Origin of the sequence: Shewanella frigidimarina (assembly GCF_003797125.1) — a bacterium.
GTDB lineage: Bacteria > Pseudomonadota > Gammaproteobacteria > Enterobacterales > Shewanellaceae > Shewanella > Shewanella frigidimarina.
This window is the reverse complement of the sequence record NZ_RKKE01000001.1, coordinates 346029-403699: the sequence shown is the minus strand read 5'-3', so window position 1 is coordinate 403699 and position 57671 is coordinate 346029. Positions and strand designations below refer to the sequence as shown.

Here is a 57671-nt window from a genome sequence, read left to right as displayed (position 1 = left end):
ATATTGATTTCGTCATACTGATGAGATCAATCAGCATTGCACACAATGGTAGTTGCATAGATTCTTCTTTTAAGTGTATATGTTTCATTAGCTTGTGCGGGAGACTAACACACGCCACAGCTTTTCTAATGGGCCTTGGTTGAATTTGCGTAAATAGACATCCGCTAACAACAGTTGAAATACACTGTAGATAATCGCAATTGAGACGTAACCTATCCTGTCTAGTGAGTACAGCCAGTCTGGTGCGATATAACGTAACAGTAAAATACCGACTATTGACTGGAGAATGTACAAACTAAACGCCATCCGCCCGACGTTTTGCAGTAGTTTTAGTCTATGTGGCGTATTTTTGCAAAATTTGACGATAATGTGGATGTAAATCAAAGCCGTCGCAATAGCGCTGAACCACAATAAAAGATCTGACATCGACTCCAACATCTGATTGCCGCTTAGACTTAAAATCGAATCTAATGATGCTAATGTGATGGCCCAAAATACACATTGCCACAGGGTTTTATTATCCAATCCATCAACAAAGATATTGCGTTTATATAACGCCATCCCTAAAAGCATTAGGCCGGTGATATACCACATTAACGTTAATGGAATAACCGCTAGCATGTATGCAAACATGGTTAGGTGCAGGGTCAGTTGTTGTTGGTAGCTACCAGTCCAAGCAGCAAGTTGCTCGATGAAGAATGCTGAATCTCGTGAATAAACTTGATCGTCAGGCATGAGCGAAATAAGTGCTATGGGGATTAATGATAAAAAGATAAACCATTTAGCTTTACGGATTAACTCATCAGCACTGAGGCTAATGTAGCGAAAAGCCAATAATCCACTGACACCATAAGACAATAATATATCGCCAGGAAATATGAAAATAGCGTGCATTACGCCAAAGGCAATTAACCAATACAGACGGCATTTTATGCGATTATTCCGCTGGATAGTGGTGGCAGTGTCCATTCTCATTTGCTGGCGTTGGTATTGGATTAACATTCCCACCCCAAAAATCATCGCAAATAGGCTAAAGAAACGACCTTCTAAGAAGAAATTGCTAAAAATGAGCAGGATAATGTCGCTGGTGGGTTGAACCTCATGAGGAGCGTAACCGAAAAAACTATTGCCCATAAAATAGATATTAAGGAAGAAAATACCTAATACGCCAAGCCCTCTGATAGCGTCAAGATTAGCCAAACGTGCTTGTTTGATTGGAGCATTATGCTCATCCATGTTCGTTGCAGTGTTAATCGCTTAATTCCTTTTACTTTTAGCTGTTTATAAACCCTCTTTATTCATTAAAGAGGCGCTGTTAGAGATTACCAGCCAAATACGGTAATGCAACTAGATAATGTGTTTAGGGAAGGGGAACGATTATAAAAAAACCAAGCGATCAGCGTAATGCCGCACGCTTGGTTTGTTAAGTATTTTGTGAAGTAAGTCTGCAGGCTTATTTGGTTGTTTGTACTTCAAGGAACGGGATAGTACCAGTAGGTAGCATAGTTGTTGGTAAGCGCCCATCCCAACGTTCCGCTTTAGTTAATTCAACTAAATTTTGATTTTGCGCTAGTGCTTCAGCACGAATTTTAATGGCTGATGCTTCTGCGTTACCTTTAATACGGATACTTTCAGCTTCGGCAATTGCGCGGGCCAATTGTGAATCTGCTTCAGCTTGTGCTTGAGTCACGGCAATTTGGGCACTAACACGCTCTTTTTCAAGATTCTGTAATTGTGTTTGTACTTCTACTTCTGCGCGCATTCTGTCTTCTACTGATTTCTCGTATGCGTTGCTAAAGTCGATATTTTCAATCTGTACCGAATTAATGGTCACTGGGCCTTTAATCGATTTAGTAATGGCGTCAGTCACATCAATACCAAACTTGATACGCTCTTGAACGGCAGAAATAGCCGTATACTTACCAAAAATATTTTCAATCTGTGTTGGTACTTGGCGGTCGAGTAAACGCGACACCATTAAGTCGATACTTTTGAAATTAGCATACACTTCTTCAACACGATCTGGCGGTATGCTAAATGTGACTGATGCGCGTAATGTGGCAGGTTGTTGATCGCGGCTATACGCCTGTAAACCTTGGTAGTTTGCGGTGTGAGTTTGGGTTGAGATCTTAACCACGGTATCCATTAGTGGAATTTTAAATCCAAGACCTGGTTCTGCAGTATCGATAATTTTACCGTTACGCAGCAATACCCCACGTTCGCCCTGATCAATGGTATACCAGCTACCATATAAACTGATCAGCATTAGCAGTAAAACTGCGACAGGAATGATTTTACCGAGATGATTTGTGTTAGCTTGCGCCAGACCATTTTTTAACATTATGCTTCCCTAGCAAAGTGAATAAAGGTGATTAATTTACCTGGTTATTTTTGAGGTTTCTCTGAAATCCAAAGCTTAATATGCCCTTGGACCACCACAACACCGTTAGTGTCATAGGCTTTTACGTCGACTAACATATCACCCACTTGCCATTGTTCTGGTTTTACCTCTGCAACACATAAAATGTCGCTGCCAGCTTTTGCGGTGTAATCAACGCTCATGCCTTTAGGGATCCAGCGTAAATGAGCTGGGATTGATGCTTCTGCCATCGTGCCCATGGCCATTTCCAGGCCATTACAAATAGCAATCACATGCACGGTTCCAATATGATTTTGGACTTTCTTGCGCTTTTTGATTAAACATTCGCAGCGGTTAACGCGTAAATCACTTATGTAAGGGTGTACTGTGCCAAAATAGGGCGCCATTCGAGACACCATTTTAGAGAAAATCTGTTTACCAAATGGATAAGCAGTGACTTTCTTATATAACGACATGACTTTATTGGGTTTAGTTGGGGTCATAAATGAACTCTAATTATTATCTGGTCGGACGAGATTAACATTGTTGTAACCTGCGGAAAAGCCCCGTTGAATATTTTCCATCGCTCATTGCAAAGGGCACAGGTATAATTTACGTGATTAGACACATTAAGGATGAATTTTGAAAACTGACTCACTGTTATTGAATTATTTCAAAGGTATGGCCATGGGCGCAGCAGATGTTGTGCCGGGAGTGTCGGGTGGCACTATTGCGTTTATTACCGGTATTTTAGATCCGTTATTGGATGGCATTCGCAAAATTAACTGGTCGTTAGTGGGCATTATTAAGCAAAAAGGCATTAAAGCCGCCTTTTTACACATTAATGGTCCTTTTCTCGTGTGCGTGTTTGGTGGGATCCTCACCAGTATTTTTACCTTAGCTAAATTGATTTCTTGGCTATTGGTTACGCATCCCATTCCTGTGTGGTCGTTCTTTTTTGGATTAATTTTATTTTCCGTGGTTCATATGCTTAAGCAAGTGAACAAATTCAATGCAATTCGGATTGCCATGTTTATTGTTGGTGTCGCCTTTGCGTGGGCCATTACAGTGTTACATCCTATCGAAATGCAGGTGAGTTATCTTAACTTCTTCTTTTGTGGTGCTATTGCTATTTGCGCCATGATATTACCCGGTATTTCAGGTAGCTTCATTTTACTGCTTTTAGGGATGTACCCTGCGGTATTAGCGGCAGCTAAAGGCTTTGATATTGTTTATTTAGCCTGTTTTGCGATTGGTGCAGTAGTCGGATTGTTAAGTTTTAGTCATGTGTTATCGGCTTTGTTACGTAAATTTCATGATATGACGTTATTATTTTTAACGGGATTGATGCTCGGTACGCTGGGTAAAATTTGGCCTTGGAAACAAGTGATCAGTTGGCGCGAGAATTCTAAGGGTGAATTAGTGCCTTTGGTTGAGCAAAATTTATCTCCGTTTCAGTTTGAACAAATCACTGGTGAGTCGTCACAAATGATCATAGCCATAGTATGTCTGCTGGTGGGAATTGGTTTGGTGTGGGGATTAGAACGCGTCGGAAATAAAGCGAATAGTTAATCCTGTTTAAGCTTAATCTGGGCAAATTGACTGAAGGTTGAGTTGAAGCTAAATGATAAAGCAGAACTTAGGTTCTGCTTTTTTGTGTGCGTTATTTGGCTAATATGAAGACTCATTTTGCAAAAGTGATAAATACCTCTATAAATAATGAACTTAATGAGTGTTTTACTCGTATATTTAATTAATCGCATGCGTTGTTAGCATGACACCTTTTTTATCCCACTTTGGGAATATTACGGTTGCCACAGGAGTGCATAATATGCCAAATATCGATACATTTGTGCCAGAAAAAATCCAAATTGGGATCAGCAGTTGCTTGTTGGGTAACCAAGTTCGCTTTGATGGCGGACACAAAAACTCTTATTACTGTAGACAAGAAATAGAACCATTTTTTGAATACACCACTGTTTGCCCTGAAATGGCGATCGGCATGGGCACACCACGTAAAAGTATTCGTCAAATACGGGATGGCGATGTAGTGCATATTCGCAGTGCTGATGGAACGCTCGATGTGACAGACAAGCTTAATGAATACTCCCAAGCTAAAGTGGAAGAACTTGATTACCTTGGCGGTTATATTTTGTGTGCCAAATCGCCGACCTGTGGCATGGAAAGAGTCACCGAGTACAAAATTGGTACCAATAATGGTAGCAAAACTGGCGTAGGTGTTTTTGCAAAGAAATTAATGGAACGCTATCCACTTCTGCCTGTAGAAGAAGAAGGACGTTTACATGACTTGCCATTAAGAGAAAACTTTTTTACCCGTGTATTTGCTTATAACGATTGGAAGCAAATGACTCAATCGGGTCTCACTAAACACAAACTAATGCAGTTTCATTCGCGTTATAAGTATTTATTAATGGCTCATAGCCCAAAGTGGTACCGCGATTTAGGACCTATATTGGCCGATATTCAAGATGTTGAGCAAACTGCACAACAATATTTTGAAGGCTTTATGACGGCACTCAAAATTATTGCCACCCGTAAAAATCACACCAGTACTTTGCAGCATATTCAAGGCTATTTTAAGAAGCAATTGACCGCTGAACAGAAAGAAGAGTTGAGTGAGTCAATTTTAAAATATCGCCAAGGGCTGTTGCCTTTGCTAGTGCCAATTACCTTGATTAACCATTATGTACGTGAGTTTCATACCCCGTATATTCAAGACCAGGTGTATTTAAATCCACATCCAGAAGCGCTTAAGCTTCGTTATGCTTATTAGGTCGATAGTGAATGACTTCTATGAATAGTTTGATGTGGTTTAGGCAAGATTTACGGGTGGCAGATAATCCGGCTTTAGTGGCAGCATGTGAGTTTGCTAGCAGTAATCGTGGTCATGTTCGAGCTGTGTATTTTGTCACGCCAGGACAATGGGCGCAGCATGATGTTGCGCCGATACAAATTGATTTTATCCAGCGACATGTCAATTTGTTAGCACAGGCATTGGCGGTGTTAGGTATTCATCTAGATGTGTTGCACGCACAAGACTTTGATGAAGTGCAAATCTTGTTAGCCGCTTATATCGCACAGCATGATATTGCCGCTGTGTATGCTGGCAATGAGCCAGAAATAAATGAACGTCGTCGAGACCGCGCATTAATTGATAGCGGTGTACCCCTAACGTTAATCGACCAAGATTGCGTATTAGCAGCTGGGCAAGTGAAAAACTTGGCTGGTGATATGTACAAGGTATTCAGCCCTTTTGCTAAAAAGTGGAAAAGCATTGCTGGCCAGCGTGCGATTGTTCCCGTTGCGGTGCCTGCGCCAATCGCTGCAGTACTGGCAACGCCTAATGAAGTGGTATTTAATTGCGATAAAATGTCTAGTGAGCAATGGCCTGCTGGAGAAGGGGCTGCAAAGCGAATACTGGATCAGTTTTTAGCAAACCAAGTTGCAGATTATCAAGCCGAAAGGGATTTTCCTGCCCTTGAAGGAACCAGTCGATTATCGCCTTTTTTAGCTATTGGGGTTATTAGTTCACGTCAATGTGTCGCAGCCATATTAGCGCGTTATCCCCAAGCTTTAGTCGATGACACTTGCCCTGCAAAAACGTGGTTAAATGAATTAATTTGGCGAGAATTTTATCGCCATTTACTGGTGGCATTTCCACGCTTATCCATGAACCATAACTTTAATGAGTTAGGCGACGGCATTGTGTGGCGCAATAATCTTGCTGAGTTTACTGCCTGGTGTGATGGCCAAACAGGCTATCCAATTATTGATGCTGCTATGCGCCAATTAAATCAAACCGGTTGGATGCATAATCGATTACGCATGGTGGTAGCTAGCTTTTTAACTAAACACCTATTGGTTGATTGGCGTTGGGGCGAGCGATATTTTAGGCAAAAACTAATTGATGGTGACTTAGCCGCTAATAATGGTGGTTGGCAATGGTCAGCCGGAACAGGCTGCGATGCGCAACCTTATTTCCGCGTGTTTAATCCAATGACCCAAAGTAGCAAGTTTGATCCAGATGCAAGTTTCATAAAGCGTTATGTTTCCGAGTTATCAGCATGGTCATTGGCCGATATTCATCAACCCAAAACCATCAATGTTAATGACTTATTTGCACAACGCCAGGATGATCGATACCCACAACCTATTGTCGAACACAAGATGGCACGCTTGCGGGCGATAGAGGTACTAAGCGCATTAAAGCGTGGTTAAGTTTCGATTAACATTCAATGCAGTTAGCAAGACAAAAGGCTGCTTGAGAGCCGTTTGTTACTCTGAACTCAGGTTACTGAGTCCATCTTGATTCGATAAATCAGCAACAACACTATTAGGCCGCTATTATCTCTTATGATAATAGCGGCTTTTTTTGCGTTAGATCACACTATGAGCTTGGCTGGCTAGTGGATTGATGAGTATTGATTGAAGCACATCAATTAACAGCATAGAATGGTTACATTAAAGATTTATATATTATGCATGTTTAAATCTTGTTGATGTTAATCCACTAAGTGAGTGCACTGCTTATGCTGAATATTGATGATCCTGCTGAAATTGATAAAACTCCTGCAATATGGCGTTTGGGTTTTAGACCGTTTTTTTTGGGTGGGGCGAGTGTCGCAGCGTTATACATTCCGTTGTGGTTAATGGGCTGGTTTACTCCGCAATATAGCTTATTTAACAGTGAGTTTTGGGCCAATGTTGTGCCGCTATGGTGGCATCCTCACGAAATGTTATTTGGTTTCGCTATGGCTATTGTGTGCGGTTTTTTACTCACAGCAGTACAAGCGTGGACCAATCAACCCACCATTACGGGACGCGCATTAATGGTCACCTTTGGTTGTTGGCTCATTGCCCGCTTAATGTTGCTATTACCAATGAACATCCCTTTGATACTACCTGCAATATTTGACAGCTTATTTTTAGGATTAAGTGCGTTGGCATTGTGGCGTTGTATTTATCCGGTTAAACAATGGCGCAATATAGGTTTTCCTATCATGCTGGTGGTCGCATTGTTGGTTAATTTAGCCAGTTATTACGCCTTGTCCGAACGTAACTTTTCATTATCGACCCAATTATGGCAAGGAATGATTTGGTGGCTAGCCATGGTTATTACCATTGTTGGCGGTCGAGTCATCCCATTTTTTACCGCAATGAAAATTCAACAACCCAAGCCTGATCCCATTAATGTGTTAGAAAATGCATTATTATTAACGATGGGTTTACTGTTTATTCAAGCAATAAGTCACTGGTTCCCCAAAGGAGTTGAACAAGCACTTTTAGCAGTAGCAGGCATATTGCATTTAGTCCGTTTTGCTCGTTGGCAAGCACATAAAACCCTAAAAGAGCCGATGCTGTGGTCATTGCATATTTCGTATCTATCGTTGCCAATCACATTGTTATTAATGGCAATCAACATTGATAACGAATATGCCTATCGTACCTTATTGCATTTATTTGCTATTGGCGGCATCGCATCATTATGTTTATCAATGATTTCACGCGTTTCACTTGGGCATACTAGTCGCAATATCTATCAAGGCCCTAATATGACGTGGGCATTTTTATGTTTGCCTCTCGCTGCTGTTTTACGTGCAGGAATGCCTTTGTTGATGCCTGAGTACACCCAAATTTGGTTATGGGCAGCTGGAGCATGTTGGTTTGTCGGTTTTGGTTTATTTGTGTGGTTTTACGCGCCGATTTTACTACGACCACGTCTTGATGGCCGTCCAGGATAATACCAACTAAATTAGTAACTAAAGTTAACTAACTAAACAGTTAACTACACTAAACAGTGCAAAATTAGTGCTACAGACTTATCGAACAATGTAGCGCTGTAAATTAAGAGATTGGAGAAAGGTTAGTAATATGATGGATCTACTTATCGATGTGATAATGAAAGCGACTCGGCCAATGCGAAGCAAGGTAGGGTTAAGCATTATTATTAGCGCAATGGCATTGCTGAGCCTAACGTCTTGGTCGCTTCAAAGTGCTGAAATGGATCCTAATCAACTAAAGTTTCCACAACAATATGATTCTTGGCAAGCAACAGAAGAGCAAGTTGAACGAGACGATATACTGGCGCAATATCCTGCCAATATCATTTTATGGGCGGGTTCATCATTTGCGAAAGAATATCATAGCCCTCGCGGACATCAGTTTGCTGTGGCTGACGTGACACATACCTTGCGTACTGGTGTTGCAATAGCTGAAGGTGATAAAGGTTTATCTGCCAGTTGTTGGACCTGTAAAACACCCGATGCACCAAGATTGATTAAAGAAATGGGTATTCAAGGTTTTTCAGGTGCCAATTTTGTCGATTTAGGCCGTGAAATCAAATCCGTTGTTTACTGCAGTGATTGTCATGTTGATGGCAGTGCTAAACTCGCATTACCACGCCCTCATGCGCAAAATGCGATGGAGAAAATCAAACTGCCTTTTGATAAGCAAGACCGCAGCATGCAAGGCGCTCAGGTTTGTGGTCAATGTCATGTGAGTTATTATTTCCAGCCTGAAAATAATAACAAAGTTAATATTCCATGGATTTTTGGTAGCACTGCTGATGAAATTGAAAAGTATTACGACACTCGTCGCTTTTACGAATGGATCCACCCAATCTCTAAAACCCCAATATTAAAAGCGCGTCATCCAGAGTTTGAGCATTGGAGTCGTTCGGCTCACGCTAAGCAAGGTGTGACGTGTATAACCTGTCATATGCCAGCTGCGACAGATGAAAAAGGCGCTACTTTTACTGACCACAAGGTTGCTGGCGCATTAGACAATTTTGATCGCGCTTGTACAAGTTGCCATAGCAGTAAAGCGGCCATCACCAAAAAGCTTGATAAAACCAAAGCTAATATTGATGCTAAATCACGTAATGTAGAGTCATTGCTGATTAAAGCGCATTACGAAGCCAAAGCGGCTTGGGATGCAGGAGCCACATGGCCGCAAATGAATGATGCGATTATGGCTATTCGTCATTCACAATGGCGCTGGGATTTTGCCACAGCATCGCATGGAATGTACGCTCATAATCCTAAAGAAGGGATTGAGTTACTGGATAAATCGACTGAACAGGTTACTTATGCCCGTGAAGCATTAGCCCGCATATTGAGTCAAATGTCAGTGACCAAGGTTGAGTACCCAGATTACAGTACCAAAGAAAAAGCCCACGCCGCTATTGGCTTTATTGAAGCCGACGCCATTAAAGCCAAACAAGCTTTTATTAAACAAGAAGTTGATAAGCACTGGCAGCCGGTAGCCAAAAAGGGTTACTAAAGAACAGTTTCAATTTATAAACACAACTAACGCCTAAGCCATGCTTAGGCGTTTTGCTTTGTGGTTCTTTTAAAGGGTGATCTACTTCCTGTGCTATCTCGTATAAATACTTAATGAGTTTTTATTTACTTCACGGCCATGAAATACTTTTATCTTATTGTCATATAAGGCATTGTTATATCTAGGTTGCGTGTATTCTTTCTTGGTAGCGTAATAGGAGTCTGTTAATGCAAGGTGCACAGTCGACAGTTGATACTCAATCCGAATCATTAAATGCTGACCGCTCTGCGTCCGTTGATGGTCATCCAATTATTGTTGATGATTTTATTAATATTTATCAACAGCTTAATAAAGATAATCTATTTTTACTGCGCCAAGTTTACCGGGATGATATTTGCTTTAGAGATCCCATGCATCATGTTGAGGGAATCGAAGCATTAACCGATTACTTTGCCAACATGTATCAAAATGTCACTCACATTGAATTTGATATTAAAGAAGTGGTGATCAGTGCTGATAAGCAACAAGCAGCATTGTATTGGACCATGAGCTATTCACACCCTAAATTAAGTAAAGGCCAGCTGATTAATGTTGAAGGCATGTCGCAACTTAAATTTTCCGATAAGATTTTTTCTCACAGAGACTATTTTGATCTAGGCCAAATGCTGTACGAACAAGTGCCGTTTTTAGGTGGCTTGATTGGCTTACTTAAAAATAGGGTGACTAAGTAATGGCAACCGTTTCCGCAAGTACAACAGCGGTATTAATTACAGGTTCTAGTTCTGGCATTGGTTTAGCTTTAGCGCAGCATTACCTCGCTAAAGGCGTTGCCGTTATAGCTTGTGGTCGAAATGCCCAAGCCTTGCAAGCCATAACAGGCGCCACTCCGCTAGCGTTTGATATTACCGACAGCACTCAGGTGCAAGCCGCCGCAACCAAGCTTAAGCAGCTATTACACGATAATCAGTGGCAGTTACAGCAGGTGATTCTTAATGCTGGTAGCTGTGAATACATTGACGATGCATTGCATTTTGACTCAGCGCTATTTGCCAGAGTCATCAATACCAATGTGGTTGCGATGGGGTATTGTCTGGAACATTTTTTACCTTTACTGAGCCGTGGTGCACAACTGGGGTTAATGAGTTCAAGTGCCACTTATTTACCGTTCCCGCGTGCCGAAGCCTATGGTTCATCAAAAGCCGCTATTGGTTATTTAGGCCGTAGTTTACGTGTTGACCTTGCACAACATGGTATTGGAGTTAGCGTGATTTGTCCGGGGTTTGTTAAAACCCCTTTAACAGCTAAAAATGACTTTGCTATGCCAATGCAAATCACAGCTCAGCAAGCGGCTCAGGCTATTTATAATGGTATGCAGCGTCAACGCCGTGAAATCCATTTCCCAACTAAATTTACTTGGTTACTCAAATTAGTCTCTTTATTGCCAGAAAAGTTATTAGTATTTTTGCTGGCACCTAAATAGTAAACCCAAGTCAATTCACAACAAGAACAAGTATTAGCGTCAAGGATTAACTAAATGAAAAATATTGCTGTAATTGGTACTGGAATTTCGGGGTTAACGTGTGCCCACCTATTAAGCCGTGAACACACGGTTACCGTGTTTGAAGCTAATGATTATATTGGTGGTCACACAGCGACCATTGATGTGGAAGTGGCTGGGCAGCAATATGCAATTGACTCTGGTTTTATTGTGTTCAATGACCGGACTTATCCGCTATTTGAAACATTAATGGCACAACTTAATATTAAGTCTTTACCGACTGAAATGAGTTTTAGTGTTAATAATGCACTCACAGGGCTTGAATATAACGGCCATAATTTGTGGAGCTTATTTGCCCAACGTCGCAATTTGTTACGCCCAAGTTTTTACCGGTTTTTAGGTGAAATTGTTCGTTTCAACAATGGTTGTAAAGTTATTTATGAGGCCGACAAATACCCAACGTCTTCACTAGGTGAGTATCTTGATCAACAAGGTTTCTCAGCCTTTTTCTGTGAGCATTACATTTTGCCTATGGGCGCGGCGATTTGGTCTGCTAGTATTGATGATATGCGCGGCTTTTCATTGCGATTCTTTATTCGTTTTTTCCAGCATCATGGTTTATTAAATATTAATGATCGCCCGCAATGGTATGTACTTGAAGGTGGATCGCGCAGTTATATTCCAGCCTTAACCGCACCGTTTAAAGATCGTATCCAGCTTAATTCACCCGTGAGTGGTATTAAACGTAGCGATGATGGTGTGTATGTTCAGGTTGCCAACGGCGAATGGCAGCACTTTGACGATGTAGTGTTGAGTTGCCATAGCGATCAAGCATTAGCCATGTTAACTGATGCCACTCAAGATGAGATAGACGTGTTAGGCGCAATGGAATATCAAAATAATGAAGTGGTGTTGCACACAGATATTAATCTATTGCCTAAGCGAAAAGCGGCTTGGGCAAGTTGGAACTATCGTTTAGATGGCGTCAATCAGCAAGATATTGCTCAGCGTCCGGCTAGCGTGACGTACAATATGAATATTTTGCAGTGTTTACCGAGCAGTGCACCTACATTTTGTGTCACGTTAAATCAAACTGCATCGATTGATGAAAGTAAAATTTTGCGAAAGTTTAATTATGCTCACCCAGTATTTAACGATGCCAGCATGAAGTCGCAAGCGAAAAAATCACTCATTAATGGTAAACATAATACCTATTTTGCTGGTGCTTACTGGCATAATGGATTTCATGAAGACGGCGTTCGTAGCGCAGTTGAAGTATGCGATCTGTTTGGGATAAGTCTATGAGTCAAACCACATCGATAATGGAACATGATCAATTAAACAGTGGCATTTATTGCGGCAAGATAAACCATCGCCGTCATACGCCTAAGTTGCACAGTTTTGGTTATAACATTGCGATGATGGCAATTGATTTAGATGAACTGCCGGCATTAACGGCGGTCAGTAAATTGTTTTCCACAGACAAGTTTACCCCGCTTAAATTTAATCCTAGCGATTACCTCAATTCCCTAAAGCAACAATTTGGCGATCAACTTGTGCTGAGCTCGGCGAGCAAGGGGGATGATGCCGGCGCTTTAAAGCAACGCGTGTTGGCAACGATAAAGCATTTAGGTGCCACGCAAACATGCGATAAAGTGATATTTTCTGGGCAGATACGCCATTTTGGTTTTTATTTCAGTCCGGTCAATTTTTACTTTTGTTATCATCAAAATGACATGGTTTATATGCTTGCCGAGGTCAGTAATACTCCTTGGAATGAGCGCCATTGTTATCTGGTTGATATTGCGAATACCGCTCAAACAGACAAAGTCTTTCATGTATCTCCGTTTATGAATTTAGACATGCATTACTTGTGGCGTATTACGCCTCCGGCTAAACACTTGAAAGTGACCATTGAAAATCGAAATGCCAATAACGATAAATTATTTGATGCCGGTTTAGTGTTAAAGCGCCAATCTATAAATTCGAGTTCTATACGCCGATTTATGCTGAATTATCCCTTGATGACCAGCAAAATTATGCTGGGTATTTATTGGCAAGCAATGAAGCTATTTTTTAAACGAATCCCTTTTGTAAGCAAGCAAACCATTAAAGCTAACTAATTTTACAAAATGTAAACCAAATAGATGCTTATCACGTATTAGTCTGTAATTACGCCAATAAAGCGAACGAATTAGACAGTGTATGAACTGGAGAGATGACATGGAAAATACGGCGACAGAAAGCAGCATGACTCAAGCGAGTTTATCTGACAGCCTAGCAAGGAAAATTCTTCTTCGTGCATTAGCACATCTTGCTGAAGGTCATTTAACGATTGTTGATGGTAATCAAACATCAGAATTTGGCGATCCCAAAAGCGAAGTACACGCAACTATGCAAGTTCAGCATGCCAACTTTTATCGTCAAGTGGTGTTTGGTGGTTCAATTGGGGCTGGCGAAGCTTATATTCAAGGCCATTGGTGTAGCCCAGACTTAACTAAAGTGGTGCAGGTTTTTGCCCAAAATTTAGCATTACTAGACAATATTGAACGTTATTTTTCATGGTTGAGCAACGGCATTAATCGTTTTAAGCATGTCTTTAACCGTAATTCTGAAACGGGTTCAAAACGCAACATTCTGGCTCATTACGACTTAGGTAATGACATGTACAAGGAGTTTCTTGACCCAGAAATGATGTATTCAAGTGCACTTTATCCGGCAGATAACAGCAGCTTGAATGAAGCGCAATTACATAAATTGCATACCATTTGCGAGCGTTTAGAGTTAACTCCAGGTCAAACCTTGCTTGAGGTTGGCACTGGTTGGGGCGCGTTGGCCATTTATGCAGCAAAACATTATGGCGTACATGTGACTACCACTACCATTTCTGATGCCCAGTTCGATTATGCGCAAGATCGCGTTAAGCAAGAAGGGCTTGAAGAGCAGATTACTTTACTAAAACAAGATTATCGATTACTGACTGGTGAATATGATCGCGTGGTTTCAATTGAGATGATCGAAGCCGTGGGGCATGAATATTTAGCAGGCTTTTTTGAAAAACTACAGCATCTGCTTAAGCCCAGCGGTCGCATGCTTATTCAAGCTATTACCATTGCTGATCAACGTTACAACAGCTACCGCAAGAGCGTCGACTTTATTCAACGTTACATTTTCCCTGGTGGTTGTTTACCGTCGGTGAGTGAAATGACCAAACATATTGCCAAGAAAACCGACATGGTAACCTGGTCTATTGATGACATGGGTAAGGACTATGCGCGTACCTTAAAGCACTGGCATGAAAATTTTGATGCAGCCTACGATAAAATAAAAGCCTTAAACTACGGTGATGATTTTATCCGGATGTGGAAATTTTATTTGAGCTACTGCGAAGGTGGCTTTTTAGAGCGCACTACTAGCACGGTTCACCTTGTTGCTGTTCGACCTCAATACCGCCCAAAATAATATCGTTTCTCAGCTCTGTAGTGATTATATTCCCCGGTAATGAGTTACCGGGAAGTCTCCTCCTGTTTGTGCGAGGTGTTATGTTTACTCATTGTCTCCCGTCAAAACTAGTTATATTAATCAACGCAGTGTGCTTCCAATTGGTTTGGTGGGCCGGAGTGCTAGCGCACAACCAACTTATCTTGTTGTCTATTTTATTGCTCATTTGCCATTTTTTGTTATCAAAATCAGTTCGTCATGATGCGCTGGTAATGTGTGTCTGTGGTGCGATTGGCATAACGGTTGACAGTCTATTGGTGTGGTTTGGCGTATTTAAGTTCGACAATATGCCTTACTGGTTGGGATTGTTGTGGCTCTACTTTGCGCTTTGTTTGGATTACAGCTTAGCCTTATTTAGAAAGTTTCCTCTTTTGTTACAAGCCTTATTAGGCGGGTTTTTTGGTTGTTTAAGTTATCTCGCTGGAGCTAAGTTTGATGCCGTTATGCTGCCTTTAGGCGAGGTTTGGAGTGGGCTTATATTGGTATTGATCTGGAGTTGCTTATTTCCCGTATTACTCATTATTAGCTCTCGCATCACAATGGTGGACCTTGCTTTGGAGGATGGTAGATGAAAACCTTAGATAACGGCGACAAGTCGCAACCACACATCAAGCAGTTTCAATCATCACATTGGTTTGTCGAACTACTGTTCGGTGTGATGGGTGCGTTAGTATTAACGTTGATTGTTGCAGTGAGCATTAACGATGCATCTGCAAATGATAAGAACGATAAGAGCGATAAGAGCGGTATAAACGGTACAAGCGATAAGAGCGGTATAAGCGATAAGAATGATAAGAGCGATAAGAATGATAAGAGCGGTATAAGCGATGCGGCATTGATTCAGGTAGGCACAGCAGACATGAGCCTGTTGTGGCTTGATATCTATAGTGCGAAGTTATTTTCTATTGACGGTAAGTACCAAGCTAACCGTTTTCCTATGACTCTCGACATTCAATACCACCGCGATATTGACGCTATTGATTTAGTTGATGCCACTATTGAGCAATGGCAGCATTTAGGTTTTACCGAAGCCAATATTGCACTGTACAGGCAGCAGTTAGTTAATGCCTGGCCAGATGTTAAAGAGGGCGACAGGCTGACTTTTAGGGTTAACAACCCTGAAGATGCGGCATTTTTGCTTAACGATACGCCTTATTATCAAGTCAGTAATGCCCAATTTCCTGAGGCGTTCCTCGACATTTGGTTGTCTGAAAAAACCAGCCGTCCTGAGTTACGTAACCAACTGATTGGAGTTAACTAATGCACGCGATTCTATTATTCATCCGCCAGCAGCGACATTTTTGTGCCCGAATGCTTACTCAAGGGTTAACTCAACCCTTAACTAAGCAATTAGCGCGAAAGCTGGCTCAAACCGGCTTATATGTAGGACTCGCATTAGGCGTTATGTCATGTTCATCAGCATCGATTGAAGATTATCAACAAACGACACCAACGTTAGATTTAGCCACATTTTTTGACGGTAAATTAACGGCAGCTGGAGTCGTGCAAGATTTTTCAGGTAAGGTGACCCGCAAATTTACCGTCACCATGGAAGCGCACTGGGTTGATTCGCCTGAAGGTAAGCAGGGTGTGATAAACGAATGGTTTATTTACGATGATGGCGAAAAGCAAACTCGTGTGTGGAACATTACTGACAAAGGAAATGGGCTCTATGAGGGCACAGCAAATGACATATTAGGCATTGCTCAAGGTGAGTCTCGCGGTAGTGCATTGCGATGGCGTTATGACATGATATTGCCAGTTGATGGTAGTGAATATGAAGTCCATTTCGACGACTGGATGTTTCTGGTCGATGAGAAAACCATTATCAATAAAAGTGATATTATTAAATTTGGTATCACGGTTGCGCAAGTCACCTTGGTTATTGCTAAGCAGTCTGACTAAGTCATTGAATAGGCAAATCGACTAAGCATGAAAACAGACACAAAAATGGACTCATTAGAGTCCATTTTTCGTTTACTCAACAGGCAATGTTAGCCTTTAAGTTTAGATGCGTCTGACTGTTTTTTATCGTAATACTCAAACGGAAACTGGTTACGAATTTGCTGGATTAAATTATCGCCAATATTGGCCGACACGTGTAAACGTACGTCACCAGATTTTTCAGCTCTGACTGTGCAAGTCAGTTTATTAGACTTGGCTATGGCACGACAATCACGTTCAAACTTCTCCGGTATTTTGCCCTTATGCTTGTTGAGCTTGCCATCTTTAAAATGCATCTCAAAAAGTGTTAACCCACGGCTACCACTAAAAATCAGTTTATAGGCCAGAAAAAATAATCCTGCAATTATCAGTATTTTTATGATGGTATCAGCCATAGTTCGCTCCTTTGTGCCGTATATTTAACGGTTGCTATAACAATAAGATACTCCCGTATGCCATGGATGCAATGCTATTTTATTGAAATCTATGCGCAAGATCTAAGTTATACCGCGTCTATAAGGCATCATTTGTTTATTGATCATTTTTTGTCATATCATTTTTTTGTCATATAAGTGCTTTAGATTAACGGTTCATTGATTGACTCAAATTAATTGAATGCGTGTTTCTTTTTTTTTGAAACAAAATTTCTTTTAAATCAAATAAAAGCACAACCGACATGTGTTTGACGCTTTTTTAGGCGGGTTTACTGTGTAAATACTGCTTCCTAAATTAGTTTGATGTGCTACATTAATGTACTGCATGAGCGCATGTAAACGGATGTATAACCTATTTAAGGACTAAAAATGCCATTATCTAATGCTGATCGTTGGGCCGAAATTTGTGAGATTCAATCATCACTGATGCGTAATTTAGCCAGCCAGTTTCCACAACGAAACGAGCAATTACAAAATCTTGCAGATGGTTGGCAAGGCGTTAAAAAACAAGCCCAAGGGCAGCAGCTAACAGGTTTAACGACTAAGTGATTTCCGTTTTTGCTTTTATTGTATCGCTACTATTTGTCGTTAAATATTAGTCATAAAAAAACCGCCATTGGCGGTTTTTTTGTTTTTAAGACTTACTTGTAGTGATGGGTACTGATTAACTCAACTCGGCTTAGAACGCGTAACTAACGCTCGCTAATAAAGTACCGGTGTTTTTATATAGATCAGAACTTACTTCATTATCACCATCAATGTCGGTGTCTAAATACGCAACCGATATGGCAAAACCTGATACTTCTGTTGATACACCAATAGAGTAGTCTGAATAGCTGTCAAAGCCTTCTCCGTCATCAATGGCGTCGCCAAAATTGTAACCATAGTGCAAATCTAGGCTCCAGTTTTCAGCAAACTCCCAGCCATAATTGATTTCAGTGTAATGTAGGTCAAGATCGCTGCCACCATAATCATTAGTAAACCAGTAAGCGGCTCTAAAACCACTAAAGTCGATACCTGCGCTGACTTCTAGATAGTCAAAATCACTTTCTCCAGGGTAGTTATAACGGTACAAGGTTAAGTCATAGCTAGTGTCATCGTTAATTTCACCGTAATAACCAGCATACAAATCAATCTCTACATCTGGGCCATTGTATTCAGGCTCATCAAAATCAATGGTACTTGCCCAAGCACCAACGAAAAATCCGCTATCATGGCTCCAGTCAATATTACCTTGTAGGGCGGGATCTGCTGCGCTTTGTGACACACCTCGGAAGCGATAGTCGTTGGTTACAGTGATTGCACCAGAGACTTCTGCCGTAGCGAGTGGAGCCAGTAGGGTAGCTGATAATGTTAATCCCGTTAACAGTGCAATTCGCGTTCTTTTTAATGTGTTCGACACGATATTATCTCCATTTACATAAAATACAGTGGTTGGTAATTAGGTACTCAACGACTGCGAATGCCACTTATCAGACCTAAAATCGTAACGATTTTGTCTGTACCGCATGGCGGTTAAACACTATGTTTGCTCAAGCTGTTGTTCAAACATAACGTAGATTTTTTTACAATGATTGACGACTTCCCATGTACCGGTAAACCCTGCCGGAATAACAAATTTATCACCGGCATTGACGGTTAAGCTTTTGCCTTGGCTGTCGGTGATAATGCTACAGCCTTCGAGAATATCGCAATACTCATATTCGCTATAATTGATATTCCAACTGCCCGGTTCACTTTGCCAAACACCAACATTAAACTGCTTGCATGGGCTTTCGAAATGGTTTTGCACTGACTGCAGTGGATCGCCTGTAAGCAGTTTTTCATCTGTTAAGTGATACGACTCAACCGCGGTTGATTGGCTACTAAAAAGCGTAATATCATTAATATGCTTCATTGTGGGTATCACTTATTTCATGGTCGGCATAATAAATGCCGAAGGTTCATTAGTGTCGCTTTTAGCTTGTGGCCAGCGAGCGGTAATGGCTTTGCGCTTGGTATAAAAGCGAACGCCATCGGGTCCATGCATGTGCAGCGGGCCAAATAGCGAACGTTTCCAACCGCCAAAGCTATGAAATGCCATTGGCACCGGAATCGGCACATTAACGCCAACCATGCCCACTTCAACATGGTGACAAAAGTGACGAGCTACTTGGCCACTTTGAGTAAAAATAGCGGTGCCATTACCAAATTCGTGTTGGTTAATCAGCGTCAATGCATCGGCATAGTTGTCGACGCGGACGATGGCTAACACAGGACCAAAAATTTCTTGTTGGTAAATGCTCATCTGCGGAGTCACATGGTCAAATAAGCACGCACCTAAAAAGTAACCCTGCTGGTGGTCTTGAATATTGATGTCTCGGCCATCAACGACTAATGTTGCACCTTCTTTGACACCTGCTTCGACATAATCGCGTACTTTAGCTAAATGCTGGGCCGAAATTAACGGTCCCATGTCCATTTCAGGGGTAATACCGCTGCCAATTTTTAAGGCACTAATTTGCGGTAATAATGCCTCGACTAATTTGTCACCCACATCGCCGACCGCTAATACCACCGAAATAGCCATACAGCGTTCACCTGCACTACCATATGCTGCACCCATTAATGCATTGACGGCTTGATCTAAGTCAGCATCTGGCATTAATAGCATGTGATTTTTAGCTCCGCCCAATGCTTGCACGCGTTTACCGTGAGCAGAGGCGGTGCTGTAAATGTATTCGGCAATCGGGGTTGAGCCAACAAAACTAATTGCGTGAACATCGGGATGAGTTAATAAAGCATCAACAGCTTCTTTATCGCCATTAATCACGTTAAACACGCCATTTGGTAGGCCTGCTTGCGTCAGTAATTCGGCAATGAACATCACTGCGCTTGGATCTTTTTCAGACGGCTTCATGATAAAAGTATTACCGCAGGCTATTGCGATAGGGAACATCCACATTGGCACCATAACAGGAAAATTAAACGGTGAAATACCTGAGACGACACCCAACGATTGGTTAACAGACCATGAATCAACGCCACCACCCACTTGTTGAGTATGCTCTCCTTTGAGTAAATGCGGGATGCCGCAAGCAAACTCAACAACTTCAAGTCCTCGGGTAATTTCACCTTTAGCATCATCTAACACTTTGCCATGTTCAAGAGTGATGAGTTGGGCCAATTTATCAATATTTTGCTCTACTAACGCTTTAAACTTGAATAATACCCGAGCACGGTTAAGTGGCGTCACTTGCGACCAAGTCTGATAAGCGTTTTTGGCAACCGCTACCGTTAAGCTCACTTCATCGTGACTAGCCAAAGATACTTGGCCACGCGTCTCCCCCGTAGCAGGATCATAAATGGTTTGATTACGTTGGCTGGCTGGGGTGTGTTGCCCATCGACAAAATGAGTGATGTTAAGCATGAACTGGATCCTTTTAAGCAAAATATGTATTTAGAAAACATTAACCAACAGCATTAATTGCATCGGTAATGTGATTAACCATGTCGTCGATTTGTGACTTTTCCACAATCAATGGCGGAGATAATGCAATAATGTCAGCCGTTGCCCGCACTAACGCGCCATGCCTAAAGCAATGATCAAAAATGTCATAACCTCGTTTACCCACGCCTTTATCACTTGGTGCCAGTTGAATACCTGCAACTAAACCGGTATTACGAATATCAATGACGTTTGGTAAGCCTTTAAGGCTGTGAACCGCTTGCTCGAAATAAGATTCAAGCCCTTTTGCGCGTTCAAATAATTGTTCATCTTCATATATAGACAGGGTAGCAAGTGCTGAGGCCGCCGCGACCGGATGACCGGAATAGGTATAACCATGGAAAAATTCTATTAATTCATCAGGACCATGCATACAGGTGTCGTGAATGGTATTGCTAACAAATACCGCGCCCATTGGAATTGCACCATTATTAATGGCTTTGGCTGTGGTGATCATGTCTGGGGTAACTTGCCAGCGCTCGCTGGCAAAGGCGGCACCGACTCGGCCAAAGCCTGTGATCACTTCATCGAATATTAATAAAATTCCGTGCTTTTGGGTGATTTCGCGTAACCGCGTTAAGTATCCATCTGGCGGTAAAATAACCCCAGCAGAACCAGACATTGGTTCAACAATGACCGCAGCAATGTTCTCGGCGCCATGTAAGGTAATAAGTTGCTCAAGCACTTCGGCTTTATCCAAACCGTGTGGCGGTAAGCCGTGGCTAAAAGCATTATTAGCAATATCGAGCGTGTGAGGTAAGTGATCAACACCTTGGAGTAATTGTTGGCTGAATGTTTTGCGATTATTGCTGATCCCACCAACTGAAATCCCGCCGAAACCGACACCATGGTAACCAAGCTCGCGGCCGATAAACCGAGTACGAGTGGCTTGGCCATTGGCGCGATGATAGCAAAGCGCCATTTTTAGGGCGGTGTCTACCGATTCTGAACCAGAATTAGTAAAAAATACCTTATCCAATCCGTCAGGGCTCAGCTGACTGAGTTTATGCGCTAATTCAAATGCGAGCGGATGGCCCATTTGAAAAGACGGTGCATAATCCATTTGACTAATTTGTTGGCTTACCGCTTGGGAAATTTCTTGGCGGCCGTGGCCAGCATTGCAACACCATAAACCGGCAGTAGCATCGAGTACTTTATTGCCTTCAATATCGGTGTAATACATTCCTTGTGCCGAAACCAAAAGCCTAGGATTAGTCTTAAATTGCTTATTGGCAGTAAACGGCATCCAAAAATGTGCCATGTTCGGCAATGTTTGCGATGAATCGCCAGTTCCATTTTGCTTATATTCGCTCATAAATTGACTCTACATTGATAGCTACAATTACTAGGGATCCATCTCAAATTGATTAAATAATGAGTGACGAATATTCGCTATGCTATGTCAAAAATAATGAACGTTAAAGTGTTTTGTGCATTTATTTAAACTAAATGTACCTATTTTGTAAAATATATTGAAAATATCTTGCTGTTGAGCATAATCAGGTGACAATATTCATCAAGGTTATTGTGTCGATAATCCATTTTATGTGGCACACATTTTAGGTTTAGCACCTGCTTTTTAGCGTAGCTTGGTGCTTATCAATCCATTTATTATTTCGAGGTCACAATGAGTACTCCAACAAGTCGTAGCGATTGGGAAGCATTAGCAGCAAGTCTAAAAATTACTGGGCAAGCTTTCATTAATGGTCAATATCAAGGTGCCGCTTCTGGTGATACATTTGACTGTATCAGCCCTATTGATGGCCAAGTATTGGCTAAAGTGGCTAGCTGTGATTTAGCCGATGCTAACCTTGCTGTCGCGAACGCGCGTGAAGTGTTTGAAGCGGGTACTTGGTCAATGTTACCACCAGTAAAGCGCAAGCAAGTAATGATTAAGTTTGCTGATTTACTCGAAGAAAATGCCGATGAATTGGCATTACTTGAAACCCTAGATATGGGTAAACCAATTCAACACTCCAAAGGCGTTGATGTGGTCGGCGCTGCCCGTGCTATACGTTGGTATGGTGAAGCGATAGATAAAATTTATGATGAAATTGCTCCTACTGCTCATAATGAAATAGGCATGATCACCCGTGAACCCGTAGGTGTGGTTGCAGCCATTGTGCCATGGAATTTCCCAATGATTATGGCATGTTGGAAGCTTGGGCCTTCACTCGCCACGGGTAATAGTGTGATTTTAAAGCCATCTGAAAAATCACCACTTACGGCTATTCGCATGGCGCAATTAGCGATTGAAGCGGGTATTCCTGCAGGGGTACTCAACGTATTACCTGGTTTTGGTCATACAGTTGGTAAAGCGTTGGCACTGCACATGGATGTCGATACTTTAGTATTCACTGGTTCAACTAAAATTGCTAAGCAGTTAATGATTTACGCAGGCGAGTCGAACATGAAGCGCGTGTGGTTAGAAGCGGGCGGTAAGAGCCCTAATATTGTGTTTAATGACGCACCAGATTTAAAAGCAGCTGCAGAAGCCGCCGCAGTAGCCATTGCTTTTAACCAAGGCGAAGTGTGCACTGCGGGTTCTCGTTTATTGGTTGAGTCAGGTGTAAAAGATGAGTTAATCAAGCTTATTGTTGAAGAAATGCAAGGATGGCAACCAGGGCATCCGCTTGATCCTAAAACAACCTGCGGTGCAATGGTTGATCAGCAGCAACTGACTAACGTGCTTAATTACATTAAAGCCGGTAGTGAGCAAGGTGCTACCTTGGTTGATGGTGGTAAACAAGTGATGGCAGAAACTGGCGGCATGTATGTACAACCTACCATTTTTAGCAATGTTAGAAATGACATGACCATTGCCAGCGAAGAAATTTTTGGCCCTGTGTTATCGGTTATCGAGTTTGATGGTATGGAACAAGCCGTCAAGATAGCCAACGACACTATGTATGGTTTAGCGGCAGGTGTGTGGACATCAAACTTAAGTAAAGCTCACAAAACAGCCAAAGCATTACGTAGCGGTATGGTGTGGATTAACCATTATGATGGCGGCGATATGACTGCTCCGTTTGGTGGTTATAAACAGTCTGGTAATGGCCGAGATAAATCATTACATGCGTTTGATAAGTACACAGAAATCAAAGCAACTTGGATAGCCCTATAACAGGCATTTTAATGTAGATTAATAGCAAGCCCTTTAGCAATAAAGGGCTTTTTTATTGGTCATATTAGCGCTGGATAACTCATAGCAATGACTCCTATTTTGATTAACAAGTGCATCTATATTTTTGACGCCTTAATTCGAGCGGAGGTTAAGCAAAATTAACGCTAAAAAGCTAACTATTCGTTGTAGACTCAAAGGCATTATTTACCTCAACATGTCATACACGGATGAATGAAGATGACCCATAAGACCTTCTCTCGTTTAGCTATTATTGCTGCTGGTTGCTTTTTTGGTTTTATTTTGTGGATTATTTACCTCGCCAATACTGGCAGTCAAAGTGTGTTTTTCGACGTAATAAAACATGTTCCCTATGGTGACAAGATTTGTCACATGTTGTTATTCGGGTTATTAACTTTTGTGGCCAATTTAGCGCTGCAGAGTCGTCATTTTACGCTCGGTCGACTTCCGCTTTATTACGGCACTGTGTTAGTGTCGATATTCGTCTTGAGTGAAGAAATCAGTCAGGGTTTTATCCCATCAAGAACATTAGACATCATCGATTTAGTTGCCGATGCTGTTGGTATTATTTTATTCAGTTATTTAAGTGGTTTAACTCAGCACTATGTAGACAATCATCATGAGAGTCCTAGTGTGAGTTAGCATCAATATTTTCAATCAATATTTGCCATCAATTGTAAGAGAGGTTTAATGTGAATTTTCCTTTAGTGACCACCGATTGGTTAGCGCAACACTTAGAAGACCCAGATCTTGTATTACTAGATGCCAGCATAGAAATTGTGCTGGGAAAAGAACCACTTGTTTATGATGAGCTTTACGTTATTCCTGGTGCATTATCGTGTCAAATAGATAAACTTTTCTTCAATCATCAATCTCCACAAACTCACGCTATGCCCACGGAAGAACAATTTACTGTTGCAGCTAAATCATTAGGCGTAAGCCATAACAGCACCGTAGTTATTTACGATGACCAAGGCATTTATTCTGCACCGCGTGCGTGGTGGACCTTTAAAGCAATGGGGTTTGATAAAGTATTTGTACTCGATGGCGGTTTACCACAGTGGCGCAGTGAAGGGCGAGACACAGTACGTCAATTTGCGACAGCAACAGACTCAGGTGATATCAAAGGGCGCCTGCAGCAATACAAGGTGTGCGATACTGAGTTTGTGTTAACCCATCTTGGCCATGCCAAAGTTGATATTATTGATGCGCGAGCAGCTGGTCGGTTTAATGGCACTACCCCTGAACCTCGTGTTGGCATGCGCGGCGGTCATATTCCTGGTTCACTCAACTTGCCTTTTGCACAAGTATTAAACGGTTTTAAAATGAAATCTATCCGTGAATTGCATACAATTTTTGCTAGCTTAGATACCAGTAATAATGCTCAACGGGTGTTTAGCTGCGGTTCAGGAATTACCGCCTGTATTTTGATTCTGGCTTCGTATGTAGCAGGACACCATCAAGCGGCTTTATATGATGGCTCTTGGGCAGTTTGGGGCGGAGATGCTGCGCTTCCAATAGAGTAGGGCCAATTGAATAATTGGTGGGTATTTTTTGTTTTATGGCCTACGGCCACTAACGCTTAAGATCGCAAGGTTCCACCCTGCACGGGCCAAAAGGGGGTCAACAGCAACCCCCTCTTGGATCACCCCTGCCGTTCCGGCAACATTTTCGCTATTTAACCAAACAATAGCAGCGAAAAAATTGCGACGGAAATTGATCCAGTTTCTGGCCGCATATTTAACCGTCTTCGGCCTTATTCGAAAATGCTAACGCTTCAGATGGGGCGTCCCTTCCCCTCTAAAGCTAGCTGGCCGTCCATGGCCAGCTCACGTCATTTTCTTCAACGGCCTCAAGTTCATAGTTGAATTTAGGCATTTGAAAGCAAGATACATAACTCATTTATACCCCATTCCTTGCTAGGGATGCCAATTCGCCGATTTCAACTTACTGAATAATTTTCAGTCTATTCGGGTAATAAAGGTTTGCTCGTCATCCACAAAAGCTACAAAGCCGCCGTGATAGATAAATACCCGACCACGCCCCTCAACTAAGCAGGCAAGCTGTGGGTTCAAATCTTCTTCGTTACCCTGTCTTTGATATGTGCCGATATCGGTGATTACGCCGCTGAGAGTAGGCAAATATCTATAAGTTCGCTTTGCTTGATCAACCAGGTTCAATTCGCTGGCGGTAGAGAAGCAAGAGGGTATCGTACCGGCTTCTTCGATAAACATAGTTTTCAGTTCTTCAAAAGCTGTGATCACTAGCCAGTCGATGCCGTTAACATGATGGATAAACATTGAGTTTCTCGGTAATTCTGATGCGGAGATTTTAACATTATCAGGGGCAGAACGTAGTAGAGATTTAGTAATTATGTGCAATTTACGGTCATTCACTAGGCCACCTTGAAACACGTCTTTGCCCCAAAGCTTGTTTAGGTTATGGCCTGCGGCCACTAACGTCGTGGCGCTTCACCCACACCAGACCAAAAGGAAACCAACGGCTGTTCCCTCTTGGATCACCCCGCCGCCCCGCAACATTTTCAAACAGCGAAAAGGTCGCAATGGGGTAGATCCAGCTTTTGACTTTATTGGGTAACTGCCTCAGCCTTATTCGAAAATGCTACCGCTTCCGATAGGCCATCCATGGCCACCGAAAGCTAGCCTGACGTCCTGTCGGGCTCACGCTATTTTCTTCAACGGCCTCAAGTTCAGAGTTGAATTTGTCCCTTTTAAAGTCAGTATATCTGACACGTTTATTGCCCCAAAACGTGTCAGCAAGGTATATCTGGGTAAACTCATAACCGGGCAATATAAAAGCTATAATATCGAAAACATTTCTTAAATATGCAATTATAACAAAAGATTAGCCAAGGTGTGGTATAAAAAATGACTACCGTAAAAAAGCAAATTTCTATAGAATAAAACATACAGATTAAAGTTAGATATGGCATCGCCCAGATCTAACAAGCGATTTATGCGTCGCAAACAGCGCAACGCATAAATACTAAAACGTTAACTGTAAAAGGAGCTTGTCATGCAGTATAAAAACACTCAGCTTGGAATCGCGATGCTTTCTGTTATGGGAGTTGTAACATTAGTGCTTATCTTTGCTTCGGTAACTCAACCTACCGAACCGATTGGATTTGCTTATTTAATTGTAGGTTTGGTTTCAATTCTTTTTTCAGCATTAACAATCAAAGTTGAAGATGGAGAGATAAAATGGTTTTTTGGCCCAAAATTTTGGAATAAATCAATAAAGATATCTGAAATTGAGTCTGCGCAAGAGATAAGAACAAAATGGTACTATGGGCTTGGAATTCGGTTAATCTCAACCGGATGGTTATATAATGTTTCTGGTCTAACGGCTGTTGAATTAAAACTTAAAGATGGCACAACGGTTTGTCTGGGTACAAACGATCCAAAAAATTTAATAAAGGCTATTAAGCAAAGTAGTTAACTTGTGCTCGTTCCTTGCTATTTCCCGCCTTTTACAGTGCTCGTTACTAACTCGTTTCTGTCCAAAAACGAGTTATTCTTAGCTTTCAAATGCCCAAATTCAACTCTGAACTTTAGGTCGTTGAAGAAAATGACGTGAGCCCAGACATGGATGTCTGGCTAGCTTTGGAGGGGAAGGGACGCCCCATCTGAAGCGTTAGCATTTTCGAATAAGGCCGAAGAACACTAAGATGAAGTTAAAAGCTGGATCAATTTCCGTCGCGACCTTTTCGTTCTTCAGAAAATGTTGCCGGAACGGCAGGGGTGATCCAAGAGGGGATTGCTGTTGATTCCCTTTTGGCCTGTGCAGGGTGGAACCTTGCGATCTTACTTCAAACGAAGTTTGAAAAGTCTGGTGTGGGCGAAGCGCCACGACGTTAGTGGCCGTAGGCCATAAAAAGAACAAAGGTTGACCCTTTTGCCAACCCATAGCAAATCCATCAACCTATAGCAAATCCTTCATCCTATGATAAAACATTCCAGCTGCAAGCAATGGCGATCGCAACATTGGTCCGCCTGGGAAGGTCATGTGTTTTATGTCATTAAACACATCAATACGTTGTGATTGCTGACTAATGGCTTCAGCAATTAATCTTGCTGCCATATGCGTAGCATTTACCCCATGTCCGGCATAGGCTTGAGCAAAGTAGATGTTGGCTGCATCAGGTAAACGGCCTATTTGCGGCATGCGGTTGGCGCCGATACCCATCATGCCGCCCCATTCATAATCAATTTTGATACCTTTTAATTGTGGGAACACTTTTTCAAGATTAGGTCTTAACTCGGCTTCAATGTCTTTTGGGTCTTTACCAGAATAAGTACATAAACCACCAAACAATAAACGGCGGTCTGCTGATAAATGGAAATAGTCTAACGCCACGCGCATATCGGCAAATGCCATGTTTTGCGGGATGATACTGGCACATTGTTGCTCAGTTAATGGCTCTGTAGCTAATAAATAAGTACCAGTGGGTAGCACTTTCCCGCCAAGGAAAGGGCTTAATTTATTGCCGATATAACCATTACCTGCCATGACTAGATAGTCACAAGTTACTTCGCCTTCAGCGGTAATGACTTTGGGTTTAGTGCCTTTAATGATTTTTTCTGCGGCGCTGTATTCAAATAATTGTGCGCCAAGTTCGCGGGCGACACGCGCTTCGCCTAGGGCTAAATTAAGTGGGTGCAAGTGTCCGCTGCCCATATCGACCAAGGCGCCTTGATAAAAGTCTGAACCGATAACTTCACCAATTTGTGAACGATCAAGCAGCTTGATTGATTTTTGATAACCTTGGTCTTGCAGATCTTGAAATTCTGCCGCTAAATCATCCATGTGCCTTGGCTTTACGGCTAAATCACAATAACCCATGTGTAAGTCGCAATCGATTTTGTGCTCGGCAATGCGCTCGGTGACAATATCAACCGCTTCAAAACCCATTTGTTGAATCGATTTTACACCTTCATCACCAATTTCATTTCGAAATTGGCTCGCGTCATGGCCGATCCCACGGATAAGTTCACCACCATTTCGGCCAGATGCGCCCCAGCCAATACGTTTAGCTTCGAGCAATGCAACACTGTAACCGCGTTGTCTGAGTTCAATAGCGGTATTAATCCCGCTAAATCCACCGCCGACAATACACACATCGACAGTAATGTTTTCGGTTAGCTTGGGATGCTGATAAAGCTCTTTGGCGGTCGCAACATAAAAGGAGTCTGGGTAGTGTTGGCTATGAATTGGGGATTTATGCGACATAAAAGCTCCAAGCTATTGATTATAATTGTAATAATAACTTTAAAATGAATAGTTAGATGCAATGTAAGCCATCTATGGTGTGCATTTTATTTAACACTTATTTGGTGTAAAATACAATTGCTTTGATTTAAGTAAGTTATCATGCTTAATGGATACAGATTTTTGGTAAAGTGTTAATAATCTGCAACACTTTAACAGCAGGATATTGGTCAACATTTACTAGGAGAACGAATTTGGATATTGGTACAAGCCTAAAAGCTGTTCGTAAATTGAAAGGATTATCTCAACGTGAGTTAGCCAAGCGTGCAGGGGTTACCAACAGTACAATTTCAATGATTGAGAAAAATAGTGTTAGCCCATCAGTGAGTTCACTTAAAAAGGTACTCGCAGGGATCCCGATGTCCTTAGTCGATTTTTTCTCTATTGATGATGGCTCTATCGGTGACCAAAAAGTGGTTTATCGAGGTAATGAGTTACTGGACATCGGTACTGGCGAATTAGTCTACAAGCTTATTGGTCGTGATTACCCAAACCGTGCGATGTCGGTAATGAGTGAAACATATCCTGTCAATGCTGATACTGGCGCTGAAATGCTGCAACATAAGGGTGAGGAAGGTGGCATCATTATAGAAGGCAAGCTTGAGCTTACTGTTGGCGAAGAGGTTTTTATCCTCGAAAAAGGCGACAGTTACTATTTTAATAGTGAACAACCTCATCGATTTCGTAACCCATTTGATGAACCTTGCAAGCTCACTAGCGCGACTACGCCAGCTGATTTTTAATCATTTCTCATCTCATTTATGTCTGCTTATATCCAATGATTTTATTCAGGGAATAAGGCAAGGTAATCAATCAACCTTGCTATTCCCGCCCCCTAAAAAGATTACCATTTGCTCTATTTTAGTTGTTGTCGTGTAACTTCCTAGCATGAGATTATTGGTTTGTGTAAAGAATATTAAGCAATAAATTCCCTTTTTTTGTGCATTGCCTCCCCATTTTGGCGCATTTTTTAGTGAAATCTAATTAAAGTAACTCGGAATATATTTTTATGTATTACGGTTAATTTAAAGTTACTAGTTTGTTTTTAAAGTGTTTTAATTTATTTTCATTAAAAGTTGTTTTTATCATCAGTTATCCTCTTGCCTAGCTAAAAAAATCCGTGTAGTGTGTGAAAAAATGAACACGTAAAACAATAAGTTCATCACATTCTTTGCTAAAGGTGAGATATGTCTCTGTCAGGTCTTCCCCTCATCGGGGTAGTAGCGTGCAATCAGCAAATTGGTCTTCATCCATTTAACATAGTGGGTGAAAAATATTTATTGAGTGTGGTTAATGGCGCTAAAGGATTCCCCTTAGTTATCCCATCACTTGGCGTCGATGCGCCAATTGAAGCTATTCTTGCTCGTCTCGACGGTATCCTTTTTACGGGTTCACCATCGAATGTTGAACCTCATCATTACCAAGGTCCTGCTAGTGAGCATGGAACCCATCATGATCCTAAGCGTGACGCAATAACTTTACCGCTGATAAAAGCCGCAATTGATGCCGGGATCCCTGTATTAGGTATTTGCCGTGGTTTTCAAGAAATGAACGTAGTGTACGGTGGCAGTTTGTACCAGAAACTACACGAAGTAGGCACGTATATTGAACATCGTGAAGATAAGAAAGCCCCATTAGATGTGCAATATGGTATTTCGCATCCAGTTAACCTGGTTGCTGGCGGGCTCCTTCACGATGCATGGGGCTGTGACACAGCAGAGGTTAACTCTGTTCATACTCAAGGCGTGGAGCGTCTAGGTGAGGGGTTACAGCCAGAAGCATTCGCTCCAGACGGATTAGTAGAAGCATTTTCTGTTAAAAATGCTAAAAATTTTGCATTAGGAGTCCAATGGCATCCAGAATGGAAAGTAACCGAAAATGCATTCTACACTGCAATTTTCGAAGCATTCGGACAAGCCTGTAGACAACATGCGGCAACACAAGTGAGATAAAAATGGATAAGTTAATCGCTTTTTTAAAAGACAAAAAAATTACCGAAGTAGAATGTGTTATCAGTGATATGACTGGTATCGCACGTGGTAAAATTGCTCCAGTAGATAAGTTTGTATCAGAAAAAGGCATGCGTTTACCTGAGAGCGTGCTATTGCAAACAGTCACTGGAGATTTCATTGATGATGAGGTTTATTATCAACTTCTCGATGATGCCGATATCGATTTTGTCTGTGTTCCAGACGAAAATGCCGTGTTTATGTTGCCATGGACTGTTGAAGCTACCGCGCAGGTTATTCACGATTGTTATGATCGTATGGGTAACCCAATTGAATTGTCACCGCGTAATGTGTTGAAGAAAGTACTTAAGCTTTATGAAGATAAAGGTTGGGAACCCGTTATTGCGCCAGAAATGGAATTTTATCTGACTAAACGTTCTGACGATCATGATTTACCACTTAAACCACCTATTGGTCGCTCTGGTCGTCCTGAAGCTGGCCGTCAGTCTTTCTCTATCGATGCTGCTAACGAATACGATCCTCTGTTTGAAGACATGTATGACTGGTGTGAAATCCAAGGGTTAGATATTGATACCTTGATCCATGAAGATGGTCCTGCACAAATGGAGATTAATTTCAGCCATGGTAATGCATTGTCATTAGCCGATCAGGTGTTCATTTTTAAACGCACATTGAAAGAAGCCGCATTAAAGCATGATGTGTGTGCCACCTTTATGGCTAAGCCCGTTACTGATGAGCCTGGCAGCGCGATGCACATTCACCAGAGCGTACTGGATATTAAAACCGGTAAAAACATTTTCACCAAAGACGATGGCACTCAAAGTAAATTATTCCTCAGCTATATTGCTGGCTTACAACAGTACATTCCTGAATTGCTACCGTTAATGGCGCCAAGCGCTAACTCTTTCCGTCGCTTCTTACCGGGGACTTCTGCACCTGTAAACTTGGAATGGGGCGTGGAAAACCGTACTTGTGGCTTGCGTATTCCTGAATCATCACCACAAAATCGCCGTATCGAAAACCGTATTCCGGGGGCCGACGCTAACTGTTACCTCGCAATCGCGGCCAGTTTGTTATGTGGTTATATCGGTATGGTTGACGACTTAAAACCTTCTACACCTGTGACAGGTAAGTCGAACGAAAGCCGTACTAATAACGAAAACTGCTTACCGTTGACCTTAGAAGAAGCCTTAGTGGCGATGCAAAGCAGCGATGCTTGTATTGAGTATTTAGGTCAATCTTTTACCACTGGTTTTGTGGCGGTAAAACAAGCTGAACTTGAAAACTTTAGACGCGTTGTGAGTTCGTGGGAACGTGAGTTCTTATTACTAACGGTGTAATGATGGTTGGGCGCGTTGGCCTACATTATTAATGTATGTGGATAACAACAGATAGCAAATACCAACGGATTTGCTATCTGTTTGAAAGGATACCTGTATGACAAACCCATTATCGACAGATGCGATGAGCCAGCAGCACAAGCTTGAGCGTCTACAAGCTGCAGACAAACAGCATTTTATTCACCCATTTACCGATTCAAAGGGGTTAGCCGTAAAGGGCACGCGGGTGATAGAACGGGCTGAGGGAGTGTATCTGTGGGATGTAATGGGTCATAAACTGCTAGATGGCATGGCAGGCTTATGGTGTGTCAACGTGGGCTATGGTCGGCAGTCAATTGTGGATGCTGTCAGCAAGCAAATGCAAAAACTGCCTTTTTATAATAGTTTTTTCCAATGTTCTCATCCTCCAGCGATTGAATTAGCGCAAAAAATTGCTTCCCTTGCCCCTGCGCACATGAACAATGTGTTTTTTACTGGGTCTGGCTCTGAGTCAAACGACACCAACTTACGCATGGTACGACGTTACTGGGATTTAAAAGGCAAACCAAGCAAGAAAACCATTATCAGTCGGGTTAATGCTTATCATGGTTCTACTGTCGCGGGTGCCAGTTTAGGTGGTATGTCGGGCATGCATGAACAAGGTGATTTACCTATTCCTGGCGTAGTGCATATTGCGCAACCTTATTGGTATGCCGAAGGTAAAGATTTATCCCCAGAAGAATTTGGTTTGAAAACTGCGCAAGCGCTTGAAGCCAAAATTATAGAGCTTGGCGAAGACAACGTTGCTGCTTTTATTGCCGAACCTTTTCAAGGTGCAGGTGGGGTGATTATTCCTCCATCAACTTACTGGCCTGAAATAAAAAGAATTTTAGCCAAATACGATATTTTATTTATTCTTGATGAAGTGATCAGCGGTTTTGGGCGCACCGGAAAGTGGTTTGCCGCTGAGTATTTTGATTTGCAGCCCGACCTTATCACCATCGCCAAAGGCATGACATCGGGTTATGTGCCAATGGGTGGGGTGATTGTGTCAGACAAAGTGGCTGAGGTTATTAAGCAAGACTGCGGTGAATTTACCCACGGTTTTACTTATTCCGGTCATCCAGTTGCCGCAGCTGCTGCATTAGAAAATATTCGTATTATTGAACAAGAAAAATTAGTTGAACGTGTGGCTAATGATACCTCGCCGTATTTACAGTCGCGCTTACAACAATTGGCCGAACATCCATTAGTGGGTGAGGTGCGCGGCGTGGGTTTAGTTGCGGCCATCGAGTTAGTTAAAGATAAATCGTTACGACAACGGTTTGATGCCAACGTCGGCGTTGGAACATATTGCCGCGATGCGTGTATCACCCATGGTTTGGTGATGCGCTCCGTTGGCGACACTATGATTATTTCACCGCCATTGACCATTAGTCATGCTGAGATTGACGAGTTAGTTGCGAAAGCAACGCAGGCGTTAAATGATACTTATCAACACGTAAAAAACATGGGATGACGTCCCGTTACTGAATGATTATTGCAATATAGTGATTTTTTAACCAATTGCATTTCCACGATCTAGTAATCGGAAATGTTTTTGATAAAATTCGCGCTGAAGGAAACAAGTAATGTCGCGTTAACCATACCGATGCATAGTTAAGTTGTAGCATTGGATAATTTCTTTTATTAAAAAGAAGATTTTACACGCTGGTAAGACCTAGCGAAAAAAACGAATGTCAGTACCATTCTGACCATTATCCAACAGGGAGAAAGTATGAAGCTATCAAACAAACTATCCACATTGGCCTTAATTACTGCGGGTGTGTTTTCAAGCACCGCTATTCAGGCTCAGGAAGTGGTTAAAATGTACAACTGGTCGGATTATATTGCCGAAGATACCTTAGCCAATTTTGAGAAAGAAACCGGGATTCATGTCATTTATGACGTGTTTGACAGTAATGAAGTACTTGAAGCGAAATTGCTTTCTGGCCATAGCGGTTATGACATTGTTGTTCCGTCGAATCACTTTTTAGCTAAGCAAGTTAAAGCGGGGGCATTTCAAAAGCTCGATCGCGCTAAGTTGACTAATTATGCCAACTTAAAGCCTGATTTAATGAAACAGCTACAAAAAGCTGATCCGGCCAATGAGCACGCAATTCCGTATTTATGGGGCACTAACGGTATTGGATATAATATCGAAAAAGTGAAAGCCGTATTGGGTGAAGATGCGCCATTTGATTCTTTAGAGCTTATCTTTAACCCTAAGTATGCTGAAAAGATTGGCTCATGTGGTTTCTCGATGCTTGATTCTGCCGACGACATGTTACCTCAAGCTCTGATTTACTTAGGCTTAGATCCAAACAGTAAAAATGCTGCTGATTATGAAAAAGCCGCCGAAGTTCTGGAAAAAGTGCGTCCTTACGTTACTTACTTCCATTCATCACGCTATATTTCTGACTTAGCTAACGGTGATATCTGTGTCGCGTTTGGTTTCTCTGGTGACGTATTCCAGGCTGCTGCACGTGCTGATGAAGCCGGTAACGGTAATAAGATTGGCTATTCTATTCCAAAAGAAGGCGCCAACTTATGGTTTGATATGTTAGCCATCCCACAAGATGCCACTAACGTAGATAACGCCCATAAACTGATTAACTATTTACTTCGCCCTGAAGTGATTGCACCTATCAGTAACTATGTTGCTTACGCTAACCCTAACTTTCCAGCACAAGCCTTAGTTGACGAAGCGATTCGTAACGACCCAGCCATTTACCCACCACAGTCGGTAATTGATAAGTTGTACATTGGCGATATTCGTCCATTAAAAATTCAACGTGTAGTAACGCGTGCATGGACCAAAGTGAAGTCAGGTCAATAACCTAACTCACTAGCACTCAGGGCGAGCCCTCTCGCCCTGTTTTTATAGCAGTATTGATGTATTTATTGGCTAATTTTGCCACTTTAACAGATTGTTACGTGTGCCCAAAAACAGGCTGTTCTGTTGCGGTACGCATACTCCAAAAGGCGGAGCAGTATTATGGTAAACACCTCGAGCGTCACTAATAAACCAACCACAAAGACGCAAGATAAAGTGCTGCTCAAAATTGAGCGTGTCAGCAAACTTTTCGATGATGTGCGCGCAGTAGACGACGTCTCGTTAACCATTAACCGTGGTGAAATATTTGCACTACTGGGTGGTTCAGGTTCAGGTAAATCAACCTTGTTACGCATGCTCGCGGGTTTTGAAAAGCCAACAGAAGGGCGTATTTTTCTTGATGGTGTCGACATTACTGATATGCCACCGTACGAACGCCCTATTAATATGATGTTCCAATCGTATGCTTTATTTCCGCACATGACGGTTGAACAGAATATCGCTTTTGGATTGAAACAAGACAAAATGCCGAAGGCTGATATTGCTGTGCGGGTTAAAGAAATGCTTAAACTGGTGCACATGGACAAATACGGTAAACGTAAACCGCATCAGTTATCAGGTGGTCAACGTCAGCGTGTCGCCTTAGCTCGTTCGTTAGCAAAGCGGCCTAAATTATTATTACTTGATGAGCCAATGGGCGCATTAGATAAAAAGCTGCGTACTCAAATGCAGTTAGAAGTGGTCGATATTTTAGAAGCCGTAGGTGTTACCTGCGTGATGGTAACCCATGACCAAGAAGAAGCCATGACCATGGCCGGACGTATTTCGATTATGCATGAAGGTTGGATTGCCCAAACAGGCAGCCCAATGGACATTTATGAGTCGCCAGCGAGTCGCATGGTTGCAGAGTTTATTGGTACGGTTAATTTATTTGAAGGTGAAATTATTGAAGATGAAGTTGACCACGCGATTATTAAATCGCCGACTTTATCGCAGCAGTTTTACATTGGTCACGGTATTTCAACCAGTCTAGAAAACAAAAATGTATTCTTGGCCCTACGACCAGAAAAAACCATTATTACCCGCCAAAAGCCTGAAAGTGAATATAACTGGGCTCACGGCGTAGTGCATGACATTGCCTATCTTGGTGGTTTGTCGGTGTATTACATTAAGTTAAAAAACAACCAAATTGTTCAATGCTCAATGATTAACCGTGAACGCCGCGCCGATCACCCAACGTGGGAAGACGAGGTTTACATCAGTTGGGAAGACACCAGCGGGGTTGTATTAAACTCATGAAGAATCCATTGAAAATATTCAAAGGCCGACATCTCACCATGGGTATCCCTTACCTATGGTTGTTACTGTTTTTTGCCTTACCGTTCGCCATTGTATTAAAGCTGAGCTTTTCGACTGCTGCGATTGCGATTCCACCGTACGAGCCAACGTTTAATTATGTTGATGAGGCGCTAAATATATTCGTTAATCTGGGTAACTATTTGTTGTTACTGCAAGATTCAATGTATTACATGGCGTACTTAACCTCATTGAAAATGGCATTTGTTGCTACACTTGGCTGTTTGGTGCTTGGTTTTCCGATGGCTTACGCCATTGCCCGCGCCCCCGTAAAAATGCAGGCGGTATTGCTGTTACTGGTGATGTTGCCGTCGTGGACCTCATTTTTGATCCGTGTATACGCATGGATGGGTATTTTAAGTAACAACGGTTTAATTAATAACGCCTTGACTTGGTTAGGGGTTATTTCTGAACCAATCCAAATGCTGAATACTAATTTTGCAGTATATATCGGTATCATTTACGCCTATTTGCCGTTTATGATTTTGCCGCTTTACGCCACCCTAGTTAAATTGGATTTAAGCTTACTAGAAGCCGCTTCCGATTTAGGCTCTAGCAGTATCAATACTTTCTGGAAAATTACTCTGCCATTATCAATGGGCGGTGTAATCGCTGGCTCTATGTTGGTCTTTATCCCTGCCGTGGGTGAGTTTGTTATTCCTGAACTGCTTGGTGGTCCAGACTCATTAATGATTGGTAAGGTGTTGTGGCAAGAGTTCTTTAATAACCGCGACTGGCCAGTAGCTTCATCATTAGCGATTGTGATGCTAGCGTTATTGATTATCCCAATTACTTTGTTCCACCGTTATCAGTCACGCAGCATGGAGAGCGACGTATGAAGAACTTAAGTTTCTCTAAAGTGATGTTGTGGGTTGGGTTGATATTTTTATATGCGCCAATGCTTATTTTGGTCATCTATTCATTTAATGACTCAAAACTGGTTACCGTGTGGGGAGGTTTTTCGCCTAAATGGTATGGCGAGCTATTTCAGGACCAGCAGATATTAAATGCAGTCTGGACCAGTTTACGTATTGCCTTTTACAGCTCCACCATGGCAGTGATTATTGGAACGATGGCAGCGTTTGTGATGACTCGTTTTAGACGCTCATGGGCTAAGTTAACCTTGTCTAACATGATCACCGCACCTTTGGTTATGCCAGAAGTTATTACTGGTTTGTCGTTGTTACTGTTATTTGTACAAATGTCAGAAACCTTTGGCTGGCCCACTGAGCGCGGGATGTTTACGGTATGGATTGCTCACTCTACTTTCTGTGCTGCTTATGTTGCGGTGGTAGTGTCGTCAAGACTGCGTGAACTGGATTTGTCGATAGAAGAAGCCGCGATGGACTTAGGTGCAACGCGATTAAAAACCTTCTTTTTAATCACCATACCAATGATAGCGCCATCACTCATTGCCGGTTGGTTGTTATCATTTAGCTTGTCGCTAGATGATTTAGTGATTGCCAGCTTTACCTCTGGCCCTGGTTCTACAACCTTGCCTATGGTGGTATTTTCGTCAGTTCGCTTAGGGGTTTCACCTAAGATTAACGCACTCGCGACAATTATTATTTTAGCGGTATCTTTAGTGGCTTTCTTGTCTTGGTATTTTGCCCGCCGAGCAGAGAAAAAAGCTAAAATTGCGATGGAATAACAACACTCAATAAACACAATGCAAAAGCCATGCTGATGTCAGTGTGGCTTTTTATTTTCGGTAATCTATTTGCTATATTCTGCTGACACGGGTGTTTAATATATTCGACAAAGTGTCAAAAATTACGCGATTAATGCTAGTTTTTAAATTTGCATAAGTGTAGGATGAGTGAGTTGAATTACGTTTTGAACCTTTAAAGGAAGCGCTATGTCCGCCACACCTCATGCTAGTTCATATTATGCTGCATCGGCTAATGATAAAGTCGAACGTCCTCGCTTAGAATCTACAATTGAAACAGATGTTTGTGTTATTGGCGCGGGCTATACAGGGTTGTCTTCTGCGTTACATTTATTAGAAAGCGGCATGAAAGTTGTGGTGCTTGAAGCGGCCAGAATTGGCTGGGGAGCATCTGGTCGAAACGGCGGTCAAATTGTCAATTCTTTTAGTCGTGACATTGATTCTATCGAAGGCGTTGTCGGCAAAGAACAAGCTAAACTTTTTGGTCAAATGGCGTTCGAAGGTGGTCAGATTATTCGTGACCGTATTGCCAAATACAACATTGATTGCGACTTAAAAGATGGTGGTGTTTTTGCCGCCATGAACGCCAAGCAAATGGGCCATTTACAGAGTCAAAAATCATTATGGGAAGCTCATGGTCATAACAATCAATTAGAGTTACTCGACCAGGATGGCATTCGCAAAGTGGTTAATACCGATTTATATGTCGGTGGTTTACTCGATAAAAGCGGTGGCCATATTCATCCTCTCAACCTTGCATTAGGTGAAGCCCGTGCGGTGGAATCATTAGGTGGATTGATTTTTGAAGATTCAGCTGTCATTAAAGTGGACGATGGCGCATCACCGGTTGTGCACACAGCACAAGGCCAAGTTAAATGTAAATTTGTAGTGGTAGCTGGTAATGCTTACTTAGGTAAATTACTGCCAGAGCTACAAGCTAAATCTATGCCTTGTGGTACTCAAGTGATTACCACTGAACCATTGTCAGATGAAATGGCTGCGAGTTTACTACCGCAAGACTATTGCGTTGAAGACTGTAACTACTTATTAGATTATTACCGTCTTACTGGCGATAAACGCCTTATTTTTGGTGGTGGCGTGGTTTATGGTGCTCGCGATCCAGCCAACGTTGAAGCCTTGATTATGCCTAAACTATTAAAGACTTTCCCGCAGTTAAAAGGGATTAAAGTTGACTATGCTTGGACGGGTAACTTTTTAATGACGTTATCGCGCCTGCCACAAGTGGGCCGTATTGGCGATAATATTTATTACTCACAAGGCTGTAGTGGTCATGGGGTTACCTATACTCATTTAGCCGGTAAGTTAATTGCCGAAATGCTTAATGGCCAAGCCACTCGTTTTGATGCCTTTGCCGCATTGCCGCATTATCCATTCCCTGGCGGGCATGCACTTAGAGTGCCGTTTAGTGCCTTAGGTGCGTGGTATTACACGTTACGTGACAAGTTTGGCATATAACCATCAGTTGATTATCAGCTGGCTGTTAACGATTGATTAATCAATGATTAACTGAGTTTTATTAGAATTTAGTAGGAGCGCATTGTGATTTTAAATGATCCAAGCTTATTGCATGAACAATGTTATATCGATGGCCTATGGGTGGGTGCTAACAGCGGCGAAACGGTTGCTATAGCTAACCCTGCTACCCAAGAAATCATCGGTAATGTGCCTGTTATGGGCAAAGCAGAAACCGAAGCAGCCATTACAGCAGCCAATAATGCCTTACCTGCATGGCGCGCGCTGACTGCAAAAGAGCGTAGCCAGAAGTTACGCCGTTGGTTTGAGCTAATGCATGAAAATGCTGAAGACCTGGCGTTGATGATGACGACCGAGCAAGGTAAACCGCTGGCAGAATCAAGAGGTGAAGTAACCTATGCTGCCTCGTTTATCGAATGGTTTGCCGAAGAAGCTAAGCGTATCTATGGCGATACCATTCCTGGTCATCAAGCTGATAAAAGACTGACGGTGATTAAACAGCCTGTTGGCGTGACAGCGGCGATTACCCCGTGGAATTTTCCGGCCGCGATGATCACCCGTAAAGCCGGGCCTGCACTAGCAGCCGGTTGTACTATGGTGGTCAAGCCTGCGCCGCAAACTCCATTTACCGCATTAGCATTAGCTGAGCTTGCACATCGTGCGGGCATTCCTGCTGGTGTGTTTAGTGTTATCACTGGTGATGCGATTGCGATTGGTAATGCCTTATGTGAAAGCCCTATTGTGCGTAAATTATCATTTACCGGCTCAACTGCGGTAGGGATTAAGTTAATGGAGCAATGTGCTCCAACACTTAAAAAACTGTCATTGGAGCTAGGTGGTAATGCACCGTTTATCGTTTTTAATGATGCCAATATTGATGCCGCAGTTGATGGCGCAATGATTGCTAAATACCGTAATGCCGGTCAAACCTGTGTGTGTGCCAACCGTATTTATGTCCAAGCAGGAGTGTATGAGCAATTCACCCAAAAGTTTGCTGCCGCAGTGGCTAAATTAAGCGTCGGTAATGGTGTGGATACTGGGGTGAATATCGGCCCGTTAATCAATGCTGATGCAGTGACTAAAGTACAGCGTCATTTAGCCGATGCTGTTGCTAAAGGCGCAAGTATCGTCACTGGCGGTAAAACACATAGCTTAGGTGGCTTTTTCTTTGAACCTACTATTTTACGTGACGTTGATAAATCGATGTTAGTTGCCAAAGAAGAGACTTTTGGCCCATTAGCACCGCTATTCAAATTCGACTCAGTAGATGATGTGATTAAACAAGCTAATGACACTGAATTTGGCTTAGCCGCTTACTTTTATGGCCGTGATATTTCGCTGGTTTACAAAGTAGCAGAAGCACTTGAATACGGTATGGTGGGCGTTAACACCGGATTAATCTCGACCGAAGTAGCGCCATTTGGTGGCATTAAATCGTCTGGATTAGGCCGCGAAGGCTCAAAATTTGGTATCGAAGAATACCTTGAAATGAAATATATCTGCATGTCAGTTTAAGAGAGCGGGCTATGACTAAAACAAATGATGGATTAATGGCTCGTCGCCAAGCGGCAGTGGCTCAAGGTGTAGGGCAAATTCACCCAATTTTTACTGAACGTGCTGAAAACGCCACAGTATGGGATGTTGAAGGTCGTGAATATATCGACTTTGCCGGTGGTATTGCGGTACTCAATACTGGTCATTTACACCCTAAAGTTAAAGCGGCAGTGGCAGCGCAGTTAGATGCATTTTCTCATACATGTTTTATGGTGTTGGGTTACGAAAGTTACATTGCGGTATGTGAAAAACTTAACCATTTGGTACCGGGTGATTTTGCTAAAAAAACCGCCTTATTTACCAGTGGTTCTGAGGCGGTAGAAAATGCAGTAAAAGTAGCTCGTGCTTATACCAAGCGTGCTGGAGTGATTGCATTTACCTCTGGCTATCATGGTCGAACCATCGCTGCGTTAGCATTAACTGGCAAAGTAGCACCGTACAGTAAAGGCATGGGCTTAATGTCTGCCAACGTGTTCCGAGCTGAATTTCCGTGTGAAATGCATGGCGTGTCTGAAGATGATGCTATGGCATCAATTGAACGTATTTTTAAGAATGATGCTGAGCCTGCCGATATTGCCGCAATTATTTTAGAGCCGGTACAAGGTGAGGGTGGCTTTTACGCGGTTACGCCATCATTTATGAAGCGCTTACGTGAATTGTGCGACAACCATGGCATCGTGTTAATTGCGGACGAAGTACAAACCGGCGCTGGTCGTACAGGTACTTTTTTTGCGATGGAGCAAATGGGTGTAGCCGCTGACATTACTACCTTTGCCAAGTCTATAGCCGGTGGTTTTCCACTGTCGGGTATTACCGGTAAAGCAGAAGTCATGGATGCAGTAACCGCAGGTGGTTTAGGTGGCACTTATGGTGGCAGCCCGATTGCTTGTGCTGCTGCGTTAGCGGTTATTGAAGTGTTTGAAGAAGAGCAGTTATTAACTCGCGCTAATGAAGTCGGTAATCGGCTTAAATCGGCATTAACGGATATGCAGGCTAAGTATTCGCAAATTGCTGATGTACGTGGATTGGGTGCAATGATCGCCATAGAGTTAATGGAAGATGGTGAACCTGCTCCGCAGTACAGCGGTAAGATTTTAACTGAAGCACGTAACCGCGGACTGATTTTATTGTCTTGTGGCACCTACGGCAACGTGATTAGAGTGCTGGTGCCATTAACTGCGCCAGATGCACAAATTGATACTGGTCTTGCGATTATGGATTTGACATTTCAGGCAGTGTTTAAATAACGGCTCTTTTTGTCAAAATAATCAATAAAATCCCGTTTTTACGGGATTTTTTATATCTCACTCATACTTAATCTTTAAAGCTGACTACACTTTATTGTATCTGAAAATTAATACTAAAGCGGGAGCTCAATTGAATGAAGGCATTATCCATTAAGTCAAAGTTGTTATGGATCACCTCGGCGTTATTTGTTGCCACAGTAATTACACTCTCTTTAAGTTTATGGCTAGGGTTAAAAGATAAGAATAGCAGCTTGGCTGCAGAGGTTGAGGTTGCGTTACAACAAGAAATTAATGACAAACTCTCAGCAAGAGCGGGTGAGTATGGTGAGCGTATTGCTGGATTTATCAATGAAGCTTATCGGGTTCCCTTTTCGTTTGCAGGCTTACTGGAACAAACCTCAAAAAAAGATCCTTTAAGTCGTGAGCGGGTGGAGTTATCGCTTGCGGCAATATTGCAGAAAAATAACATCATATCATCGATGTATGCGCAATTTGAACCTAATGGCTATGATGGTCTTGATGACAGTTATCTTCAAGGTGAAAGCCACAGTGTACCGAATGCGGGCACATTAGAAATTTACTACACCCGCAATGATGACGGCACAGTAGAGCAGAATCAAGTTGATGAGGCGGCTGAAAAATACGTTACCACGTTAAATGAGTTTGGCGTTCGCGAGGCTGAGTGGTATTTGTGTGCCAAAGACAGTAAAAAGTCGTGCTTAATGGAACCATATTTGTACGAGATCACTCCTGGTAATACCGCATTAATGACCTCGTTAACCGTGCCCGTTATCGTCGACAATCAATTTAGAGGTTTAGTTGGCGTTGATATTAACTTGCCGATATTCCAAACCATGATCATGCAATTATCTAAAAGTTTATATGGTGGGCAAGCCAAGGTTACCTTGGTGAGCCAGAAAGGTTTTGTGGTAGCAGCTAGCCATTATAAAAAATTTGCGCGACCTTTTAGCGAATCTGTAGGGCCAGAGTTAGCCAAAAAATTGTTAGCTTTAGACCGTTCTTCGGGATTTGTGAATGAACCGACCAGTATTGCCGTGGCATATCCAATTAATATCCCTATTGCTGATGCCACTTGGTCCTTGATTATTGAAGTGCCGAAAACCCAAGCGTTTATGGCGGTTGATAATATGAATACCGCCATGAATGACATGGCGATGTCTCTGGGCAGCTTGCTATTAACCATCGGTATTATTGTCACGGTTATTGCGGTGCTTATTATCAGTTTGGTTATTCGTAGCATTATTGCACCGCTTAATATGATCCAAGCTCGCGTTGAAAACCTTGCCAGCGCTGAAGGCGATTTAACTCAAGCGATAGAAGTCGATGCCCATGCGGAATTGATTGCACTAGGCAGCGGTATTAATGCCTTTATTGCTAAATTACGGCATCTCATTTCTGAGCTTAAAATTCTTGCCGACCGTTCACAGCAAGAAAGCATAAAATCGGCAGACATTGCTAAGCACACACGCGAAAGTGTTAATCGCCAATATGGTGAAATTGAAAGTGTGGTAACAGCAGTTAATCAAATGAGCGCCACCGCGCTTGAAGTGGCTAAAGCCTCTGAGCAAACGGCAATGGAAACCGAGTCAATGACGGTCAATGTGAAAGACGGTCAGTCGCGGTTAACTCAAGCGATGGTATTTGTTGAGGGAGTCTCGGGTGATTCAGCACAAGCTCAACAAGCGGTAGGTATGGTGTCGCAAAGCAGCGCCAATATTAGCCGCATTTTAGAGGTGATTAGCGCCATTGCTGAGCAAACTAACCTGTTAGCGTTAAACGCAGCTATTGAAGCTGCCAGAGCGGGAGAGCAAGGTCGAGGTTTTGCTGTTGTTGCCGATGAGGTGAGAACGCTAGCGTCTCGAACTCAAACGTCGACTAATGAAATTAGTACCTTGATTGAGTCGTTACAAAAAGAAGTTAAAAATGCCTCGAGCATTATTGATAAAGGCGCCCAAGGTGCTCAAAAAGCGGTTGAGCAAACTCAGCTAGCATTACAATCACTGAATGCCATCGTTGAACAAATTAACCAAGTGTCAGGCCAAGTGACCCACATTGCGACAGCAGCGGAAGAGCAGAGCGCTGTAACCGAAGAAGTAAATCGTAATATTACGGGTATTTCAGACTCAGCTGCTGAGTTATCACAGTTGGCTGACAGTGCTCAGCAGAGCAGTGACAGCTTAGCTGATTTAGTTCAACAGCAGCATCAACAATTGGGACGATTACGAACCTAACTCTGTTTTAGCTTAGCGCGAACAGTTTGAAAGGTGGCTTATAAGCCACCTTTTCTATTATTATCCCTGCTTAGATTGTTACCACTAAGATATTATGGCTGAATTTATTGCTCCACCCTGCGATGGCAACATTGAGGTTTTATACCTAGATGAACATTTGTTGTTGATTAATAAACCGACGGGATTATTAAGTCTTTCGGGGAAGAATCCATTGAATAAGGATTCGGTACACCATCGTTTAGTGCAAGACTACCCAACGGCTACGTTAGTACACCGTCTCGATTTCGGCACGTCGGGCATTATGTTGGTAGCGCTAAACAAAGTGATTAATGGTTTATTGACTAAACAATTTCAGCTACGAACTGTCTCAAAAACCTATACCGCAGTGTTATACGGTGATTTAGTTGAGCAACATGGTGATATTGAATTGCCGATCGCCAAAGATAGCGATAACTTCCCGTTAATGAAAATTTGCCAACAAACTGGCAAGCCAGCGCACAGTCAATATCAAGTGATTGAACGGCATCAACAGAGGTTATTAACGCGGGTGACCTTTACCCCTATTACAGGCCGAACTCATCAGCTACGCATACACAGCCTGCAAATAGGCCATCCTATTTTAGGTTGTGACTTATACCGCAATGAGTATTCGCAAGCAATGTCGGACCGATTAATGCTGCATGCCACTTCATTATCGTTCACCCATCCTGTCACAGAACAACGAATTGATTTTGTTTGCCCAAGCCCATTTTAATCATTTCTATCAATAAACTAATGTTAGCATGGTGAAAACTGATGCATAATCAATCTATTATTTATTATTACACAGGTTAATCAGCATGGTAATTTCATGGTTAGATTCGCTGGCTTTAATTGTATTTTTGGTCAGTTGGGTAGGATATACCAGTTTTGCCCGTCGCAAAGCTAAAACGACTAACTGTATCGCGCGAGTCATGCATCAACAGCGAATTCATTGGATGTCACAGGTGATAGCCAAAGAGATACGTGTAGCCGAAGCGGCATTATTGGCTAATTTAGAACGCAATATTGCGTTTTTTGCTTCAACAACTTTACTGATCCTGGCAGGTGTGTTGACGTTATTTTCGCAGGTTGAAAAGCTTGAAATCGTGATCGGTTCTATTCCCTTTACCTCATCCCCTAATCACGCTTTAGTACAGGTTAAACTGGCACTTTTAGCCGGGATTTTTGTGCTCGCATTCTTTCAATTTACTTGGTCCATGCGTCAATATGGCTTTGTGAATATTATGATTGGCGCCGCGCCATTAGATAAAACCGGTAGCGATAAAAATGCCTTGGGCTATGCAAGGCAGATGGCTGTAGTGCAAGACCAAGCGGCACATTCATATAACTATGGCTTACGTTCTTATTACTACTCTATGGCAGCGTTGTGCTGGTTTATGCATCCTGGGATGTTTATTTTAGCCAGTTTATTTGTAGTATATACCTTGTACCAACGTGAATTTAATTCTAAAGCCGTGGTTGCCATCACCGCTGCGCAGGCCTATTTAGAAAAGAACCCGGCCTATATTGGTCGAGATTAACCACCAAAGAGCATGACTAAATGCAAGATAACTTGAGTGAGTTAATGTGTTCAAATTATATATAAAGTGATTCATTGGCATTGCATCGTTACGACATAATGTTAACCAGTAATCTATACCATTAGAGTTATCAATTTTTTGTGATTTATATTTATTAAACATTTGTTGGGTGGGTTTTAAGCTGTTAAAAATATTTAAGTTTGTAATTGCAGGATAGAAGTCGATATTGATTTTTGATGACATCAACATGAAAGAGTAAAAACTAAAATGCTGAAGTAGGTATTAATCTACAGTTGTTTATCTGATATGTATGGCTCTTGTGAATTTTAGGCACAAAAAAAGACGCCAAAGAGCGTCTTGATTCGTTGAATTGGTGGCCCCTCCCAGACTCGAACTGGGGACCTGACGATTATGAGTCGTATGCTCTAACCAACTGAGCTAAGGGGCCGACTTAAGATAGTCGTCACTATCGAAAGCGGGGAAAGTATACGAAGTTTGTTGGCACTTGTCACCCGTGTTTTTAATTGTATTTACTTATCTTGTTTCAATTGGTTATCTGTTAAGCAATTATTGGGTTTTTGGACATAAAAAAACCTGCCGAAGCAGGTTTTTATAATATTTTTTCAGTAAGCTTACTCGTCTAAGAACGACTTTAAGATTTCTGAGCGAGAAGGGTGACGTAATTTACGTAACGCTTTGGCTTCAATTTGACGAATACGTTCACGTGTTACATCAAATTGCTTACCCACTTCTTCTAACGTGTGGTCAGTATTCATGTCGATACCAAAACGCATACGCAGTACTTTTGCTTCGCGGGCTGTTAAGCCAGCTAAGACTTCGTGTGTGGCGTTCTTTAGACTTTCGCTAGTAGCTGAGTCAAGTGGTAGCTCGAGGGTAGTATCCTCGATAAAATCACCTAAATGCGAATCTTCATCGTCACCGATTGGGGTTTCCATGGAGATTGGCTCTTTAGCGATTTTAAGTACCTTACGAATTTTATCTTCAGGCATCATCATACGTTCTGCTAATTCTTCAGGAGACGGCTCACGGCCCATTTCTTGAAGCATTTGACGAGAAATACGGTTCAACTTGTTAATCGTTTCGATCATGTGTACTGGAATACGGATCGTACGTGCTTGGTCGGCGATTGAACGAGTGATTGCCTGACGGATCCACCACGTTGCATAAGTCGAGAACTTGTAACCACGGCGGTATTCAAACTTATCTACTGCTTTCATCAAGCCAATGTTACCTTCTTGGATTAAATCCAAGAACTGTAAACCACGGTTGGTGTACTTTTTGGCAATAGAAATAACCAAACGTAAGTTAGCTTCAACCATTTCTTTTTTCGCACGACGAGCTTTCGCTTCACCGATAGACATACGACGGTTAATGTCTTTAATACCTGCGATGGTTAAATCTGTTTCAACTTCAATAGCACCAAGTTTGGTCACACAACGCGTTACGTCATCGGTGATCATACGCAAACCTTCAGCGTAAGGCTTAGTGCTTTCTTTTTCTTTGTTAAACCAATCTAAGTTTGTTTCGTTGCCAGTGAAAGCCTTAATAAAGTTTTTCTTTGGCATCTTAGCGTGTTCAACACAAAGCTTAATGACAAGACGTTCTTGAATTCGTACGCGGTCCATCATGTTGCGCATGCTTTTCACTAAACGGTCAAACTGTTTAGGTACTAAACGGAATTCTTTGAATAATTCGCCAATAACAAATAATGAGCCAATCGCTTCAGGGTGATCACGGCCTTTTTCGGCAATAATTCCTAAACTTTTTTCGTAGGCTTCTCTGAGTTGAGTGAATTTTTCTTTGGCTTCTTCAGGATCTGGTCCTTTGTTGCCTTCTTCCTCTTCCTCATCGTCATCATCGTCGTCATCATCGTCATCATCGTTTTTAGAGTCTGCTAATTCTGAACCAACGTTGGTGGCTGTTGGTGCGACGTCATCGTCGTCAGGATTGATAAATCCAGAGATAATATCAGACAAGCGCAATTCTTCAGCTTCATACTTATCGAATTGCTCTAAGATCATTGCGATCGCTTGAGGGTATTCACTGACAGAACTCTGTACAGTGTTGATACCTTCTTCGATACGTTTAGCAATAACAATTTCGCCTTCGCGAGTAAGTAGCTCTACCGTGCCCATTTCGCGCATATACATGCGGACAGGGTCTGTGGTTCGGCCTAACTCACTTTCTACGGTTGCGAGAGCTGCCGCTGCTTCTTCTGCAGCATCTTCGTCTGTGTTGTCTTCCGACATCATCATGTCATCGGCATCTGGCGCTTCTTCAAAAACGCGGATACCCATGTCATTTATCATCTGGATAATATCTTCAATCTGATCGGAATCGACCATGTCTGCAGGTAAGTGGTCGTTCACTTCTGCATAGGTTAAGTAACCTTGCTCTTTACCTTTAGCGAGCAACAGTTTGAGTTGCGACTGCGGAGTGTGATCCATAGATATCATCCAATTTTGGGTAACTGATAAAACGATAGGCCAGTTAGCTGTGCTAAGTGGCGCGCAAATCGTCAATTATAGCTGTGTGGACTAACCTTAGCTAGTCCATGGCAATGTTTGTACGCATATTCTTCACGAATAAATTGCGTATTACTTCGCTATGCCTTTCATTATAGAAATCAGCTTTGTTAGCTGCATTTTTTCAACTTTCGTTAAAGCCTGTTTTAGGCTTAATTCCTGATATCGTTGTTCAATATATTGGTTGTTTAACCAAATCAGGGTTTGCTTAAACTCTGGCAATACGTTTTCATCCGCCACTTGATGTTCCCATTGGGCTAGCTTTATTAGAGTGCTCTTTTGATTATGCTCTCTATGCATTTCAAGTAGTTGTGCGCTGTTTAACGTTTGCTCTCGAGTTATATCTAACAAATGATTGAGCAATTCTATGCCGGTCATCTGTAATCGATCTAGTGCAGGCTGTTTTGCCAAACCAAAGCCTAAACTTGGGTTTTGGACCAGTAGGGCAATGGCCAATCTTAATGGCGTACCACGACCTTGTAAGCCTTTCGCATTTAATGGTTTTGGCTGTTTTACAGTAAAACCTAATTTTTTCTTTAAATCTTCGCTACTGTTCATGCCTAATTTGTGTGCTAAATTTTCTAACAGTAAATTCTGTAGGACGGTATCTTGTACCTTTTCGATTAGCGCAATGGCTTGCTTGGCTAATGCCCCTTTATCGGTACCGTGGTTAGCACTTAATGTGTCAAACAAAAACTCGGGCAGTAACATGGCTTTTTGCATTAATGCTTCGAATGCTTCTTTGCCAATTTTGCGGACCATAGTGTCAGGGTCTTCACCTTGCGGTAGAAACATAAACTTGACTTGGTCACCCGGTTTTAACAGTGGTAGCGCTGTTTCTAGTGCACGCCAAGCTGCTTCGCGGCCTGCGCGGTCACCGTCATAACAACAGACCACTTGTTTTGCACTACGCACTAAAAGCTGAAATTGTTCAGCTGTAGTCGATGTACCTAACGATGCAACCGCATAATCAATCCCAAATTGGGCGAGTGCGACGACATCCATATACCCTTCAACAATTAACACATGTTGTGGGTCACGGTGTTTTTGCTTTAGCTCATATAAACCATAAAGCTCATTACCCTTATGAAATATGGGCGTTTCTGGAGAATTCAAGTACTTTGGGGTGCCGTCACCCAAAACTCTTCCTCCAAATCCAACCACACGACCACGACGATCGCGTATTGGGAACATTAATCTGTCGCGAAAACGGTCATAGCGTTTACCGCTATCATTGGCAATTAACATGCCTGCGGTTAGTAATTTATCTTGGGCGGGCAAATTTTGCCTGTAACGACCCAGTAAACCATCCCAACCATCGGGTGCAAACCCAATGCCGAACTTCTCAACAACGTCACTCGATAATCCGCGAAATTCAAGATAATCGACAACTTTTTGTTTGTCTGTATGCTGCCTAAGTTGGCTTTGATAGAAGAGGTTAGCTTCTTCCATCAGTTCGTATAAGTCTCGACTTAATCCTTGATCTGGCCTTTTCCCTGTGCCTTGCTCTCGTGGTACGGCAAGACCAAGTTGACCTGCAAGTTCTTCAATGGCATCAACAAATTCTAGGCGATCATATTCCATGACAAAATCAATAGCATTGCCATGGGCACCGCAACCAAAACAGTGGTAAAACTGTTTGTCTCTGCTGACGGTAAAAGAGGGTGATTTTTCGCTATGAAAAGGACAACAAGCCGAATGGTTCTTACCGGCTTTTTTCAACGGCACTTTACGGTCAATGAGATCGACTATGTCTATTCGAGCTATTAGCTCATTGATAAAATCACGAGGTATCGCCATTGATTGCTGTTGTTCTCGAATTTACTTTATCAACTGATGTAAACAAACAAGCCGTGCAAGTGCACGGCTTATTCAACATTAAAAATTGATTACTTCAATTTAGCGCGGATCATTGTACCAATGGCACTCATATCTGCACGGCCTTGAACTTTAGTTTTTAATGCTCCCATTACTTTACCCATATCCGCCATGGATGCAGCACCAACATCAATAATAGTAGCATCGATAATCGCTGCTACTTCATCTTCTGTTAGCGGTGTAGGCAGAAAATTTTCGATAACTCGAATTTCATCTGCTTCTACGGCTGCCAACTCCGGACGATTCGCTGCTTCATATTGAGCAATCGAATCACGGCGTTGTTTAACCATTTTGGTTAATACAGCTATTGTCTGTTCATCAGTCAGAGTTTCGCGGGTATCCACTTCAATCTGTTTGATGGCAGAAAGTGCCATACGAATTGTTCCTAAGCGCACTTTATCTTTAGCGCGCATGGCATCTTTCATGTGGTCTTTTAGCTGATCGGTTAAGTTCATAATGAGATTAATATAAACGTACGCGACGTGCGTTTTCGCGAGAAAGCTTCTTAGCTAGACGCTTAACTGCAGCTGCTTTTGCACGCTTACGGGCAGTAGTTGGCTTCTCGTAAAATTCACGAGCACGCACGTCAGCTAAAATACCAGCTTTTTCACAAGAGCGCTTGAAACGACGAAGAGCTACGTCGAATGGTTCGTTTTCACGTACTTTAATAATTGGCATACGCCATCACCCCTTAGGTGTAGTTATGTTGGATGATTAAATCGACTAAACATTTTTAGTGACTTCACTCAAACCAAAGGCTATTTAAAATGGTGCGGAATTTTACACCGAGCGGCGACCATTTGTAAACCCCTGATTGATTTTCTCTTCGGGGAAATAGCCCACTGTTTCATTTTTTTAAATTTAATAAAAAACTAGCCGCTATATACCTCATCGCTTAAGTAACAAACTACTGTGCTAATGAGCCAGTCTCATTCAAGAAAACGCAAGGGCAGTATTATGATTACTCCTTGATATGTATATTTTAAATGCATAGTAACTGATTAGAATCTATCTTTAATTCGTGTTTGGCAGATTCAAGCTCTTGAATTGATTACTTACTTATATGGATAGGTATTTAATCGTTAAACATTGGAGTATTTTCGCTGAGACGGGTAGAATTGGCGGCCTTATTTTTAATGAAGACGAGAGATTATGCGGGTTATTGGTATTGAGACATCCTGTGACGAGACTGGAGTAGCAGTATATGACGATAAGTTAGGCTTATTGTCGCATGTGCTATATAGCCAAGTTAAATTGCACGCCGATTACGGTGGTGTTGTGCCTGAGCTTGCCTCTCGTGATCATGTTCGCAAAATTGTGCCATTGATTAAGCAGGCTTTATCAGAAGCTAATTCAAGCCTAAATGATATCGATGGTGTCGCGTATACCAAAGGCCCTGGGCTAATTGGTGCATTGCTTGTTGGTGCTTGCGTGGGACGTTCCTTAGCGTATGCATGGAATAAACCGGCAATCGGTGTGCATCATATGGAAGGGCATTTATTGGCACCCATGCTGGAAGAAAATGCGCCTGAATTTCCTTTTTTAGCCTTGTTAGTGTCTGGCGGCCATTCAATGTTAGTGCAAGTTGAAGGCATTGGACGATATCAAGTGTTAGGTGAGTCTGTTGATGATGCTGCTGGCGAAGCTTTTGATAAGACCGCCAAGCTGATGGGCTTAGATTATCCTGGTGGCCCTCGTTTAGCCAAATTAGCCCAAAAAGGCGTGCCTGCAGGATATAAATTTCCTCGGCCAATGACAGATAGACCAGGATTAGACTTTAGTTTTTCAGGATTGAAAACATTTACGGCAAATACTATCGCTGCAGAACCCAATGATGATCAAACTCGTGCCAATATTGCCCGTGCATTTGAAGAAGCTGTTGTTGATACTCTTGCGATAAAATGCAAACGAGCCTTAAAGCAAACTGGTTACACACGTTTGGTGATTGCCGGTGGTGTAAGCGCTAATACCCGTTTACGTGAGTCTTTGGCTGAGATGATGACCAAGTTAGGTGGTCAAGTGTATTATCCTCGCGGAGAGTTTTGTACCGACAATGGTGCCATGATTGCTTATGCTGGTTTACAACGTTTACGTGCAGGGCATATTGAGGGGCTAGAGGTTAAAGGTCAGCCTAGATGGCCTTTGGATACGTTGCCCGCAGTAGATTAATTGATGAGTTAGCGTGTTTGAGTTGGCTTGATTGCTTTAAGTGATTACTTACTTTCAAGCAGCCAAGAAAACCTAATACTATTTGGTATTGGGTTTTTTTATGGTTTTTTTCCGTGTGACTTTACTTTCTTCGCCATGGCGCAAACGGCCAATATTGTCTTTGTGGCGGATTAAAATAAGGGTTGATAGCATCGCAACAGGAAGAATAAAACGTTCGTCTAACCACCAAGTAAAAAAGGGCGCTAAGGTTGCAGTTGCCATAGCGGCTACAGAGGAATAACGCGTTAATAGTAAAAATACAATCCAAGTGAGGATGAGGCATAGTGCTAAATCACCTCCAATGGGGGCCATTGCACCAAAGGCTGTAGCAACACCTTTTCCGCCTTTAAAGCCAAAAAATATTGGGAATATATGCCCTAGGCAGGCGCTGACAGCGATAAAACCTAATGATGCTGCATCAAGCCCCATTTTATAGCCCAAATAAGAAGGCAGGGCGCCTTTGAGCATGTCAAAAAATAACACAAGAGCTGCAGAACTGACTCCACCAATGCGTAGCACATTAGTGGCACCGGGATTGCCGGAGCCGTTGGTTCTTGGATCAGGTAAACCTCTTAATTTACAGACCAGTACGGCACTTGAGATCGAACCCGCTAGGTAGGCGGCAATGATCATCAAAATGGTGACTGTAACGGCGTTCAAATTGGTTTCCTTACTCTTCTTAGGGTATCATCGCGCATTCATTTGTGAGACAAGTCATTTTCAGTATCCACTGAAGCTGTCTTCGCGTTAACATTAACCATTTTGTTGATGTTAATTGAACAACAACGCCTATCCTACTGTTTTAATTCATTAGGAAGAAGCTTAAATGTGTTTATTAGGCATATAATCGGTAATAAAGTTTGATTAAGATGAATTTGACGTCTTTTTACATCGATTAAGGTAGGGATTTTTATGGATAAAGTACTCATCCGCCAGTTAGCGATAGAGACCATTATTGGTATCTATGAGTGGGAAAAAAAACTTCATCAAACATTGCTTATCGATTTAGATATGGCCTGGGATAATCGTCTTGCGGCCGCCAGTGATAGTTACGAAAATGCATTGTGTTATGAAACGGTATCAAATCGTTTAACGGCTTTAATTACTGAGAATCCGATTGAATTGATTGAAACGGTCGCTGAAATGATTGCGCATTGTTTGCAAGACGAATTTAATGTGCCTTGGGTTAAAGTGGTTGTGATGAAACCAGGTGCAATACCTCATGCTGTTTCTGTCGGTGTCGAGATCGAACGCGGTAGCATTTAACTGTTATTTTTTTACTGTTTAGCATTAGGTCAGTCAATGGCACGTATTTACATAAGTTTGGGCACTAATATTTCACCAGAGAAACATCTTAAAGCCGGTTTGGTTGATTTACAGCAATGTTTTGGCCCATTACAATTATCACGGGTTTTTGAGAGTGAATCGGTAGGGTTTAAAGGCACTAATTTTTTAAATATGGTGGCCGCGGCTGATACCGATTTATCAATTGCACAGGTTGTGACGACATTTAAACAAATTGAACAAGACAATGGCCGTATTAGAGGTGAGAAGAAATTCAGCCCAAGGAGCCTTGATATTGATTTGTTGCTGTATGACGATGTTATTTGTGACATTCCCGTAGAATTACCCCGTGGTGAAATTTTGTTTAACGCGTTTGTATTGTGGCCTTTGGCTGAATTAGTCCCTAATTTATCTCATCCGGTGACGTTACAAACCTATCAAACACTTTGGCAGAATTATGACAAACAGTGTCAACAACTGTGGCCTATTGAATTTGAGTTCCCACCAGAACTATTACCTACCAACACGTTATAACCAATTGATAAGTTAATCTCTAACAAGGACAAGTATGGAAACGTTTCAAGTTATTCTGCTGGCATTAATCCAAGGGCTTACGGAGTTTTTGCCTATTTCTAGCTCGGCACATTTAATTTTACCATCACAAATATTAGGTTGGGCAGATCAAGGTTTATCATTTGATGTGGCAGTTAATACAGGCTCTTTATTTGCCGTGGTCATTTATTTTCGTCATGAGATTGTGGTACTGGCTAAAGCCTGGTTCACCAGCTTAGCTAGCAAGCAACAAACTCAAGAAAGTAAACTCGCCTGGTGGATTATTTTAGCGACTATCCCAGCTGTAATTGTAGGATTTACTGCCAAAGACTTTATTGAAACCCATTTCAGAAATACTTTAGTGATAGCGATAACCACGATTGTTTTTGGTTTACTGTTGTGGGCAGCAGATAGAATGTCAAAAGCACAGTTAACTGAATTTCAAATGGGTTGGAAAAAGGCTTTGCTTATCGGCTTAGCGCAGGCAATGGCATTAATACCTGGCACGTCGCGCTCTGGCGCCACGATGACAGCAGCACTGATGTTAGGGCTAACACGTGATGCAGCTGCTCGTTTTTCATTCCTTATGTCTGTTCCTGTGAGCTTTGGTGCTGCGTTACTGGTGACAAAAGACTTGGTTAGCAGTCCTGCCCCTATTGACTACCAAGCACTTGGTTTAGGGATTGTTGTTTCATTCGTTGCTGCGTATTTATGTATCCACTTCTTTTTAAAGTTTATTAGCAAAATAGGCATGACGCCGTTTGTATTATATCGCCTTGCTCTTGGTGCGATATTGCTTGGATTGCTCTATCTTTAAGATAAGCATTTAAGCGACTTTTGTTTGCATAGCGGGTAGGCTTACCATACTAGGTATTTCTACCCGTTTTTGTTTTACCATCTTTCAATTAACTATCAGTGTAATTATGACTTTATCTTTATTATGTCCAGTGTGTTCAGCTCCACTAAATCAACATCAAGCTTCAGCAGGATTTTATTGCGACAACAAACATCATTTTGATAAACACCCTAATGGTTACTGGCCACTGCTGAGCAACGTAAAAGGCAAGAGTAAGCCGCAAGTGGAGTCTCGCCAGCAAATGCGTGGGCGACATTTTTTATTAGAAACAGGTTTGTTTGCACCGTTAATTAAACAACTTCAAGCTGTACTGCTGGACTTATGTGCTTCTAATAGTGACGCAGAATTACAGCATATCGATTACCAATGCGCTGATGGATATTATTTGCGTCAGCTTGTTCCTGCACTAGTTGAAGCAAAGGTATCGTGCCAGCACTGGGGCATTACTGATGCTGAAAACGCAATATTTGCAGCGGCAAAATCTGAAACACCGGCGAACTTATTGTTGTTGGCACTAAAAAAATTGCCCTTTGCCTCGCAATCAGTCGATATCGTGACGGTTCTTGATTCACCGTTAAAGGGGAAAGAATGCATTCGGATTTTAAAAGATGATGGTCGAATTGTATTGTTGCAGCCTGGTATTAGGCATTTATGGCAAATTAAACAACAAGTTTATCCAGACTTAGTCGAAAAACCGTTGCAGTTAAATTTACCTAATGATGTTGAAATTGAGGCCCAGAAACAAGTGGTATTTACTCAATCTGTGACCGGTGAGCAGGCATTAACACTCCTTGATATGTCGGTATTTGGTTGGCGTGCTAATGATCAGTTAAAGCATCAAGTTAAATCGACGGCAATCAGTGAGTTAGAGTTTGATTGGCAGATCATAACGCTCAAAAAACGCTTATAAAAATGTAAAAGCTGATGGAAAGCGATAAGGACGACAATGCGGTGAGAGCGTTAGAGCCTAAGGGCTAGGGCGCTTCGCTGCTAGATGATATACAAGCTAAAATTGGTTGCGAGCGGTGTTCAGCGATGACAAGCGATAAGGACGACAATGCGGTGAGAGTGTTAGAGCCTAAGAGCTAGGGCGCTTCGCGGCTAGATGCTATAAGAGCTGGTGCTAAGATTTCTGTGAGATTGTTTAGAAAGATTAAATGAATGTATAGATTAATAGCGAAAAAGCTGGTGTGGCGAAGCTGTAGGTGTTTAGATTTTTCGCTTGATACCGCTTGATACCGCTTGATACCGCTTGATACCGCTTGATACCGCTTGATACCGCTTGATACCGCTTGATACCGCTTGATACCGCTTGATACCGCTTGATACCGCTTGATACCGCTTGATACCGTTTTGTAAAACTAGCACAAATAATTAAGGCTTGATGTTGAAGTTCTACTGAAAGTAGTTGCATCAACAATCAAGCCCTAATAATCAACCTATGTAAATAAGCTAATTTTTAATAACTATTCTTACTTTTTGTAAGAAGAAGCCATGTTGTCTAAACGGTCGTTAGCACGTTTAGCTTCGGCTTGTGCGTCCATAGAAGCAGCTTTAGCGCCTTTAACATCAGCAGATAGCTTGCTTTGCTCAGACTTTAAAGAACCAACTTGTGCTGATAGTTGATCAACTTTGTTACCTAGGTTTGCTACGCTTTCTTCTAAAGCAGTAGTGTTAGCACAACCACCTAATAAAGCAGTCATCGCAACACCAGCAATCATCAGTACTTTCTTGTTCATGGGTAAATCCCTTAATATATAGGTTGTTAAATAGTGCAACGGCATGTGCCTTTGCAACGGCGTAATTATGTCACAGATTTTTTTATTTGCTATAGGCAAATATAAGAATGTTTATTTAAAATAGCGAAATAAATGAAAATTGCAAGTCTACTGGGCTAAAAGCATCATTAATTGCCGAATTTATATAAATCTTAGTGATTTATTGCTAATTCCCTGTTAAAAATTGCTTTTTTCCGCTTTTTTTCATAAAAGCCTAAATAGGTAATGTCTAATATAGCTATTTACTGTCAATGTATTGTATTTTATAGTGATTAATCGTTTCAACTCGCTTTATCTGAAGTTGGCTTTTAATTT

56 protein-coding genes and 1 tRNA gene (1 of these 57 only partly in view) are annotated in these 57671 nt (G+C 42.0%); 37 read left to right on the top strand and 20 right to left on the bottom strand.

Annotated elements, in window-relative coordinates; translation table 11 throughout:
- Positions 1-87: 87 nt before the first annotated feature.
- From EGC86_RS01765 to EGC86_RS01755, 3 genes are all read right to left on the bottom strand, one after another.
- Positions 88-1236 (bottom strand): DUF418 domain-containing protein, encoded by a 1149-nt coding sequence (locus EGC86_RS01765; protein WP_123776435.1) that lies wholly within the window; start codon positions 1234-1236, stop codon positions 88-90.
- A gap of 217 nt (positions 1237-1453) precedes the next feature.
- Positions 1454-2341, bottom strand: coding sequence for a prohibitin family protein (locus EGC86_RS01760; protein WP_101088779.1), 888 nt, complete (start codon positions 2339-2341; stop codon positions 1454-1456).
- A 44-nt stretch (positions 2342-2385) separates the two neighbouring features.
- Positions 2386-2862, bottom strand: coding sequence for a hotdog fold domain-containing protein (locus EGC86_RS01755; protein ID WP_011638485.1), 477 nt, complete (start codon positions 2860-2862; stop codon positions 2386-2388).
- Between the two features lie 139 nt (positions 2863-3001).
- Between EGC86_RS01755 and EGC86_RS01750 the strand changes: the two genes are divergently transcribed.
- The 13 genes from EGC86_RS01750 (at position 3002) to EGC86_RS01690 (ending at position 16565) form a co-directional block, all read left to right on the top strand.
- Positions 3002-3931 (top strand): polyprenyl-phosphate transporter, encoded by a 930-nt coding sequence (locus EGC86_RS01750; protein WP_011638484.1) that lies wholly within the window; start codon positions 3002-3004, stop codon positions 3929-3931.
- Between the two features lie 259 nt (positions 3932-4190).
- Positions 4191-5153, top strand: coding sequence for a YbgA family protein (locus EGC86_RS01745; protein ID WP_011638483.1), 963 nt, complete (start codon positions 4191-4193; stop codon positions 5151-5153).
- Positions 5154-5164: 11 nt separating this feature from the next.
- A complete protein-coding gene (phrB, locus tag EGC86_RS01740; RefSeq protein ID WP_123776434.1) occupies positions 5165-6598 on the top strand; it encodes a deoxyribodipyrimidine photo-lyase in 1434 nt (477 codons plus the stop codon).
- Between the two features lie 311 nt (positions 6599-6909).
- Positions 6910-8121 (top strand): NnrS family protein, encoded by a 1212-nt coding sequence (locus EGC86_RS01735; protein ID WP_123776433.1) that lies wholly within the window; start codon positions 6910-6912, stop codon positions 8119-8121.
- Positions 8122-8251: 130 nt separating this feature from the next.
- Positions 8252-9661: an ammonia-forming cytochrome c nitrite reductase subunit c552 gene (locus tag EGC86_RS01730; RefSeq protein ID WP_123776432.1), complete on the top strand. Its 1410-nt coding sequence runs from the start codon at positions 8252-8254 to the stop codon at positions 9659-9661.
- Between the two features lie 227 nt (positions 9662-9888).
- On the top strand, positions 9889-10392 hold the full coding sequence (locus EGC86_RS01725) for a nuclear transport factor 2 family protein (protein ID WP_123776431.1): 504 nt from the start codon (positions 9889-9891) through the stop codon (positions 10390-10392).
- Positions 10392-11141, top strand: coding sequence for an SDR family NAD(P)-dependent oxidoreductase (locus EGC86_RS01720; RefSeq protein ID WP_123776430.1), 750 nt, complete (start codon positions 10392-10394; stop codon positions 11139-11141). The genes EGC86_RS01725 and EGC86_RS01720 overlap by 1 nt, the downstream gene beginning before the upstream one ends.
- Positions 11142-11195: 54 nt before the next feature.
- Complete coding sequence (locus tag EGC86_RS01715) at positions 11196-12464, top strand: NAD(P)/FAD-dependent oxidoreductase (protein WP_123776429.1); 1269 nt, start codon at positions 11196-11198, stop codon at positions 12462-12464.
- Entirely contained in the window at positions 12461-13282 is an 822-nt protein-coding gene (locus tag EGC86_RS01710) for a DUF1365 domain-containing protein (RefSeq protein WP_123776428.1), read from the top strand. Before EGC86_RS01715 ends, EGC86_RS01710 begins: the two co-directional genes overlap by 4 nt.
- Positions 13283-13382: 100 nt before the next feature.
- A complete protein-coding gene (locus EGC86_RS01705; RefSeq protein ID WP_123776828.1) occupies positions 13383-14621 on the top strand; it encodes an SAM-dependent methyltransferase in 1239 nt (412 codons plus the stop codon).
- Positions 14622-14701: 80 nt separating this feature from the next.
- Positions 14702-15232 carry a DUF2878 domain-containing protein gene (locus EGC86_RS01700; protein ID WP_123776427.1) on the top strand — a complete coding sequence of 177 codons (531 nt, stop codon included), beginning with the start codon at positions 14702-14704 and terminating at the stop codon, positions 15230-15232.
- Positions 15229-15921, top strand: a complete 693-nt coding sequence (locus EGC86_RS20965) for a chalcone isomerase family protein (protein ID WP_207893027.1) — start codon at positions 15229-15231, stop codon at positions 15919-15921. Before EGC86_RS01700 ends, EGC86_RS20965 begins: the two co-directional genes overlap by 4 nt.
- Before the next feature lie 143 nt (positions 15922-16064).
- Positions 16065-16565 carry a DUF3833 domain-containing protein gene (locus EGC86_RS01690; protein WP_235585978.1) on the top strand — a complete coding sequence of 167 codons (501 nt, stop codon included), beginning with the start codon at positions 16065-16067 and terminating at the stop codon, positions 16563-16565.
- Between the two features lie 89 nt (positions 16566-16654).
- Here the strand turns inward: EGC86_RS01690 and EGC86_RS01685 are convergent, their stop codons facing one another.
- A complete protein-coding gene (locus EGC86_RS01685; RefSeq protein ID WP_011638471.1) occupies positions 16655-16999 on the bottom strand; it encodes a DUF3634 family protein in 345 nt (114 codons plus the stop codon).
- 408 nt (positions 17000-17407) lie between these two features.
- Here EGC86_RS01685 and EGC86_RS01680 point away from each other — a divergent pair, with 408 nt between their 5' ends.
- On the top strand, positions 17408-17587 hold the full coding sequence (locus tag EGC86_RS01680) for a hypothetical protein (RefSeq protein WP_102037194.1): 180 nt from the start codon (positions 17408-17410) through the stop codon (positions 17585-17587).
- Positions 17588-17717: 130 nt separating this feature from the next.
- Here EGC86_RS01680 and EGC86_RS01675 read toward each other — a convergent pair whose 3' ends face one another.
- The 4 genes from EGC86_RS01675 to aptA form a co-directional block, all read right to left on the bottom strand.
- Positions 17718-18440, bottom strand: coding sequence for a TorF family putative porin (locus EGC86_RS01675; protein ID WP_123776425.1), 723 nt, complete (start codon positions 18438-18440; stop codon positions 17718-17720).
- A gap of 120 nt (positions 18441-18560) precedes the next feature.
- Complete coding sequence (locus EGC86_RS01670; RefSeq protein ID WP_011638468.1) at positions 18561-18935, bottom strand: cupin domain-containing protein; 375 nt, start codon at positions 18933-18935, stop codon at positions 18561-18563.
- 12 nt (positions 18936-18947) lie between these two features.
- Positions 18948-20447: a CoA-acylating methylmalonate-semialdehyde dehydrogenase gene (locus tag EGC86_RS01665; protein WP_123776424.1), complete on the bottom strand. Its 1500-nt coding sequence runs from the start codon at positions 20445-20447 to the stop codon at positions 18948-18950.
- Between the two features lie 40 nt (positions 20448-20487).
- On the bottom strand, positions 20488-21840 hold the full coding sequence (gene aptA, locus EGC86_RS01660; protein ID WP_011638466.1) for an omega-aminotransferase AptA: 1353 nt from the start codon (positions 21838-21840) through the stop codon (positions 20488-20490).
- A 312-nt stretch (positions 21841-22152) separates the two neighbouring features.
- Here aptA and EGC86_RS01655 point away from each other — a divergent pair, with 312 nt between their 5' ends.
- The 3 genes from EGC86_RS01655 (at position 22153) to EGC86_RS01645 (ending at position 25193) form a co-directional block, all read left to right on the top strand.
- Positions 22153-23649, top strand: coding sequence for an aldehyde dehydrogenase (locus EGC86_RS01655; protein WP_101088798.1), 1497 nt, complete (start codon positions 22153-22155; stop codon positions 23647-23649).
- Positions 23650-23886: 237 nt separating this feature from the next.
- Entirely contained in the window at positions 23887-24309 is a 423-nt protein-coding gene (locus EGC86_RS01650; protein ID WP_123776423.1) for a VanZ family protein, read from the top strand.
- 50 nt (positions 24310-24359) lie between these two features.
- A complete protein-coding gene (locus EGC86_RS01645; protein ID WP_123776422.1) occupies positions 24360-25193 on the top strand; it encodes a sulfurtransferase in 834 nt (277 codons plus the stop codon).
- Positions 25194-25628: 435 nt separating this feature from the next.
- On the opposite strand, the gene EGC86_RS01640 is transcribed toward EGC86_RS01645, so the two are convergent.
- Positions 25629-25967 (bottom strand): cytosolic protein, encoded by a 339-nt coding sequence (locus EGC86_RS01640; RefSeq protein WP_123776827.1) that lies wholly within the window; start codon positions 25965-25967, stop codon positions 25629-25631.
- A 736-nt stretch (positions 25968-26703) separates the two neighbouring features.
- Here EGC86_RS01640 and EGC86_RS01635 point away from each other — a divergent pair.
- The gene (locus EGC86_RS01635; RefSeq protein WP_102037497.1) at positions 26704-27126 is read left to right on the top strand and encodes a hypothetical protein; all 423 of its coding nucleotides are present in this window, start codon (positions 26704-26706) and stop codon (positions 27124-27126) included.
- Between the two features lie 195 nt (positions 27127-27321).
- Here EGC86_RS01635 and EGC86_RS20840 read toward each other — a convergent pair whose 3' ends face one another.
- Positions 27322-27594: a hypothetical protein gene (locus EGC86_RS20840; RefSeq protein WP_165872320.1), complete on the bottom strand. Its 273-nt coding sequence runs from the start codon at positions 27592-27594 to the stop codon at positions 27322-27324.
- A 15-nt stretch (positions 27595-27609) separates the two neighbouring features.
- The gene (locus EGC86_RS01630; RefSeq protein WP_011638460.1) at positions 27610-28917 is read right to left on the bottom strand and encodes an NAD(P)/FAD-dependent oxidoreductase; all 1308 of its coding nucleotides are present in this window, start codon (positions 28915-28917) and stop codon (positions 27610-27612) included.
- A gap of 233 nt (positions 28918-29150) precedes the next feature.
- Here EGC86_RS01630 and EGC86_RS01625 point away from each other — a divergent pair, with 233 nt between their 5' ends.
- The 14 genes from EGC86_RS01625 to EGC86_RS01560 all read left to right on the top strand — a co-directional run bounded on the left by EGC86_RS01625 (position 29151) and on the right by EGC86_RS01560 (position 46254).
- Positions 29151-29699 carry a cupin domain-containing protein gene (locus tag EGC86_RS01625; RefSeq protein ID WP_011638459.1) on the top strand — a complete coding sequence of 183 codons (549 nt, stop codon included), beginning with the start codon at positions 29151-29153 and terminating at the stop codon, positions 29697-29699.
- Positions 29700-30143: 444 nt separating this feature from the next.
- Positions 30144-30908 (top strand): gamma-glutamyl-gamma-aminobutyrate hydrolase family protein, encoded by a 765-nt coding sequence (locus EGC86_RS01620; RefSeq protein ID WP_011638458.1) that lies wholly within the window; start codon positions 30144-30146, stop codon positions 30906-30908.
- Between the two features lie 2 nt (positions 30909-30910).
- Complete coding sequence (locus EGC86_RS01615; RefSeq protein ID WP_011638457.1) at positions 30911-32266, top strand: glutamine synthetase family protein; 1356 nt, start codon at positions 30911-30913, stop codon at positions 32264-32266.
- A 97-nt stretch (positions 32267-32363) separates the two neighbouring features.
- Positions 32364-33764: an aspartate aminotransferase family protein gene (locus EGC86_RS01610; protein WP_011638456.1), complete on the top strand. Its 1401-nt coding sequence runs from the start codon at positions 32364-32366 to the stop codon at positions 33762-33764.
- 258 nt (positions 33765-34022) lie between these two features.
- Complete coding sequence (locus EGC86_RS01605) at positions 34023-35123, top strand: polyamine ABC transporter substrate-binding protein (RefSeq protein WP_123776421.1); 1101 nt, start codon at positions 34023-34025, stop codon at positions 35121-35123.
- Between the two features lie 159 nt (positions 35124-35282).
- The gene (potA, locus tag EGC86_RS01600; RefSeq protein ID WP_011638454.1) at positions 35283-36419 is read left to right on the top strand and encodes a polyamine ABC transporter ATP-binding protein; all 1137 of its coding nucleotides are present in this window, start codon (positions 35283-35285) and stop codon (positions 36417-36419) included.
- A complete protein-coding gene (locus EGC86_RS01595) occupies positions 36416-37315 on the top strand; it encodes an ABC transporter permease subunit (protein WP_011638453.1) in 900 nt (299 codons plus the stop codon). The genes potA and EGC86_RS01595 overlap by 4 nt, the downstream gene beginning before the upstream one ends.
- A complete protein-coding gene (locus EGC86_RS01590; RefSeq protein ID WP_011638452.1) occupies positions 37312-38127 on the top strand; it encodes an ABC transporter permease subunit in 816 nt (271 codons plus the stop codon). The genes EGC86_RS01595 and EGC86_RS01590 overlap by 4 nt, the downstream gene beginning before the upstream one ends.
- A gap of 207 nt (positions 38128-38334) precedes the next feature.
- On the top strand, positions 38335-39621 hold the full coding sequence (locus EGC86_RS01585; RefSeq protein WP_011638451.1) for an NAD(P)/FAD-dependent oxidoreductase: 1287 nt from the start codon (positions 38335-38337) through the stop codon (positions 39619-39621).
- An 84-nt stretch (positions 39622-39705) separates the two neighbouring features.
- Positions 39706-41154 (top strand): NADP-dependent succinate-semialdehyde dehydrogenase, encoded by a 1449-nt coding sequence (gene gabD, locus EGC86_RS01580; RefSeq protein WP_123776420.1) that lies wholly within the window; start codon positions 39706-39708, stop codon positions 41152-41154.
- 11 nt (positions 41155-41165) lie between these two features.
- A complete protein-coding gene (gene gabT, locus EGC86_RS01575) occupies positions 41166-42440 on the top strand; it encodes a 4-aminobutyrate--2-oxoglutarate transaminase (RefSeq protein WP_123776419.1) in 1275 nt (424 codons plus the stop codon).
- Positions 42441-42574: 134 nt separating this feature from the next.
- Positions 42575-44692 (top strand): methyl-accepting chemotaxis protein, encoded by a 2118-nt coding sequence (locus EGC86_RS01570; protein WP_123776418.1) that lies wholly within the window; start codon positions 42575-42577, stop codon positions 44690-44692.
- A 94-nt stretch (positions 44693-44786) separates the two neighbouring features.
- On the top strand, positions 44787-45446 hold the full coding sequence (locus EGC86_RS01565) for an RluA family pseudouridine synthase (RefSeq protein WP_123776417.1): 660 nt from the start codon (positions 44787-44789) through the stop codon (positions 45444-45446).
- Positions 45447-45531: 85 nt separating this feature from the next.
- Entirely contained in the window at positions 45532-46254 is a 723-nt protein-coding gene (locus EGC86_RS01560) for a DUF599 domain-containing protein (RefSeq protein ID WP_123776416.1), read from the top strand.
- A gap of 371 nt (positions 46255-46625) precedes the next feature.
- Here the strand turns inward: EGC86_RS01560 and EGC86_RS01555 are convergent.
- From EGC86_RS01555 to rpsU, 5 genes are all read right to left on the bottom strand, one after another.
- Positions 46626-46702: transfer RNA gene (locus EGC86_RS01555), tRNA-Ile, on the bottom strand.
- A 184-nt stretch (positions 46703-46886) separates the two neighbouring features.
- Positions 46887-48722, bottom strand: coding sequence for an RNA polymerase sigma factor RpoD (gene rpoD / locus EGC86_RS01550; protein WP_101088819.1), 1836 nt, complete (start codon positions 48720-48722; stop codon positions 46887-46889).
- 150 nt (positions 48723-48872) lie between these two features.
- Positions 48873-50600, bottom strand: a complete 1728-nt coding sequence (dnaG, locus tag EGC86_RS01545) for a DNA primase (RefSeq protein WP_123776415.1) — start codon at positions 50598-50600, stop codon at positions 48873-48875.
- Positions 50601-50689: 89 nt separating this feature from the next.
- A complete protein-coding gene (locus EGC86_RS01540; RefSeq protein WP_101088821.1) occupies positions 50690-51133 on the bottom strand; it encodes a GatB/YqeY domain-containing protein in 444 nt (147 codons plus the stop codon).
- A gap of 7 nt (positions 51134-51140) precedes the next feature.
- Entirely contained in the window at positions 51141-51356 is a 216-nt protein-coding gene (gene rpsU / locus EGC86_RS01535; RefSeq protein WP_006080725.1) for a 30S ribosomal protein S21, read from the bottom strand.
- Positions 51357-51830: 474 nt separating this feature from the next.
- Between rpsU and tsaD the strand changes: the two genes are divergently transcribed.
- Positions 51831-52847: a tRNA (adenosine(37)-N6)-threonylcarbamoyltransferase complex transferase subunit TsaD gene (gene tsaD, locus EGC86_RS01530; RefSeq protein ID WP_011638440.1), complete on the top strand. Its 1017-nt coding sequence runs from the start codon at positions 51831-51833 to the stop codon at positions 52845-52847.
- 78 nt (positions 52848-52925) lie between these two features.
- On the opposite strand, the gene plsY is transcribed toward tsaD, so the two are convergent.
- Positions 52926-53519 carry a glycerol-3-phosphate 1-O-acyltransferase PlsY gene (gene plsY, locus EGC86_RS01525; RefSeq protein ID WP_425376019.1) on the bottom strand — a complete coding sequence of 198 codons (594 nt, stop codon included), beginning with the start codon at positions 53517-53519 and terminating at the stop codon, positions 52926-52928.
- 279 nt (positions 53520-53798) lie between these two features.
- On the opposite strand from plsY, the gene folB reads away from it, so the two are divergent.
- The 4 genes from folB (at position 53799) to EGC86_RS01505 (ending at position 56488) form a co-directional block, all read left to right on the top strand.
- Positions 53799-54152 (top strand): dihydroneopterin aldolase, encoded by a 354-nt coding sequence (gene folB / locus EGC86_RS01520; protein ID WP_011638438.1) that lies wholly within the window; start codon positions 53799-53801, stop codon positions 54150-54152.
- A 36-nt stretch (positions 54153-54188) separates the two neighbouring features.
- Positions 54189-54704: a 2-amino-4-hydroxy-6-hydroxymethyldihydropteridine diphosphokinase gene (folK, locus tag EGC86_RS01515; RefSeq protein ID WP_123776413.1), complete on the top strand. Its 516-nt coding sequence runs from the start codon at positions 54189-54191 to the stop codon at positions 54702-54704.
- 34 nt (positions 54705-54738) lie between these two features.
- Positions 54739-55539: an undecaprenyl-diphosphate phosphatase gene (locus EGC86_RS01510; RefSeq protein WP_011638436.1), complete on the top strand. Its 801-nt coding sequence runs from the start codon at positions 54739-54741 to the stop codon at positions 55537-55539.
- Between the two features lie 106 nt (positions 55540-55645).
- Complete coding sequence (locus tag EGC86_RS01505) at positions 55646-56488, top strand: putative RNA methyltransferase (RefSeq protein WP_123776412.1); 843 nt, start codon at positions 55646-55648, stop codon at positions 56486-56488.
- Between the two features lie 243 nt (positions 56489-56731).
- Here the strand turns inward: EGC86_RS01505 and EGC86_RS01500 are convergent, their stop codons facing one another.
- The 3 genes from EGC86_RS01500 to EGC86_RS01490 all read right to left on the bottom strand — a co-directional run.
- Positions 56732-56992 carry a hypothetical protein gene (locus EGC86_RS01500; protein ID WP_123776411.1) on the bottom strand — a complete coding sequence of 87 codons (261 nt, stop codon included), beginning with the start codon at positions 56990-56992 and terminating at the stop codon, positions 56732-56734.
- Between the two features lie 58 nt (positions 56993-57050).
- Complete coding sequence (locus tag EGC86_RS01495; protein WP_011638433.1) at positions 57051-57317, bottom strand: Lpp/OprI family alanine-zipper lipoprotein; 267 nt, start codon at positions 57315-57317, stop codon at positions 57051-57053.
- Between the two features lie 277 nt (positions 57318-57594).
- Positions 57595-57671, bottom strand: partial view of a multifunctional CCA addition/repair protein gene (locus EGC86_RS01490; protein ID WP_123776410.1) — the 3' portion only. 1159 nt of this gene lie beyond the right edge of the window; the window shows 77 of its 1236 coding nt (coding positions 1160-1236); the start codon falls outside the window, past its right edge — the gene reads right to left on this strand; the stop codon is at positions 57595-57597.

Excerpts from the sequence above, each read along its gene's own strand:
- EGC86_RS01765 (WP_123776435.1), bottom strand. The coding sequence starts at position 1,236 with ATGGATGAGCATAATGCTCCAATCAAACAAGCACGTTTGGCTAATCTT.
- EGC86_RS01760 (WP_101088779.1), bottom strand. The coding sequence starts at position 2,341 with ATGTTAAAAAATGGTCTGGCGCAAGCTAACACAAATCATCTCGGTAAA.
- EGC86_RS01755 (WP_011638485.1), bottom strand. The coding sequence starts at position 2,862 with ATGACCCCAACTAAACCCAATAAAGTCATGTCGTTATATAAGAAAGTC.
- EGC86_RS01745 (WP_011638483.1), top strand. The coding sequence starts at position 4,191 with ATGCCAAATATCGATACATTTGTGCCAGAAAAAATCCAAATTGGGATC.
- phrB (WP_123776434.1), top strand. The coding sequence starts at position 5,165 with ATGACTTCTATGAATAGTTTGATGTGGTTTAGGCAAGATTTACGGGTG.
- EGC86_RS01735 (WP_123776433.1), top strand. The coding sequence starts at position 6,910 with ATGCTGAATATTGATGATCCTGCTGAAATTGATAAAACTCCTGCAATA.
- EGC86_RS01730 (WP_123776432.1), top strand. The coding sequence starts at position 8,252 with ATGATGGATCTACTTATCGATGTGATAATGAAAGCGACTCGGCCAATG.
- EGC86_RS01725 (WP_123776431.1), top strand. The coding sequence starts at position 9,889 with ATGCAAGGTGCACAGTCGACAGTTGATACTCAATCCGAATCATTAAAT.
- EGC86_RS01720 (WP_123776430.1), top strand. The coding sequence starts at position 10,392 with ATGGCAACCGTTTCCGCAAGTACAACAGCGGTATTAATTACAGGTTCT.
- EGC86_RS01715 (WP_123776429.1), top strand. The coding sequence starts at position 11,196 with ATGAAAAATATTGCTGTAATTGGTACTGGAATTTCGGGGTTAACGTGT.
- EGC86_RS01710 (WP_123776428.1), top strand. The coding sequence starts at position 12,461 with ATGAGTCAAACCACATCGATAATGGAACATGATCAATTAAACAGTGGC.
- EGC86_RS01705 (WP_123776828.1), top strand. The coding sequence starts at position 13,383 with ATGGAAAATACGGCGACAGAAAGCAGCATGACTCAAGCGAGTTTATCT.
- EGC86_RS01700 (WP_123776427.1), top strand. The coding sequence starts at position 14,702 with ATGTTTACTCATTGTCTCCCGTCAAAACTAGTTATATTAATCAACGCA.
- EGC86_RS20965 (WP_207893027.1), top strand. The coding sequence starts at position 15,229 with ATGAAAACCTTAGATAACGGCGACAAGTCGCAACCACACATCAAGCAG.
- EGC86_RS01690 (WP_235585978.1), top strand. The coding sequence starts at position 16,065 with ATGTCATGTTCATCAGCATCGATTGAAGATTATCAACAAACGACACCA.
- EGC86_RS01685 (WP_011638471.1), bottom strand. The coding sequence starts at position 16,999 with ATGGCTGATACCATCATAAAAATACTGATAATTGCAGGATTATTTTTT.
- EGC86_RS01680 (WP_102037194.1), top strand. The coding sequence starts at position 17,408 with ATGCCATTATCTAATGCTGATCGTTGGGCCGAAATTTGTGAGATTCAA.
- EGC86_RS01670 (WP_011638468.1), bottom strand. The coding sequence starts at position 18,935 with ATGAAGCATATTAATGATATTACGCTTTTTAGTAGCCAATCAACCGCG.
- EGC86_RS01665 (WP_123776424.1), bottom strand. The coding sequence starts at position 20,447 with ATGCTTAACATCACTCATTTTGTCGATGGGCAACACACCCCAGCCAGC.
- aptA (WP_011638466.1), bottom strand. The coding sequence starts at position 21,840 with ATGAGCGAATATAAGCAAAATGGAACTGGCGATTCATCGCAAACATTG.
- EGC86_RS01655 (WP_101088798.1), top strand. The coding sequence starts at position 22,153 with ATGAGTACTCCAACAAGTCGTAGCGATTGGGAAGCATTAGCAGCAAGT.
- EGC86_RS01650 (WP_123776423.1), top strand. The coding sequence starts at position 23,887 with ATGACCCATAAGACCTTCTCTCGTTTAGCTATTATTGCTGCTGGTTGC.
- EGC86_RS01640 (WP_123776827.1), bottom strand. The coding sequence starts at position 25,967 with ATGTTTATCCATCATGTTAACGGCATCGACTGGCTAGTGATCACAGCT.
- EGC86_RS01635 (WP_102037497.1), top strand. The coding sequence starts at position 26,704 with ATGCAGTATAAAAACACTCAGCTTGGAATCGCGATGCTTTCTGTTATG.
- EGC86_RS20840 (WP_165872320.1), bottom strand. The coding sequence starts at position 27,594 with ATGGGTTGGCAAAAGGGTCAACCTTTGTTCTTTTTATGGCCTACGGCC.
- EGC86_RS01630 (WP_011638460.1), bottom strand. The coding sequence starts at position 28,917 with ATGTCGCATAAATCCCCAATTCATAGCCAACACTACCCAGACTCCTTT.
- EGC86_RS01620 (WP_011638458.1), top strand. The coding sequence starts at position 30,144 with ATGTCTCTGTCAGGTCTTCCCCTCATCGGGGTAGTAGCGTGCAATCAG.
- EGC86_RS01615 (WP_011638457.1), top strand. The coding sequence starts at position 30,911 with ATGGATAAGTTAATCGCTTTTTTAAAAGACAAAAAAATTACCGAAGTA.
- EGC86_RS01610 (WP_011638456.1), top strand. The coding sequence starts at position 32,364 with ATGACAAACCCATTATCGACAGATGCGATGAGCCAGCAGCACAAGCTT.
- EGC86_RS01605 (WP_123776421.1), top strand. The coding sequence starts at position 34,023 with ATGAAGCTATCAAACAAACTATCCACATTGGCCTTAATTACTGCGGGT.
- potA (WP_011638454.1), top strand. The coding sequence starts at position 35,283 with ATGGTAAACACCTCGAGCGTCACTAATAAACCAACCACAAAGACGCAA.
- EGC86_RS01595 (WP_011638453.1), top strand. The coding sequence starts at position 36,416 with ATGAAGAATCCATTGAAAATATTCAAAGGCCGACATCTCACCATGGGT.
- EGC86_RS01590 (WP_011638452.1), top strand. The coding sequence starts at position 37,312 with ATGAAGAACTTAAGTTTCTCTAAAGTGATGTTGTGGGTTGGGTTGATA.
- EGC86_RS01585 (WP_011638451.1), top strand. The coding sequence starts at position 38,335 with ATGTCCGCCACACCTCATGCTAGTTCATATTATGCTGCATCGGCTAAT.
- gabT (WP_123776419.1), top strand. The coding sequence starts at position 41,166 with ATGACTAAAACAAATGATGGATTAATGGCTCGTCGCCAAGCGGCAGTG.
- EGC86_RS01570 (WP_123776418.1), top strand. The coding sequence starts at position 42,575 with ATGAAGGCATTATCCATTAAGTCAAAGTTGTTATGGATCACCTCGGCG.
- EGC86_RS01565 (WP_123776417.1), top strand. The coding sequence starts at position 44,787 with ATGGCTGAATTTATTGCTCCACCCTGCGATGGCAACATTGAGGTTTTA.
- EGC86_RS01560 (WP_123776416.1), top strand. The coding sequence starts at position 45,532 with ATGGTAATTTCATGGTTAGATTCGCTGGCTTTAATTGTATTTTTGGTC.
- rpoD (WP_101088819.1), bottom strand. The coding sequence starts at position 48,722 with ATGGATCACACTCCGCAGTCGCAACTCAAACTGTTGCTCGCTAAAGGT.
- dnaG (WP_123776415.1), bottom strand. The coding sequence starts at position 50,600 with ATGGCGATACCTCGTGATTTTATCAATGAGCTAATAGCTCGAATAGAC.
- EGC86_RS01540 (WP_101088821.1), bottom strand. The coding sequence starts at position 51,133 with ATGAACTTAACCGATCAGCTAAAAGACCACATGAAAGATGCCATGCGC.
- rpsU (WP_006080725.1), bottom strand. The coding sequence starts at position 51,356 with ATGCCAATTATTAAAGTACGTGAAAACGAACCATTCGACGTAGCTCTT.
- tsaD (WP_011638440.1), top strand. The coding sequence starts at position 51,831 with ATGCGGGTTATTGGTATTGAGACATCCTGTGACGAGACTGGAGTAGCA.
- plsY (WP_425376019.1), bottom strand. The coding sequence starts at position 53,519 with ATGATCATTGCCGCCTACCTAGCGGGTTCGATCTCAAGTGCCGTACTG.
- folB (WP_011638438.1), top strand. The coding sequence starts at position 53,799 with ATGGATAAAGTACTCATCCGCCAGTTAGCGATAGAGACCATTATTGGT.
- folK (WP_123776413.1), top strand. The coding sequence starts at position 54,189 with ATGGCACGTATTTACATAAGTTTGGGCACTAATATTTCACCAGAGAAA.
- EGC86_RS01510 (WP_011638436.1), top strand. The coding sequence starts at position 54,739 with ATGGAAACGTTTCAAGTTATTCTGCTGGCATTAATCCAAGGGCTTACG.
- EGC86_RS01505 (WP_123776412.1), top strand. The coding sequence starts at position 55,646 with ATGACTTTATCTTTATTATGTCCAGTGTGTTCAGCTCCACTAAATCAA.
- EGC86_RS01500 (WP_123776411.1), bottom strand. The coding sequence starts at position 56,992 with ATGCAACTACTTTCAGTAGAACTTCAACATCAAGCCTTAATTATTTGT.
- EGC86_RS01495 (WP_011638433.1), bottom strand. The coding sequence starts at position 57,317 with ATGAACAAGAAAGTACTGATGATTGCTGGTGTTGCGATGACTGCTTTA.